The organism is Nocardia colli (assembly GCF_008704205.1).
GTDB classification, from domain to species: Bacteria; Actinomycetota; Actinomycetes; order Mycobacteriales; family Mycobacteriaceae; genus Nocardia; species Nocardia colli.
The window spans coordinates 1-43,324 of the sequence record NZ_VXLC01000055.1 but is presented as its reverse complement, the minus strand read 5'-3'; the positions used below and the strand labels follow the sequence as shown (position 1 = coordinate 43,324).

The 43,324-nt window shown below is 67.6% G+C and carries 43 protein-coding genes; 32 read left to right on the top strand and 11 right to left on the bottom strand.

Features of this window, described 5'->3' with window-relative positions; genetic code table 11:
* The first annotated feature begins 147 nt into the window (after positions 1-147).
* Entirely contained in the window at positions 148-495 is a 348-nt protein-coding gene (locus F3087_RS45500; RefSeq protein ID WP_150408437.1) for an MmcQ/YjbR family DNA-binding protein, read from the top strand.
* Here F3087_RS45500 and F3087_RS45495 read toward each other — a convergent pair whose 3' ends face one another.
* Together F3087_RS45495 and F3087_RS45490 are read right to left on the bottom strand one after the other, a co-directional pair.
* A complete protein-coding gene (locus F3087_RS45495) occupies positions 496-1,401 on the bottom strand; it encodes an RNA polymerase sigma factor SigF (protein WP_150408436.1) in 906 nt (301 codons plus the stop codon).
* A complete protein-coding gene (locus tag F3087_RS45490) occupies positions 1,401-1,823 on the bottom strand; it encodes an ATP-binding protein (protein WP_150408435.1) in 423 nt (140 codons plus the stop codon). The genes F3087_RS45495 and F3087_RS45490 overlap by 1 nt, the downstream gene beginning before the upstream one ends.
* 96 nt (positions 1,824-1,919) lie before the next feature.
* On the opposite strand from F3087_RS45490, the gene rpe reads away from it, so the two are divergent.
* Positions 1,920-2,576 carry a ribulose-phosphate 3-epimerase gene (gene rpe / locus F3087_RS45485; RefSeq protein WP_150408443.1) on the top strand — a complete coding sequence of 219 codons (657 nt, stop codon included), beginning with the start codon at positions 1,920-1,922 and terminating at the stop codon, positions 2,574-2,576.
* Between the two features lie 13 nt (positions 2,577-2,589).
* Here rpe and F3087_RS45480 read toward each other — a convergent pair whose 3' ends face one another.
* Positions 2,590-3,060 carry a hypothetical protein gene (locus tag F3087_RS45480; protein ID WP_150408434.1) on the bottom strand — a complete coding sequence of 157 codons (471 nt, stop codon included), beginning with the start codon at positions 3,058-3,060 and terminating at the stop codon, positions 2,590-2,592.
* A 586-nt stretch (positions 3,061-3,646) separates the two neighbouring features.
* On the opposite strand from F3087_RS45480, the gene F3087_RS45475 reads away from it, so the two are divergent.
* The 5 genes from F3087_RS45475 (at position 3,647) to F3087_RS45455 (ending at position 7,714) form a co-directional block, all read left to right on the top strand.
* The gene (locus tag F3087_RS45475) at positions 3,647-4,270 is read left to right on the top strand and encodes a riboflavin synthase (protein ID WP_150408433.1); all 624 of its coding nucleotides are present in this window, start codon (positions 3,647-3,649) and stop codon (positions 4,268-4,270) included.
* Positions 4,271-4,346: 76 nt separating this feature from the next.
* On the top strand, positions 4,347-5,591 hold the full coding sequence (locus tag F3087_RS45470; protein WP_150408432.1) for a bifunctional 3,4-dihydroxy-2-butanone-4-phosphate synthase/GTP cyclohydrolase II: 1,245 nt from the start codon (positions 4,347-4,349) through the stop codon (positions 5,589-5,591).
* 21 nt (positions 5,592-5,612) lie between these two features.
* Positions 5,613-6,092 carry a 6,7-dimethyl-8-ribityllumazine synthase gene (gene ribH / locus F3087_RS45465; protein WP_150408431.1) on the top strand — a complete coding sequence of 160 codons (480 nt, stop codon included), beginning with the start codon at positions 5,613-5,615 and terminating at the stop codon, positions 6,090-6,092.
* Positions 6,093-6,322: 230 nt separating this feature from the next.
* Positions 6,323-6,712: a PH domain-containing protein gene (locus F3087_RS45460; RefSeq protein WP_396897621.1), complete on the top strand. Its 390-nt coding sequence runs from the start codon at positions 6,323-6,325 to the stop codon at positions 6,710-6,712.
* Positions 6,713-6,859: 147 nt separating this feature from the next.
* Complete coding sequence (locus tag F3087_RS45455; RefSeq protein ID WP_150408429.1) at positions 6,860-7,714, top strand: GNAT family N-acetyltransferase; 855 nt, start codon at positions 6,860-6,862, stop codon at positions 7,712-7,714.
* A gap of 297 nt (positions 7,715-8,011) precedes the next feature.
* On the opposite strand, the gene F3087_RS45450 is transcribed toward F3087_RS45455, so the two are convergent.
* Positions 8,012-9,976, bottom strand: a complete 1,965-nt coding sequence (locus F3087_RS45450) for a gamma-glutamyltransferase family protein (protein WP_150408428.1) — start codon at positions 9,974-9,976, stop codon at positions 8,012-8,014.
* A gap of 196 nt (positions 9,977-10,172) precedes the next feature.
* On the opposite strand from F3087_RS45450, the gene F3087_RS45445 reads away from it, so the two are divergent.
* The 10 genes from F3087_RS45445 to tpiA all read left to right on the top strand — a co-directional run bounded on the left by F3087_RS45445 (position 10,173) and on the right by tpiA (position 20,667).
* Entirely contained in the window at positions 10,173-10,868 is a 696-nt protein-coding gene (locus tag F3087_RS45445; protein WP_150408427.1) for an HAD family hydrolase, read from the top strand.
* 126 nt (positions 10,869-10,994) lie between these two features.
* On the top strand, positions 10,995-11,423 hold the full coding sequence (locus F3087_RS45440; protein WP_150408426.1) for a hypothetical protein: 429 nt from the start codon (positions 10,995-10,997) through the stop codon (positions 11,421-11,423).
* Positions 11,424-11,580: 157 nt separating this feature from the next.
* Entirely contained in the window at positions 11,581-12,069 is a 489-nt protein-coding gene (locus tag F3087_RS45435) for a hypothetical protein (RefSeq protein ID WP_150408425.1), read from the top strand.
* A gap of 48 nt (positions 12,070-12,117) precedes the next feature.
* Positions 12,118-14,124: an excinuclease ABC subunit UvrC gene (uvrC, locus tag F3087_RS45430; protein WP_150408424.1), complete on the top strand. Its 2,007-nt coding sequence runs from the start codon at positions 12,118-12,120 to the stop codon at positions 14,122-14,124.
* Positions 14,125-14,299: 175 nt separating this feature from the next.
* A complete protein-coding gene (rapZ, locus tag F3087_RS45425) occupies positions 14,300-15,280 on the top strand; it encodes an RNase adapter RapZ (protein ID WP_150408423.1) in 981 nt (326 codons plus the stop codon).
* Entirely contained in the window at positions 15,277-16,323 is a 1,047-nt protein-coding gene (locus F3087_RS45420; RefSeq protein WP_150408422.1) for a gluconeogenesis factor YvcK family protein, read from the top strand. Before rapZ ends, F3087_RS45420 begins: the two co-directional genes overlap by 4 nt.
* Positions 16,314-17,297: a DNA-binding protein WhiA gene (gene whiA / locus F3087_RS45415; RefSeq protein WP_040736336.1), complete on the top strand. Its 984-nt coding sequence runs from the start codon at positions 16,314-16,316 to the stop codon at positions 17,295-17,297. Before F3087_RS45420 ends, whiA begins: the two co-directional genes overlap by 10 nt.
* 319 nt (positions 17,298-17,616) lie before the next feature.
* Complete coding sequence (gene gap, locus F3087_RS45410) at positions 17,617-18,636, top strand: type I glyceraldehyde-3-phosphate dehydrogenase (RefSeq protein ID WP_150408421.1); 1,020 nt, start codon at positions 17,617-17,619, stop codon at positions 18,634-18,636.
* 4 nt (positions 18,637-18,640) lie between these two features.
* Positions 18,641-19,855 (top strand): phosphoglycerate kinase, encoded by a 1,215-nt coding sequence (locus F3087_RS45405; protein ID WP_150408420.1) that lies wholly within the window; start codon positions 18,641-18,643, stop codon positions 19,853-19,855.
* Positions 19,856-19,869: 14 nt separating this feature from the next.
* Positions 19,870-20,667 (top strand): triose-phosphate isomerase, encoded by a 798-nt coding sequence (gene tpiA / locus F3087_RS45400; protein WP_150408419.1) that lies wholly within the window; start codon positions 19,870-19,872, stop codon positions 20,665-20,667.
* Positions 20,668-20,727: 60 nt separating this feature from the next.
* On the opposite strand, the gene F3087_RS45395 is transcribed toward tpiA, so the two are convergent.
* Positions 20,728-21,510 (bottom strand): META domain-containing protein, encoded by a 783-nt coding sequence (locus F3087_RS45395; RefSeq protein ID WP_150408418.1) that lies wholly within the window; start codon positions 21,508-21,510, stop codon positions 20,728-20,730.
* Positions 21,511-21,557: 47 nt separating this feature from the next.
* On the bottom strand, positions 21,558-22,979 hold the full coding sequence (locus F3087_RS45390; protein WP_150408417.1) for a lipase family protein: 1,422 nt from the start codon (positions 22,977-22,979) through the stop codon (positions 21,558-21,560).
* A 171-nt stretch (positions 22,980-23,150) separates the two neighbouring features.
* Here F3087_RS45390 and F3087_RS45385 point away from each other — a divergent pair, with 171 nt between their 5' ends.
* The 5 genes from F3087_RS45385 (at position 23,151) to secG (ending at position 27,714) form a co-directional block, all read left to right on the top strand.
* Complete coding sequence (locus tag F3087_RS45385) at positions 23,151-23,780, top strand: TetR/AcrR family transcriptional regulator (protein ID WP_150408416.1); 630 nt, start codon at positions 23,151-23,153, stop codon at positions 23,778-23,780.
* Between the two features lie 277 nt (positions 23,781-24,057).
* Positions 24,058-24,309, top strand: a complete 252-nt coding sequence (locus tag F3087_RS47585; RefSeq protein WP_396897620.1) for a hypothetical protein — start codon at positions 24,058-24,060, stop codon at positions 24,307-24,309.
* Positions 24,310-24,651: 342 nt separating this feature from the next.
* A complete protein-coding gene (locus tag F3087_RS45375) occupies positions 24,652-25,560 on the top strand; it encodes an EamA family transporter (RefSeq protein ID WP_150408415.1) in 909 nt (302 codons plus the stop codon).
* 264 nt (positions 25,561-25,824) lie between these two features.
* Positions 25,825-27,420: an MFS transporter gene (locus F3087_RS45370; protein ID WP_396897619.1), complete on the top strand. Its 1,596-nt coding sequence runs from the start codon at positions 25,825-25,827 to the stop codon at positions 27,418-27,420.
* A gap of 60 nt (positions 27,421-27,480) precedes the next feature.
* Positions 27,481-27,714, top strand: coding sequence for a preprotein translocase subunit SecG (secG, locus tag F3087_RS45365; RefSeq protein WP_150408414.1), 234 nt, complete (start codon positions 27,481-27,483; stop codon positions 27,712-27,714).
* Here the strand turns inward: secG and F3087_RS45360 are convergent.
* Positions 27,701-28,834, bottom strand: a complete 1,134-nt coding sequence (locus F3087_RS45360; RefSeq protein ID WP_191094479.1) for a YbfB/YjiJ family MFS transporter — start codon at positions 28,832-28,834, stop codon at positions 27,701-27,703. The two genes, secG and F3087_RS45360, sit on opposite strands and share 14 nt — an antisense overlap.
* A gap of 69 nt (positions 28,835-28,903) precedes the next feature.
* On the opposite strand from F3087_RS45360, the gene F3087_RS45355 reads away from it, so the two are divergent.
* On the top strand, positions 28,904-29,794 hold the full coding sequence (locus tag F3087_RS45355) for a LysR family transcriptional regulator (RefSeq protein WP_150408413.1): 891 nt from the start codon (positions 28,904-28,906) through the stop codon (positions 29,792-29,794).
* Positions 29,795-29,832: 38 nt separating this feature from the next.
* Here the strand turns inward: F3087_RS45355 and F3087_RS45350 are convergent, their stop codons facing one another.
* Positions 29,833-30,681 carry an SDR family NAD(P)-dependent oxidoreductase gene (locus F3087_RS45350; protein ID WP_150408412.1) on the bottom strand — a complete coding sequence of 283 codons (849 nt, stop codon included), beginning with the start codon at positions 30,679-30,681 and terminating at the stop codon, positions 29,833-29,835.
* Positions 30,682-30,735: 54 nt separating this feature from the next.
* Between F3087_RS45350 and F3087_RS45345 the strand changes: the two genes are divergently transcribed.
* The gene (locus F3087_RS45345; protein WP_223885842.1) at positions 30,736-31,725 is read left to right on the top strand and encodes an alpha/beta fold hydrolase; all 990 of its coding nucleotides are present in this window, start codon (positions 30,736-30,738) and stop codon (positions 31,723-31,725) included.
* A gap of 58 nt (positions 31,726-31,783) precedes the next feature.
* Positions 31,784-32,386 carry a DUF7691 family protein gene (locus F3087_RS45340; RefSeq protein ID WP_150408411.1) on the top strand — a complete coding sequence of 201 codons (603 nt, stop codon included), beginning with the start codon at positions 31,784-31,786 and terminating at the stop codon, positions 32,384-32,386.
* A 4-nt stretch (positions 32,387-32,390) separates the two neighbouring features.
* Here F3087_RS45340 and F3087_RS45335 read toward each other — a convergent pair whose 3' ends face one another.
* The gene (locus F3087_RS45335; protein ID WP_150408410.1) at positions 32,391-32,870 is read right to left on the bottom strand and encodes an SRPBCC family protein; all 480 of its coding nucleotides are present in this window, start codon (positions 32,868-32,870) and stop codon (positions 32,391-32,393) included.
* A gap of 459 nt (positions 32,871-33,329) precedes the next feature.
* Here F3087_RS45335 and F3087_RS45330 point away from each other — a divergent pair, with 459 nt between their 5' ends.
* The 7 genes from F3087_RS45330 to F3087_RS47065 all read left to right on the top strand — a co-directional run bounded on the left by F3087_RS45330 (position 33,330) and on the right by F3087_RS47065 (position 39,213).
* Positions 33,330-34,697 (top strand): sensor histidine kinase, encoded by a 1,368-nt coding sequence (locus F3087_RS45330; RefSeq protein ID WP_150408409.1) that lies wholly within the window; start codon positions 33,330-33,332, stop codon positions 34,695-34,697.
* On the top strand, positions 34,694-35,110 hold the full coding sequence (locus F3087_RS45325; RefSeq protein ID WP_150408408.1) for a roadblock/LC7 domain-containing protein: 417 nt from the start codon (positions 34,694-34,696) through the stop codon (positions 35,108-35,110). The genes F3087_RS45330 and F3087_RS45325 overlap by 4 nt, the downstream gene beginning before the upstream one ends.
* Positions 35,107-35,478, top strand: a complete 372-nt coding sequence (locus F3087_RS45320) for a DUF742 domain-containing protein (RefSeq protein WP_150408407.1) — start codon at positions 35,107-35,109, stop codon at positions 35,476-35,478. The genes F3087_RS45325 and F3087_RS45320 overlap by 4 nt, the downstream gene beginning before the upstream one ends.
* Positions 35,459-36,073, top strand: a complete 615-nt coding sequence (locus F3087_RS45315) for a GTP-binding protein (protein WP_150408406.1) — start codon at positions 35,459-35,461, stop codon at positions 36,071-36,073. Before F3087_RS45320 ends, F3087_RS45315 begins: the two co-directional genes overlap by 20 nt.
* A complete protein-coding gene (locus tag F3087_RS45310; RefSeq protein WP_150408405.1) occupies positions 36,070-37,344 on the top strand; it encodes a cytochrome P450 family protein in 1,275 nt (424 codons plus the stop codon). The genes F3087_RS45315 and F3087_RS45310 overlap by 4 nt, the downstream gene beginning before the upstream one ends.
* Complete coding sequence (locus F3087_RS45305) at positions 37,341-38,561, top strand: cytochrome P450 family protein (protein WP_223885841.1); 1,221 nt, start codon at positions 37,341-37,343, stop codon at positions 38,559-38,561. The genes F3087_RS45310 and F3087_RS45305 overlap by 4 nt, the downstream gene beginning before the upstream one ends.
* Before the next feature lie 289 nt (positions 38,562-38,850).
* Entirely contained in the window at positions 38,851-39,213 is a 363-nt protein-coding gene (locus F3087_RS47065) for a hypothetical protein (RefSeq protein ID WP_223885840.1), read from the top strand.
* 101 nt (positions 39,214-39,314) lie between these two features.
* Here the strand turns inward: F3087_RS47065 and F3087_RS45295 are convergent, their stop codons facing one another.
* Positions 39,315-39,806 (bottom strand): hypothetical protein, encoded by a 492-nt coding sequence (locus F3087_RS45295; protein WP_150408404.1) that lies wholly within the window; start codon positions 39,804-39,806, stop codon positions 39,315-39,317.
* Between the two features lie 396 nt (positions 39,807-40,202).
* The gene (locus F3087_RS45290) at positions 40,203-42,503 is read right to left on the bottom strand and encodes a thiamine pyrophosphate-dependent enzyme (RefSeq protein ID WP_150408403.1); all 2,301 of its coding nucleotides are present in this window, start codon (positions 42,501-42,503) and stop codon (positions 40,203-40,205) included.
* Between the last annotated feature and the right edge of the window lie 821 nt (positions 42,504-43,324).

Genomic DNA, 43,324 nt, shown 5'->3' with positions numbered 1-43,324 from the left:
TTGCATCCACCCCTTGAACCCAAGTCGCGATACGCCGGCACCAGTTCCCGGTGATCATTTGTCCAGCAGTTTCGGCTCGTGCGGGCGTCGCTCCGGCTGTTTCCATTTGTCCAAGACTGCGTATCTCCGGTGGTGCAGACTGGGGAAATGGCGCTGACGTGGGAAGACGTGGTGAAGCTTGGGACGGGGTTGCCGGGGGTCGAGGAATCGACGTGGTGGCGTAGTCCGGCGTTGAAGGTCGGCGGGAAAGGGTTTTGCCGGTTGCGGGTGGAGGCCGAGGGCGGGTTGGTCCTGGCGTGTGATCTTGCCGAGAAGGAGGCGCTATTGGCCTCCGGCGATCCGGCGTTCTTCACGACCCCGCATTACGACGGCCACGCCTTCATCCTCATCGATCTGGAACGCGTTGCCCGCGAACAGCTTCGCGAAATGCTGGACGATGCTTGGTGGCTCACCGCCCCGCCGAAGGTCCGCGGGCAGCGCGAGTTCCAGGCGTAGTCACTCCCGGCTGGACTGTTCCCGCAGCCGGGCAAGGGTTTTCGCGAGGATGCGGGAGACGTGCATCTGCGAGATCCCCATCTGCTGCGCGATCTGGGTCTGCGTCATCGACTCGAAGAACCGCATGGTGAGGATGCGCCGCTCCCGCTCGGGCAGCCCGGCCAGCAGCGGCCGGATCGCGACATACTCTTCGACCCGGTCGAATTGGGTCTCTTCCTCGCCGAGCGTGTCCAGCAGCGACGCGTCGGTGTCGCGCCCGAGAGTGGCGGCGTCGATGGAACTCGGCTGGTACGCGTTGCCCGCGATGACCGCCTGGGTCACCTCGTCCGGATCCACGTCGAGTTCGGCGGCGATCTCCTTCGCGGTCGGCGACCGGCCGAGCCGCTGCGACAGCGCGTCGATCGCCGCACCGATCCGCAGATGAGTCTCCTTGACCCGCCGCGGTACTCGCATCGCCCAGGTGTTGTCGCGGAAGTACCGGCGAACCTCGCCCATGATGGTCGGCACCGCGAACGACAGGAAGTTCGAGCCACGCTCGACATCGAAGCGGTCGACCGCGTGCACCAGCCCGACCCGCGCGACCTGGGTGAGATCGTCGAACGGCTCACCGCGCCCGCTGAATTTGCGCGCGATGTGATCGGCCAGCGGAATGCAGCGGCTGATCAGTTCGGCGCGAATCGCGGTGTGCCGCGCGGTTCCCGGCTTGCTCGCGCCGAGCTGTTCGAAGAGCAATCCGACGTCGTCGTAGCCGGCGACGGTCTTGACGGCCTCGATGGTCTCGGTTTCTTCTGCGGCGTCCTCGGTGGTGACGGCCTCCGCCTCGTCGGCGGGGTTGTCCGCCTCATCGGTGACGGTATCGGCGTTGTCGTCGCGATCGGAGTCGAACACGGTGTCCTCGTCCGCCACTACGCTTTCCCCCGGACCCGACGGAACTCAACCGTCGTCGGATATCCGGAAACCGTCGAATCGAACGAATCCTGGGTTGCCTGCACCTCATCGGTGAGCGTGCGCAGCACGTGCCAGCCGAAACTGCGCTGATCCGGTAAGCCCTCCTGGCCGGCGAGCCCGCTGACCCGGACCAGCAGTTCGGTCTCGCCCACGGTGAATCGGCAGTTCAGGCTGGTGTCGGGCTTGGCGACAGCGATCAAGGTCGAGCAGACCTCGTCGACGGCGAGCCGGATATCGGCCACCTCGTCGAGCGTGAAATCGCTTAGTAGCACGAGAGTTTCGGCGAGCCCACGAACGATGGGCAGCTGTGTGACCGATGCGGCCACCCGAATCTCCACCGGGGTGCTGTAGAGCCCCTGTTCCGCCGAAATGTTGATCACCCTCATCAGGCTACCCACTCGCGCGCTGGGCAACCCCCACTACCGATAGACTGCGACGCTGTGTCCACCCCGACTTACGCGCGTCCGGCCGTCCCGATGATCGCCCCCTCCATCCTTTCCGCCGACTTCGCGCACCTCGCGGACGAGGCGCGAGCGGTAGCCGGCGCCGACTGGCTACACGTCGACGTGATGGACGCGCACTTCGTGCCGAACCTGACCCTCGGACTCCCGGTGGTCGAGAGCCTGCTGAAGGCGACCGACATTCCGCTCGACTGCCACCTGATGATCGAGGACCCGGCGCGCTGGGCGCCGCCGTACGCCGAGGCGGGCGCGTACAACGTGACCTTCCACGCCGAGGCGACCGACGATCCGGTCGCGGTGGCCCGCGATATCCGCGCGGCCGGCGCCAAGGCCGGTCTTTCGGTGAAACCGAACACACCGATCGAGCCGTACCTGGAGATTCTGCGTTCGTTCGACACGCTGCTGGTGATGAGCGTCGAGCCCGGCTTCGGCGGTCAGTCGTTCATCGCCCACGTGCTGGAGAAGGCGCGCATCGTGCGCAATCTGGTCGATGCGGGCGAGCTGCGGCTGCTGGTGGAGATCGACGGTGGCATCAACACCGACACGATCGAGGCGGCCGCGGAGGCGGGCATCGACTGCTTCGTCGCCGGGTCCGCGGTCTACAACACAGCCGATCCCGGCGCTGCCGTCGAGGCGCTGCGCAGGCAGGCCGCGGCGCTGCGCACCGTCTGATCCGCGAAAGCGGTTACAGCGCGCGGACTCTGCGGGTGCCGACGGCCCTGGTCGCCTCGATCACCGCGTTGAGCGGCGGCCGGGTGGTCGCCGCCTCGGGCGGGCGGATCCAGGTGCGATAGCCGGTGTGCTCGTCGTCGGGCGAGGGCAGCACGACCTGGCTGCCGGTGCAGGCGACCGTGGCGTACATCCGGAACAGCTCGGCGGAGACCGCGGCGGTCAGGGTGTCCGGCCGGTACGGACCGGTCAGGAAGGTCCAGCGCTTGGCCCGCGGATGATCGACGACCGGGCCCGCGATGACGGCCTGTTCGAGTCGTTGCTGCACCCGCTCGCCGAGATCGGCGGGCATGGTGATGGCGCCGTAATGCGCGCCGATATGCAACAGAATGCGGCGCGAGGTGGGATCGATCGAAGCGGGCAGGTGCAATTCCCGGCGGTACTGCACGCAGCGAACTTCCAGCGTCGAATCGAGAAGAGTGGTCACTGCGCGCCCCCAACTGTGTCGAACTTGATTTGACCCACTGTGGTTATCTGACTTCCTCGAGTGGTGGACAATCCCTGGGTCGAACTTCCTGGTTCTGCAGGCGCTTCACCAGGTCGAACGGTTCCGCACCGAACCGCCCGGTTCGGAAGTTGAACGGAAGGAATCAGCTACATAACAATATTGCGTCTATTTCGGTCACGGCGCAAGCAAACGTTAAAAGTGTGTTGCCGATGGGTATGCCCAGGATTCGCGGGTTGCTAGAAGTCTGCAAAACGCAATTGTGCGGTATCCATAGTGCGAACAAACAATTCTCACCGACATCTAATGTGCGAAATATCCGCATGCTCGAACTCAATTGAGTATTAATTAGTTATTGGCCGTTTGCTCTGGCGGGTGTCGCCTGGCTGACGGTTTGGTTCCCTCGGCGGTTGCCGGGAAGCGGTCCGATGGTTCCTTGGGTGGAACCGTGCTGTCCCCTACGACGAGCCGTCGTTAAGCTGGGGTCCAGCGGCATCGACCGGCGGGAATACCCGTCGCGGCCGGGCTGTTCCGCAACCGGGGACTACGACGCGACAGGGAGTCAGGCATGTTCACAGGCATCGTCGAGGAACTGGGCGAGATCGTCGCCACCGAGCGGTTGGCCGACGCCGCCCGGCTGACGATCCGGGGCGGGCTGGTGACCTCCGATGCCGGGCACGGCGATTCGATCGCGGTGAACGGCGTCTGCCTGACCGTCGTCGACGTGATCGGCGGCGATTCGTTCACCGTCGACGTGATGCAGGAGACGCTGAACCGGTCCAGCATCGGCAAGCTGGACACCGGATCCAAGGTCAACCTGGAACGCGCCGCCGCGCTGAACAGCCGCCTCGGCGGACACCTCGTGCAGGGCCACGTCGACGGCACCGGCACCGTGCTCTCCCGCACCCCCTCGGAGAACTGGGAGGTCGTGCGCATCTCGCTGCCCGACTCGATCGCGCGTTACGTGGTGGAGAAGGGCTCGATCACCGTCGACGGCATCTCGCTCACCGTCTCCGGTCTCGGCGTCGCCGACGAGCCCGCCGAAGCCGGCAGCAAGGACTGGTTCGAGGTCTCACTCATCCCCACCACGCTCGCCCTGACCAACCTCGGCTTCGCCTCCGTCGGCACGACGGTCAATCTGGAGGTGGACGTGATCGCGAAGTACGTCGAACGTCTGCAGCAACGCGGGTGAACGGCCGGGCGGTCGACCTCCGCGGGCGACGCCGTACTGTAAGGGCGGACCTATTTCGAGATGGAGCACAACAGACGTGACCAGGTTCGACACCATCGAGCGCGCCGTCGCCGACATCGCCGCCGGTAAGGCGGTAGTCGTCGTCGACGACGAGGACCGCGAGAACGAGGGCGACCTCATCTTCGCGGCGGAGAAGGCCACCCCGGAGCTGGTGGCCTTCATGATTCGCTACACCTCCGGCTACATCTGCGTGCCGCTGACCGGTGACGACTGCGACCGCCTCGGCCTGCCGCCGATGTACGCGATGAACCAGGACAAGCACGGCACCGCCTACACCGTGTCGGTCGACGCCCGCGAGGGCATCACCACCGGCATCTCGGGCGCCGACCGCGCGACCACGATGCGCCTGCTCGCCTCCGACGAGGCCAAGGCCGACGACTTCACCCGCCCCGGGCACGTGGTGCCGCTGCGCGCGAAGGACGGCGGCGTGCTGCGCCGGCCCGGCCACACCGAGGCCGCGGTCGACCTGTCCCGGATGGCCGGGCTGCGTCCGGCCGGTGTGATCTGCGAGATCGTCAGCCAGAAGGACGAGGGCCACATGGCCCGCACCGAGGAGCTGCGCGTCTTCGCCGACGAGCACAACCTCGCGCTGATCTCCATCGCCGACATGATCGCCTGGCGGCGCCGGCACGAAAAGCATGTGGTCCGGGTCGCCGAGGCGCGGATCCCCACGGCGCACGGCGAATTCATGGCAGTCGGTTACCAGAGCATCTACGACGAGGTCGAGCACGTCGCGCTGGTGCGCGGCGATCTCGCCGACGGCGAGGACGTGCTGGTGCGAGTGCATTCGGAGTGCCTCACCGGTGACGTGTTCGGCTCGCTGCGCTGCGACTGCGGTCCGCAGCTCGACGCCGCGCTGGAGATGGTGGCCCAGGAGGGTCGCGGCGTGGTGCTCTACATGCGCGGGCACGAGGGCCGCGGCATCGGGCTCATGCACAAGTTGCAGGCCTACCAGTTGCAGGACTCCGGCCACGACACGGTCGACGCGAACCTGGAGCTCGGGCTGCCCGCCGACGCGCGCGACTACGGCACCGGCGCGCAGATCCTGGTCGACCTCGGAATCCGGTCGATGCGGCTGCTCACCAACAATCCGGCCAAGCGGGTCGGCCTGGACGGGTACGGGCTCAAGATCACCGACCGGGTGCCGATGCCGTTGCGCGCCAACGCCGAAAACCTGCGCTACCTGCGGACCAAGCGTGACCGGATGGGTCACGACCTGATCGGGCTCGACGACATCGATCTGGGCGAGACCGCCCGCTAATTCACAAAAGGGGAATCATCGATGAGCGGTACCGGCGTACCGACTTTCGCGCTCGCGGATGCCAAGGACCTGAAGCTCGGCATCGTCGCGTCGCGCTGGCACACCACGATCTGCGACACCCTGGTGGCGAACGCCGAGCAGGTGGCCAAGGACGCCGGAGTCCTGCACGTCACGGTGGTGCGTTGCGCCGGGGCGATGGAGCTGCCGGTGGTGGCGCAGGAGTTGGCGCGCACGCACGACGCGGTGGTCGCGCTGGGCGTGGTGATCCGCGGCGGGACACCGCATTTCGAGTATGTGTGTGATGCGGTGACCGCCGGGCTCACCCGGGTGTCGCTGGATGCGGGCAAGCCGGTGGCGAACGGGGTGCTCACCACCAACGACGAGGAGCAGGCGTTGGATCGCGCCGGGCTGCCCGGTTCGGCCGAGAACAAGGGTGAGCAGGCCTGCGCCGCGGCGCTGGATGCGGCGCTGACCCTCCGGTCGCTGCGGCAGTCGGCCTAGTGGGCGGGCAGGGCCTGCTCAACTCTGTGGTGCCGGCCGGAGGCAGGCGGAGCCCGGCCGGGCGGAGTCGGTCCTACTGCGCGGTGCTGCGGCTCATGCGGAGGTGTGCGTAACCGATGCCGGTCGTACGTATCTTTCGAAGGAGCACCGAACCCGCTGCGGGGCAAGGCAATTCGCCTGAGTGGGAACTCGAGGTGCGTCCTCGCCGGGCGGTGCGTACCGCGCGGATCGTGGCTGCCGTGATCGCTGTCGCCTTCCTGGCCGGCGGCATCTGGTTGCGGACCGGGTCCACCGGGGTGAACTTCCGGGTGGCCGATCAGCTCGCCATGATCGGTATCGGCCTGCTGATCGCTGCCGCCGTGCTGCTGCTCACCCGGCCGCGGGTGCGTGTCGGCGCGAACGGGGTCTCCGTCCGGAACATCCTGGGCGACAGTGACTTTCCGTGGGACACCGTGCGCGGTGTCACCTTTCCGGACAAGAAGGCGTGGGCTCGGCTCGAACTCGTCAACGACGATTATGTGCCGATGCTGGCGATTCGTTCCAACGACAAGGAACATGCCGCGCAGGCGATGGACAAGCTCCGTGAACTGGGCGTGAAGTACACCGCCGATCAGGGGTGATCGGCGGCGCTGTTGCTGCTGCTTTGCGGATCGTCGCGCGCCGGCGAGCGTCGGCCCTCGAGCGGGTTGTTCGGCTTCGCGTTCTGTCTCGATCGCGGTGAGCCCGTTGTCGCCCACCATCGACCGGAACCGCTTAACGTTGCGCTTGTGGATGCTGTCCGGCATCTGCCCATCTGCGGTCAGCCGATCGTTCGAGTGCACGCCGTCGGTGAGCTGAAGCCGAGAAGCCTTATGGCCCAATCGGGTCCACGCCCTCCGCACTGTGCGGCGTGCTACCACCTGACGATCGCCGCCGAGATGTGCCCGTCGGCCACGGCGGTGCGGGCGCGCGGTGTCGAGGATTCCCCGCTCGATGTGTTGCCGGGCGAAGGTGGGTCCGCGCTTCAGCCGGGAGACGACGCGGAGCGCGTGTCGGGCGGGCGTGGCGGGGTAGCGCGGCGTTTGCCCGTTAATCTGCATGGTATGCAGACCGGTGCGTTCGTCCTCGCGGCGGCCTTCGCCGAGGATCCGCTGATGACCTATCTCTGGCCGCGTCCGGCGATGCGGCAGCAGGCGTTGCCCACGTTCTGGGACTCGCGCATCGCCTCGCGCACCGAGACCGGCATGGTCGACTCGGCCTGTGACGAGAACGGGAACATCGTCAGCGTCGCGCTGTGGGAGCCGGCCGGCATCGTGTCATCGATTGCCAAGCCGTTCAGCCTGTTCCACACCTTGAAGGGCAGCCTCCCGCGTGCTCTCGCCGCAGCCCGTCAAATGGAAGACGCCCGGCCCGCCGCCCCGCACCTCTACCTTGCCGCCGTGGGCACCCACCCCGATGCCCAGCGCCGAGGGTTCGCGTCATCCTTACTCGAACAGCGCCTCGCCACCTCCGCCGAACCTTGCTTCGTGGTCTCCAACACCCGCGCGAGTCTGTCCTTCTACCAGCGCTTCGGCTTCGTCCAACAGGACGAACTACCCATAGACCACGGCCCCGTGGTTTACCCCATGCTCCTGTCGCGCTGACCTAACTAACGACACCGGTCTTCTCGAGGCAGGCCTGCATCGGCGCGCCGCCGGGATTGTCGTACAACCGGATTCTGTCGCCGAGCAATCCGGTGTGATTCTCGAGATCCGCACGTCGCCCCGGATCCGCACCCCACTCTGGGCATCCGTCAGCGTGCAAAGCCCACGAGAGAGTTGCGGATTCCAGCGATGTGGCCGTTGCCCGACCACACGGACGACAGCCCGCTGCACGATCAACGGGACGTGACGGCGCGCGTACTCGAACTTTGCCGCCGTCACGTCCCGTTGATCATGGGGTCAGCGGGTATCGCCGAGGACCGCTCCCTCGCGGCGGGGGTCGGCGCCGCCGATCCAGCCGTCGGGTTCGCGTTGGATCGCACTGAGGCCGCTGGATTGCGGGGCGACCGAGACCTGGTGGCCTAGTTGGCGCAGTCGGGTGACCAGGGCGTCGTTGTTGCCGTTGTCGGCGCTGTTGATGCTGGGGTGTTCGCCGCCGAGGCCGGTGGCTGGGGCGTTGCCCGCGCCGAAGGAGAGCCCGGACACGGCCTGCTGCGGGTCCAGGCCCCAGTCGAGCATGCCGATAAGGGTTTTCACGACGAACTGGATGATCACCGAGCCGCCGGGGGAGCCGGTGACGTGGGTGAGCTGGCCGCGGGTGCCGTCGGCGGCCTTGTCGAAGACCAGGGTCGGGGCCATCGAGCTGCGCGGGCGCTTGTTCGGCTGGATGCGGTTCGCGACCGGGGCGCCGTCGGTGCCGAGCGGGTCGGCGGAGAAGTCGGTGAGCTGGTTGTTCAGCACGAAGCCGTCGACCAGGTGGAACGAGCCGAAGGCGGATTCCACCGTGGTGGTCATCGACGCGGCGTTGCCGTACTTGTCCACCACGGAGATGTGGCTGGTGCCGTGCTCGGGCGGCTGCGGGCCGACGCCGAGCGGGACCGGACCGAAGTCGCCGGGCTGCGCGGTGCCCATGCTGTGGCCGCGGTCGATCAGTGCGGCGCGTTGCTTGAGGTAGTCCTTGTTCAGCAGGGTCTGGATCGAATTGCCGGGCAGCGGAATGAAATCCGTGTCGGCCACGTACTTGTTGCGGTCGGCGTAGGCGAGCCGCTCGGCCTCCGCGATGAGGTGCACCGCGTCGGCCTTCGGCTTGCCGCCGTTGCGCGCGTCGGTGCCGGAACCGAGGTTGTCCGGGGGCAGCGCGGCGAGATCGAAGTTCTCCAGGATACCGAGGGTCGCGGCGACCGTGCTGCCGCCGGAGGACGGCGCGGGCATGCCGCAGATCTCGTGGGTGCGATAGGTGGTGCAGAGGGCGGTGCGCTTCTTGGCCTGGTAGTTCGCCAGGTCGGCGGTGGTGATCAGGCTGGGGGTGCGACCGCCGGACGCCGTGGTGGCGGCGTCGACGATGTCGCGGGCGATGGCGCCGGTATAGAAGGCGTTGGCGCCCTCGGCGGCGATGGCGCTCAAGGTCTTCGACATGGCCGGATTGGTCAGCACGGTGTCGGCGGTCTTGGCGGTGCCGTCGGGATTGAGGAAGTAGGCCTTCGCGGCGTCGTCGAGGGCGAGATCCTTGGCCGACTCGGCGATCTGGCCGGCGAATCGGGGGCTGATCGGGAAGCCGCGATCGGCGAGGCCGATGGCCGGGTCGAACAGTTCGCGCCAGCCGGTCTTGCCGTGGTCGCGGTGGGCCATCTCCAGCATCCGCAGCACCCCGGGCACGCCGATGGATCGGCCGCTGGCTCGCGCGTTCGGCTTCGGCTCGGTCCGGTTGGCGTCGTCGACCCAGCGCAGGTAGTTCTCGGTCGCCGCGGCGGGCGCGACCTCTCGCCCGTCGTAGGCGTCGACGGTCTTGGCCGTGGCGTCGTAATACATGAGGAACGAGCCGCCGCCGATGCCGGAGGCCTGCGGTTCGACCAGGCCGAGCACGGCCTGCGCCGCGATCAGTGCGTCCGCGGCGGTGCCGCCGTCGCGCAGCACCGCACACGCCGCCTTGGTCGAGACGGGGTTCGCCGTCGACACCGCGAACGTCTTCGTGTGCACCGGCGTCATCGCGGACCGGTAGCCCGTGGCGATCTCCGGGTTGGTGCTGATGTCCGGCGTCTTACCGGCCGGCGCGCCGGGTGACGTCGCGGCCACCGGCGTGCCGTTCGGCACCGTGTCGCAGACTTTGCTCGCCTTGTCCTCGTCGGACGAACAAGCCGTCACCGTCCCCAGGGCGAGCAGCAACGCCGCCGCCACACCCGTCCACGTACCTCGCGTGCGCCTCATGGGGGGACTCTAACGCTCGCCACCGACAGCGGGGGAGGGTTTTTCGTACCAACGCTCCGTGCCCGAGGTGCCGAAGGGACGTGCCGGATCCGGATGAACTGGGTTGCGCGCCAGCAGTTGTCGCCCCGCCTCGCCGGGGCACCGCCCTGGCCTGCGACGACCTCGTCCGCGACGGACCCGTCGGTACGCTGGTGCGGTGACCATCGAGGCGGTGCTCTTCGACTATTCCGGGACCCTGTTCCGACTGGAAGAGAAGGATTGGTGGGGTGACCAGTTGGTCACCGCCGACGGCCGGGCTTTCGACGTGCACGAGAAGGCAGAGCTGCTGCGCCGGATGACGGCGCCGGTCGAGCAACTCGTGCAGTTCGGCGCCGAAGGGCAATACGCCTGGGACAACCGCGACTTGGACCCGAAGCTGCATCGGCACGCCTATCTGGAGGTCCTGCGCAGATCCGGCGTACCGACCGACGACCAAGCGGAGTTCCTCTACCGGCGCATGATCGATTCGCTGGCCTGGACGCCCTACCCCGACGTCGAGGAGGTGCTGACTCTGCTTGCGGGCCAAGGCATTCAGGTCGCCGTCGTCAGCAATATCGCCTTCGACATCCGCCCCGCCTTCGTCTCCCGCAACTGGGACCGCTACGTCGACGCCTTCGCCCTCTCCTTCGAGATCGGCGCGATCAAACCCGATCCGCGCATCTTCGCCGCCACCCTGGATAAACTCGGCGTTGAACCCGCGGCGGCCCTGATGGTCGGCGACAGCGCCGAGGCCGACGGTGGCGCGACCGCGCTCGGCTGTCGATTCGCCCTGGTAGATCCGCTACCCACCGAACAGCGCCCGACCGGTCTGCTGGACGCGCTGCGCGAGCACGGGCTTTCACGCGGCGAGTGAACGGCTGATCGCCGTCGAATAACGGTTACCGCGTCCGGGTTGTCCGACTCGTCCCGGTGATCTACCGTTCTGCGCGCGCCCGTTGATTCGGGCCGAGAGCGTGTGGATCGGGAAGTGGGGGGCGCCATGGGCGCTGAGTCTTCGGACGATGATTTAGCCGTAGCCGAGCGATTATGGGCGCTGACCGAGCTGCCCGGACCCGCCAGGGAAGCCCGCGAAGCCGCCTGGGGCCTGGCCGGATTCGGCCTCGCCTACACGGCGCTGATGGGCCTGATGCTCGGCGGTGAAGCCGCAGGCGGCGCGGCCATCCAATTCCTGTTCAGCTGGCTACTCGCCCTCGTCGCCGGCGGATTCACCCGCGGCGCGAGCGGCGTCCGCATCCTGGCCCTCACCTTGGCACTGGCCCAAGCCGTGGTCGGCTGGCAAACCCACCCCCTCGACGTGCCCTTCGCCCAATGGATTGTCGCAGTGCTGTATTCGCTCGGCGCATCGATCGTCATCGTCTACCAACTCACTCGCCCCGAAGCGAAGCACTGGTTCGACATCCAGCCGTAGTCGTGGTCGAAATGTCTTGGTTGTCGGGGTTTCTTGCTATGGTTCACGGTTCTGCCGGTCACTCGCACGGGTGACCGAGGGGTTGATCGAATGGGGGAGCGTCGGTGGGCGCTGAATTGTGCGGCTCTGATCATGTCCACGCCGAGGAGGTGGCGGCATGACTCCGGAAGAGTTCGGCTATCTGTTGGGGTCGCTGTCGTTCCCGGTGGCGGGACTCGTTCTGCTCACGGTAGGGCTGGTGCAGCGGTCGAAATCGAAACCGCAGAGGTATCAGTCGTATCCAGGTCAGCCTGGTGCGTATCCGTCGCCGCCGCCGTATGGATACGCACCTCCGCCCGTCGACTACACCGCACAACCAGTCGACTCGGTCAGCCGGCCGCAATACGCGCCCACAGATGCCTATGAGCCGTACCCGCAATCTCCGGCCGGCTATCCCGCACCACCGGCTCACCCACCGGTTTATCCGCCGAAGCGGAAGGGCACCGGATTGATCATCGCGGGCATCGTGCTCCTCGTGTTGACGGTGATGAGCGCGGTCGGGCGAAACGCGTCGAACGTCCGGTCCGCCGGCGAACCTCATGTCGCGCAGTGCGTTTCAGCGGCCGGCTGCGACATCGCCCATCTCGCGGCGGCGCGAACGCGCTGAACCCGGCGCTGTGGCGGACCTGTCGGACCTGCTCGATAGGCTTGTCGGGTGGCAGATCCAGCGACGTACCGGCCCAAGCCGGGCACGATTCCCGTCGAACCCGGGGTGTACAAGTTCCGGGACGCACATCGGCAGGTCATCTACGTCGGCAAGGCAAAGAGCCTGCGCAGCAGGCTGAACTCGTACTTCGCCGACGTCGCCTCCTTGCATCCGCGCACGCGGCAGATGGTCACCACCGCCGCGAGCGTGGAGTGGACTGTTGTCTCCACCGAGGTGGAGGCGCTACAGCTCGAATACAACTGGATCAAGGAATTCGACCCCCGCTTCAACGTGCGCTACCGCGACGACAAGTCGTACCCGGTGCTTGCGGTGACGCTGAACGAAGAGTTCCCGCGCCTGTTCGTCTACCGCGGCGCGCGTAAGAAGGGCGTGCGCTACTTCGGCCCGTACGCGCACGCCTGGGCGATCCGGGAAACCCTGGATCTGCTGCTGCGCGTGTTCCCCGCGCGCACCTGCTCCAACGGAGTGTTCAAGCGGCACAACCAGATCGGCCGCCCCTGCCTGCTCGGCTACATCGACAAGTGCTCGGCCCCGTGCATCGGCCGGGTCAGCGCCGACGAGCACCGCCAGATCGTCGAGGACTTCTGCGACTTCCTGGCCGGCCGCACCGATCGCATGGTGCGCCAGCTCGAACGCCGCATGCAGGACGCCGCCGAAGACCTGGACTTCGAGAACGCCGCCCGCCTGCGCGACGACGTGCAGGCGCTGCGCCGCGCGCTGGAGAAGCAGGCGGTCGTGCTCGGCACCGGCACCGACGCCGACGTGATCGCCTTCGCCACCGACGAGCTGGAGGCGGCCGTGCAGATCTTCCACGTCCGCGACGGTCGCGTCCGCGGCCAGCGCGGCTGGGTGGTGGACAAATCCGGCGACGCCATCGACGCGCCGGAGGCAGGCAGCGAGCTGTCCGTGCTGGTCGAACAGTTCCTCACCCAGTTCTACGGCGAGCAGGTCGCGGTGGCCGAACTCGGCGAATCCGAGCAGCCCGCCACCGTGGTCCCGCGCGAGGTGCTGGTCCCCGAACTCCCGGCCGACACCGACCAGCTCCAGGAATGGCTGTCCAACCTGCGCGGCTCGGCCGTGCAACTGCGTGTGCCGCAGCGCGGCGACAAGAAGGCCCTCGCCGAGACCGTGCAGCGCAACGCGATGGAGGCGCTACAGCAGCACAAGCTCAAGCGCGCGGGCGACCTCACCTCGAGATCGGCTGCGCTGCAAGCCATTCAGGACGCGCTCGAACTCGACAGCGCTCCGCTGCGGATCGAGTGCGTGGATATCAGCCACGTGCAGGGCACCGACGTGGTCGCCTCGCTGGTGGTGTTCGAGGACGGCCTGGCCCGCAAATCCGAGTACCGGCACTACACGATCAAGGAGGCGGCCGGCGACGGTCGCTCCGACGACGTCGGCAGCATCCGGGAGGTGACCAGACGGCGGTTCTACAAGTTGCAGAAGGAACGCGACCTGATCGCCGCCGAGGACCTGGAGGCCGAAAACGCCGACGACACAGCGGATCTCCTGTCCCGCCCGGGCATCGACCCGAACACCGGCCGCCCGCGCAAGTTCGCCTACCCGCCCAACCTCTACGTGGTCGATGGCGGCGCACCCCAGGTCGCGGCCGCCGCCGAGGTGCTCGACGAGCTCGGCATCACCGACGTCGCGGTGATCGGCCTGGCCAAACGCCTCGAAGAGGTCTGGGTGCCGGGGGAAAGCGACCCGGTGATCATGCCGCGCAACAGCGAGGCCCTGTTCCTGCTGCAACGGGTCCGCGACGAGGCGCACCGCTTCGCCATCACCTTCCACCGCAGCAAACGTTCCCGCCGGATGACCGCGTCCGCGCTGGACTCGGTGCCCGGACTGGGTGCGGCGCGCCGAACCGCACTGGTTACCCATTTCGGTTCGGTCGCGAAACTGAAGCAGGCCACGGTGGAGGAGATCACCGAGGTCCCCGGCATCGGGCTGGCGACCGCCAAAGCCGTACTCGCTGCCCTGCAAGGAGGCTGAGAAACATCGGAATCATCTGCTTCCCTGCCATCCACCTATATCCTCGGTACCGTTCCATCACATGTTCGTGAACCATCCTGTTGCTCCACGGAAGGTAATCACGCATGTCTGCGCCCGATACCGGGACCGGTGCGGGATGATTCGAGAGGTACCCAAGAGACGGATCCCATAGGACATGACACGCGTCGAATCGAACAACACTGCGGGTAATCCGCGACAGACCGAGGGGCAGGCCGGCCCCTCGAGCGCTGTCGCAGCGGCGAACCCGCAGGTCGAAGTCGTCATCGTGACCGGACTATCCGGCGCGGGCCGCGGCACCGCCGCCCGCGTACTCGAGGATCTCGGCTGGTACGTGGCCGACAACCTGCCGCCGGAACTGATCGGCCGGATGGTCGAACTGGGCGCCTCCGCCGAGCCGCCGATCCGCAGTCTCGCCCTGGTGATGGACGTGCGCAGCCGGTTCTTCACCGGCGATCTCTCGGTGGTCACCGATCAATTGCGCAAACTCGGCATCGAAACCAGGGTGCTGTTTCTCGAGGCCTCCGACGACGTGCTCATCCGCCGCTTCGGTTTCGCCCGGCGCCGGCATCCGTTGCAGAGCGAGAGCAAGGACGGCACGCTCTCGGCGGGCATCGCCGCCGAACGGATCCGGCTCTCGGCCGTGAAAACCGCGGCGGACCTGGTCATCGACACCACCGAACTGTCCATCCACCAGCTGCACCGCAAGCTGGAGGAGGCCTTCGGCGGCGGCGCGCCGAGCGCGTTGCAGCTGACCGTGCAATCCTTCGGCTTCAAGCATGGGGTTCCACTCGACGCCGACATGGTGTTGGATGTGCGTTTTCTACCTAATCCACATTGGATACCGGAATTGCGGGAACACACTGGTCAGGAATCAGTGGTGAGCGAGTACGTGTTGTCGCGCCCCGGCGCGGACGATTACCTGCGTACCTGCCACCACCTGGTCGAACTGACCATGAACGGGTACCGCCAAGAGGGGAAGCGATACATGACGGTGGCAGTGGGCTGCACCGGAGGCAAGCACCGCAGCGTGGCGATCGCCGAGGCGCTCGGCGAACTGATGAGCGTGGGCACCGGCGTGCCCGAGGGATCCGCCGACGTGGTGCGGGTCGTGCATCGGGATCTGGGGCGCGAATGAGTGGATGGGAATCCGACCCGGCCATCGTCGCGCTGGGCGGCGGGCACGGCCTCTACGCGACGCTGACCGCGATCCGGCGGCTGACCAGGAAGATCAGCGCGGTCGTCACGGTGGCCGACGACGGCGGCTCGTCCGGTCGCCTACGCGCCGAACTAGGCGTGCTGCCGCCCGGTGACCTGCGGATGGCGCTGGCCGCGCTGGCCGCCGACTCCGACGGCATCTGGACCCAGACCGTGCAGCACCGCTTCGGCGGCACCGGCGCGCTCGCCGGTCACTCGGTCGGCAACCTCATCCTGGCCGGGCTGACCGAGGTGCTCGGCGACCCGGTCGCCGCGCTCGACGAACTCGCGAAGATGTTGCGCATCACCGGACGGGTGCTGCCGATGTCGCCGATCGCGCTCGACATCGAAGCGGATGTGGCTGGGCTGGAAGCGGATCCGCGGGTCAGCCGCTGCATTCGCGGCCAGGTCGCCATCGCGACCACGCCGGGCAAGGTCCGGCGCGTGCGGCTGATCCCGTCCGATCCGCCGGCCAGTCAAGAAGCCACCTCGGCCATCGAACACGCCGATGTGGTCGTCCTCGGACCAGGTTCCTGGTTCACCAGCGTCATCCCCCATGTGCTCGTCCCCGAACTACGAGAGGCGCTGGTGTACACCCGAGCCAGAAAAGTTCTGGTGCTGAATCTCGCCGCCGAGCCCGGCGAAACGGCGGGTTTCTCCGCCGAACGGCACCTGCATGTATTGTCCCAGCACGCACCGGAATTCGTGGTCGACGAAGTTTTGGTCGATTCGGGGTCGGTGCCCGAGGGTCGCGAAAGAGAACATGTGGCGAGAGCCGCCGAACAGCTCCGCGCACGGGTAACCTTCTCCGATGTCGCCGAGGCGGGGACGGACCGGCATCACCCCGGAAAGCTTGCCGCCGCACTGGATCAACTGATCCGGCAACCTCGGCCGCAAATGGCAGGGCTTCGAGTCGAGGGACGGCACATGGGTCAGGATGTGCGTTCCGGGTTGGGTGGAAAGGAGCGCGTCTCGTGGCGATGACAGCCGATGTGAAAGACGAGCTGAGCAGGCTCACGGTGTCGCAAGTCAGTTCCAGGAAGGCGGAGCTGTCCGCGCTGCTGCGTTTTGCGGGCGGCCTGCACATCGTCGGCGGGCGGGTGATCGTCGAGGCCGAGGTGGACATGGGTTCCATCGCCCGCAGGCTGCGCCGGGAGATCTTCGAGCTATACGGCTACGGCTCCGATGTGCACGTGCTCGGCGCGGGCGGTCTGCGCAAGACCTCCCGCTACGTGGTGCGCGTGTCCAAGGAGGGCGAGGCGCTGGCCCGGCAGACCGGGCTGCTCGATGTGCGCGGTCGTCCGGTGCGCGGCCTGCCCGCCCAGGTGGTCGGCGGCAGCATCGCGGACGCCGAAGCCGCTTGGCGCGGAGCGTTTCTCGCGCACGGCTCGCTCACCGAGCCGGGGCGTTCGTCCGCGCTGGAGGTCAGCTGCCCGGGTCCGGAGGCGGCGCTCGCGCTCGTCGGCGCGGCCCGCAGGCTGGGCATCACCGCCAAGGCGCGCGAGGTGCGCGGCACCGACCGGGTCGTGGTGCGTGACGGCGAGGCGATCGGCGCGCTGCTCACCCGGATGGGTGCGCACGGCACCCGGATCGTCTGGGAGGAACGCAGGCTGCGCCGCGAGGTGCGGGCCACCGCGAACCGGCTGGCCAACTTCGACGACGCCAACCTGCGCCGCTCGGCCAGGGCGGCGGTCGCCGCGGCCGCCAGGGTGGAGCGCGCGCTGGAGATCCTCAGCGACGACGTGCCCGACCATCTCGCCGCCGCGGGCAAGCTGCGCGTGCAGCACCGTCAGGCGTCGCTGGAGGAGCTCGGCCAGCTGGCCGACCCGCCGATGACGAAAGACGCTGTGGCGGGCCGGATTCGGCGCCTGCTGTCGATGGCGGACCGGCGGGCCAAGGAGCTCGGCATCCCCGACACCGAGTCGGCCGTGACCGCCGAACTGCTCGACGAGGCCTGAACGGAGTTGTCACCCGGCCGGTCGCCCGCACAGGCGACCGGCCGGGTGTCTCTGTGTGGTGGGCCCGCAACGGAGCGGGCCGAAAGCCGACAAAGGGTGCGTATGTCACCCATGCTGGGTAACCGCACCGGATTGCCAGGGTGATTGACAGCGCTGCGCCGCTGGTAGGCGGTCCGGACTGTGAGGAAACAGACCGGTCGGTGATTGATTTCGCTGGTTACCGTAGTGGTGTGTCCAGGTGCATGTCAGTGCGGTAACAGGCGGGCACTACTGTTACAAGACATCGGAATGATCCGCTTGAAAGCTGAGGAGCGATAACGTGACTGTCCGGGTAGGCATCAACGGCTTCGGTCGTATCGGACGTAACTTCTTCCGGGCGGTGGAGGCGCAGAAGGCGCTGGGCACCACCGACATCGAGATCGTCGCGGTCAACGACCTCACCGACAACGCGACTCTCGCGACCCTGCTCAAGTACGACTCGATCCTCGGCCGCTTGCCGCAGGATGTCTCGCTCGACGGCGACGACACCATCGTGGTCGGTGACCAGCGGCTCAAGGCGCTGGCCATCAAGGAGGGCCCGTCGGCGCTGCCGTGGGGCGACCTGGGTGTCGACGTGGTCGTGGAGTCGACCGGCATCTTCACCGACGCGACCAAGGCCAAGGGCCACCTCGCGTCCGGCGCCAAGAAGGTCATCATCTCCGCACCCGCCAAGGGTGAGGACCTGACCGTGGTCATGGGCGTCAACGACGACAAGTACGACGGCAGCCAGAACATCATCTCCAACGCCTCGTGCACCACCAACTGCCTCGGCCCGCTGGCCAAGGTGCTGCACGATGCCTTCGGCATCGAACGTGGCCTGATGACCACCATCCACGCGTACACGCAGGACCAGAACCTGCAGGACGCGCCGCACGCCGACCTGCGTCGCGCCCGCGCCGCCGCGCTGAACATCGTGCCCACCGGCACCGGCGCCGCGAAGGCCATCGGCCTGGTGCTCCCGGAACTGCAGGGCAAGCTGGACGGCTACGCGCTGCGCGTGCCGGTCCCGACGGGCTCGGTCACCGACCTCACGGTCAAGCTGGCCAAGTCGGCCTCGATCGACGAGATCAACGCCGCCTACCAGGCCGCCGCCGCGGGTGCGCTGAAGGGCTACCTCAAGTACAACGTGGACCCGATCGTGTCCAGCGACATCGTCACCGATCCGCACTCCTGCATCTACGACGCGCCGCTGACCAAGGTCATCGACGATCAGGTGAAGGTCGTCGGCTGGTACGACAACGAGTGGGGCTACTCGAACCGTCTCGCCGACCTCATCGGCCTCGTCGGCAAGTCGCTCTGAGGCCATGACAGTCAAAACTCTCGACGATCTGCTCAGCGAGGGTGTCGAAGGTCGGGGCGTGCTCGTGCGCTCCGACCTGAACGTCCCCCTCGACGACAGCGGCCAGATCACCGATCCGGGTCGGATCATCGCGTCCGTGCCGACCATCAAGGCGCTGGCCGAGGCCGGCGCGAAGGTGATCGTCACCGCGCACCTCGGCCGGCCGAAAGGCGAGCGGGACGCCAAGCTTTCGCTTGCTCCGGTCGCCGCGAAGCTCGCCGAAGAACTGGGCCGCAACGTCCAGCTCGCCGGTGACGTGGTCGGCGGGGACGCGCTCGCGCGCTCCGAGGGGCTGACCGACGGCGATGTCCTCCTGCTGGAGAACATCCGTTTCGATCCGCGTGAGACCAGCAAGGACGACGCGGACCGGGCCAAGCTCGCAGCCGCGCTGGTCGAGCTGGTCGGCGACGACGGTGCGTTCGTGTCCGACGGCTTCGGTGTGGTGCACCGCAAGCAGGCGTCGGTGTACGACGTGGCCAAGCTGCTGCCGCACTACGCGGGCAAGCTGGTCGCGGCCGAGGTCGAGGTACTCGCCAAGCTGACCACGGACACCGAGCGGCCGTACGCGGTCGTACTCGGCGGGTCGAAGGTCTCCGACAAGCTCGCGGTCATCGAGGCGCTCGCGCCGAAGGTCGACACGCTGGTCATCGGCGGCGGCATGTGCTTCACCTTCCTTGCCGCACAGGGTCTTTCGGTGGGTACCTCGCTGTTGCAGGAGGAGATGATCGACACCTGCAAGGACCTGCTCGACCGGTACGCGGACGTCATCCACCTGCCCCGCGACATCGTGGTGGCGAACAAGTTCGCCGCCGACGCGGACTCGAAGGTCGTTCCGGCGCACGAGATTCCGGACGGCTGGATGGGCCTGGACATCGGCCCCGAGTCGACCTCCCGGTTCGCCGCGCTGCTGACCGAGGCGAAGACGGTGTTCTGGAACGGCCCGATGGGCGTGTTCGAGTTCGAGAGCTTCGCGGCAGGCACCAAGGGCGTGGCCGAGGCCATTGTCACCGCGACCGGCAAGGGCGCGTTCACCGTCGTCGGCGGTGGCGACTCCGCGGCGGCCGTGCGTGCGCTCGGGCTGCCCGACGACGGTTTCTCGCACATCTCCACCGGCGGCGGCGCGTCGCTGGAATACCTGGAGGGCAAGGAACTTCCGGGCATCGCAGTGCTGGAAGATTGAGGAGTGCTACGTCTGTGACAAAGTCTCTCGCCAGGAAGCCGCTCATCGCGGGCAACTGGAAGCTCAACCTCAACCACCTCGAGGCGATCGCGCTGGTGCAGAAGATCGCGTTCGCGTTGCCGGAGAAGTACTTCGCCAAGGTCGATGTCTCGGTGCTGCCGCCGTTCACCGACCTGCGCAGCGTGCAGACGCTGGTGGAGGGCGACAAGCTGCTGCTCACCTATGGGGCGCAGGATATTTCGGCGCACGACTCGGGTGCCTACACCGGTGAGGTCAGCGGTTCGATGCTGGCCAAGCTGGGCTGCAGCTTCGTCGCGGTCGGGCATTCCGAGCGTCGGCAGTACCACCACGAGGACGATGCTCTCGTGCTGGTCAAGACCAAGCAGGCGCTGAAGTACGGGATCACCCCGATCGTCTGCATCGGTGAGGGCCTGGACGTGCGCGAGGCGAAGACGCATGTCGAGTACAACCTCGAGCAGCTGCGTGGTTCGCTGAAAGGCCTGACGGCGGAGGAGATCTCGAAGGTCGTCATCGCCTACGAGCCGGTCTGGGCGATCGGCACCGGCAAGGTCGCCACGCCTGCGGACGCGCAGGAAGTCTGCGGCGCGATCCGTGCGGAGCTGGCCGAGCTGGCTACTCCGGAGATCGCCGCGGGTGTGCGGGTGCTCTACGGCGGCTCGGTCAACGCCAAGAACGTCGGCGAGCTGGTCGGGCAGACCGATATCGACGGTGCGCTGGTCGGCGGTGCCTCGCTGAAGGGTGACGAGTTCGCCACCCTGTCCGCGATCGCCGCGGGCGGCCCACTGCCGTAACCGTTTTCACGAAAAGAGCCGGGCATCCGAAAGGGTGCCCGGCTCTTTCTCGTTGTGGGTCTACTCCGCGCGCAGGGTGAGGCCGCTGCCGTTGGCGTTGCGCAGAGTGAGGGTGTCGGCGTCGACGATCGCGGTTGTCTTGCCGTCCAACGCTTTCAGGACCGACTGCTCGACGTCCATCACCTCCACCGGGCACAGCATCTTCGTGGTGGCGATCTGGAAGGTGAGCTCGGTGTCGGGACCCGTTGCGCGCCCGGTCATCCGGTTGCAGCCGGCCGTACCGGTGACGCTGCCGTCGTCCGCGATGGTGAGCGTCGGTTTCACCTCATCGATTGTCTGCGAACGGATTTGGGCGTCCGTGCTGATCAGGGCGGTGACGATCCAGGTGGTGCCCTTGATCGGCTTGTCCGGCACGGCGACCTTTTTGTCCAGCAGGGTGACGGTGAGGTTGTCCGACTTCAGGGTCAGTTTCGGGCCGTCGAGCTGCCAGGTGGGGTCGGAGTTCAGCAGGCCGTTGAGCCATTCGTCCGCGCCCTGCCGATCGCCCGCGCACGCCATCAGGGTGCTGGCCAGGCCGGACACGCGCAGCTTGTGGTCGTCGAGGGTGACCGCGCCGGAATAGGAGTTGCAGCCCGCGTCCGCGGCGAGCCGGTCGTCCTTGAAGGTGAGGGTCAGCGGGCCGCCGCCCGGGATCGGCGTGCCCTCGACCCCGGTCGATAGGAAGGTGTGGCCGACCAGTTCGGGCGTGTTCGAGGGGGACTTCGAGTCGCCGCTCGAGCAGGCGCTGACCGCGAGCAGGGCCAGCAGGGCGACCGGGCCGAACCGCACGAAGTTAGCCGACATGACGCGATGGTACCGACGTCGTGCGGTCCGGCCGGGTTTTCGGCCGGTCAGACCGGCATGCCGAGCGCCGCCGCGAGAACTCCGCCGAGGGTGTTGGCGACGGCGGCGAACGCGCCCGGATCGAGGACCTGCAACGGCACGTCGCGGTTGCTGCAACCCTCCGGCGCGGGGACGTCGTTGAGCCGATCGTTGAGCCACAGCGCGGCCGAACCCGCGCCCGAGACGGCGGCGATGCCGTGCTCGCTGATCAGTTCCCTGGTGTAGAACACCTTGGCGCTCGGGTCTTTGCAATAGGTGTCGTAGACCTTGTTGAGCGAGTTGACGGGCATCACCTCGTCGAGCGGCGCCTGATAGAAGTACATCGGCGACATCGGAGTGCCCCGGCGGCCGAGGCTGATTTCTTCGAGCATGGGCTGCAATTCGGGCGCGCTGAGCGGGTCGCCGCCGGGGTAGTCGAACAGCCCCTTGATGTTCACGAACGGGAACCCCGCGAATTGCAGTGCGACACACTGTCCTTCGTGCACCACGCGGATGGCCTTGCCGAGCGGGTTCATGTATCGGTCGACGAATTGGTTCAGCTCCGGGTATTCCCTTGCCACGCCGAACAATCCGCCGAGCACGGCACCGCCGAAGGTGGAGGTGCCGTTGTTGTAATCGATCGCCGCGCGGATATCGGCCATCACGCCGCCGGCCGCGGTGCCGACCAGGTTCAGCTCCGGTGCGTACTCGCGTTGCAGTTCGGCGGCGTGCGCGGTGGGGATGGCGCCGCCCGAGTAGCCCCACAGTGCGGTGCGCGTGGCCGCTCCCGGCAGCCCGGCCGGTTCGAAGTTCTGGGCCGCGCGAATCGCGTCCAAGGTGATCCGGCCGCCGAGCGGGCCGGTCGCGTAGGCCGCGTTCGGTCCCTGATGGTCGGGCACCACGACCGCGTGCCCGAGCTGCAACATGGCCTGGACCTCGATGAACTCCGCACCGATCACCGAGTTGGTCGGGTTGGGCAGCGAACCCATCTGCAGCGCATAGGACGGCGCGCAGTTCACCGACAGCGAGTCCTCGGCGAACTGGAACGAGACCAGGCTGCGGTCGGGCGTCGGCGACGGGCGGTACGGCACGATGACCGTGGCGACCGCGGGGATCGCCTCGCCGCGCGTGTTCGTGCTGCGATACGACAACTGCCAGGCCCGCACGTTGAGCGGGATCAGGAAGAAGTTCGCGAGATTGACCTGTCGCGCGCCCAGGATCTCACCGGGCTGTGCCGTCGCGACCTTGGCCGGGGCCGGGTTGTAGAAGCCAGGGTCCAGATACGGCGGAGCCGGGGGGAGCGGGAACGGCAGCGGCGGTGCGACCGGCACCGGGTCCGCGTGCGCCATCCCGATCATCATGGGACTCATCGCCATGGTCAAACCGGCGGTCAGAGCCAGGCAAGTGTGCGCGACCATCCTCTTGGTGCCCGCGGCAGTGCCCATCTTCATTCGGAACTCCTCGACCTATACGCAACGCTGCGCGCCACGGCTCTCGGGCAAAAAGAGAGCAATTGTTTCCTAACTGGCGCGTCGACTGTAGAGTGCACTCCGGCGCTGTGTCAACGATCACGCTGACCCCATGACCGCCCATGTGGGAGCGGGCGGGCAGGATGGGTAATCATGACCGGGAGCGCCGAAACATCGCGTCCACGGCGGACGCAGCAGGAACGCCGCGCGGCCACCGTCGCCAAGCTGATCGATGCGACGATCGCCGCGATCGGCGAGGTCGGCTACCAGCGCACGACCGTGCAGGAGATCTGCGGGCGCGCCGGACTGTCCGTCGGGGCCATGTTCCGGCAGTTCGACAGCAGGCTCGACCTGATCGTGCGCACCGCCGAGGCGATCGTCACCCGCCAGCTCGCCGCGTTCAGTGTGGTGATGGAACATATTGGGGATCAAGCGAATCCGCTCGACACGGCGTTGCGGTTCTTGCAGGCGGCGCAGCAGGACAACACCACGCACGCGTTGCGCGAGATCTACCTCGCGGCCCGCTCGGACGCCGAGCTGCGGACCCGGATCGCGCCGACGGTCGAGAACTACTACGACGATATCGTCGCCGCGGTGGACCGCACCGGGGTGCTCGGCCAGTTTCCGCAGCACCTGCACGAATCGATCTTCTTCATGGCGCTGCACGTGTTCTCCGGACAGGCGGTCGTGCGGGGCGTGTATCAGCGGCCGGAGCGCGACGAAGAGGTGCTGAAGCTGGTCGGGGACATGCTGCGGAACTATGCAGACTTGGTCGGCGAATAAGGTGCGGTTGTGGACGCTCCAGGCGCCCGAGGCGGTTGCCGCGGTACGGGCGTGCGGCCGCTACCGTGCCGACTGGGATCTGGTGTCCGCGAATTTCCGTCCGGCGTATCGGGCGATGGTGGACGAAATGGCAAGGCGTGGAATCGATTGCGGGGATGCGCCACCGGTGTGGTGCTGGCCGGGCCGCGGACTTCGCGGGACCGCCGTCCGACGCACCGCGAATTCGCTTCTCGGCGACCATGAATGGGCCCACGGCCGTTGGTTACTGAAACTCCGTGTGCCGGAGGAATTTACGCTAGCCACGTCCTACTCCTTATGGAACGACCACCTCGCCCACACCTTCGGCGACCCCGACGGCCTCGCCGAAATGGACTGGACCGGCCGGCTGCACACCGACCTGGACGAACACCAGGTCACCATCCCCGAACTCCGCTCCGAATGGATCGTCCGAGCTCGCCCCTATCTACCTGATGCCGAGACAGCCGCCAGGATCGCAGCGGATCCGTTGCTGCGCGCGCCTGAGCAATAGACGCGGCACGGCCCCGGCTCGGGCGTACTTACTGAAGGCCGAGGTCGCAGTCGGGATCGCGGGCAGATCGGGCGTTGCGCGCGTCGGTGCCAGATATGCATGCGACAAGTCGTGCGGCTAGACGTTAGGCTCGCGGCGTGCACCGATTCTTTCCGATTTCCCCGCCGCTCGCCTCCTGAGCGAGGTGTAGGCGTTCTTCCGCATTCGCTCCGGTCAGCGGTCTGATGACCGACTGCGTCCGGTAGCGCCCCTTCGGCGTATCTGCGCTGCGGTTCTTCGGCATTCGAGATGCACCTCGCTTCCGCGACCCCATCCCTCTCTGTCGCAGGAGCGCAACCTTTCATGTCCATATCTCTGTCCACGACCGGCCGTTCCGGGCTGGTCTACCTTGTCGGCGCCGGAATGCTCTGGGGGACCGGCGGTTTGCTCGGCACTCTGCTGGGCCGCGCGACCGGTTTGTCACCCATTGCCGTGGCCACTTGCCGCCTGGCGGTCGGTGGCCTGCTTCTCGTCGCCCTACTCGCGGCGACTCGGCGGTCTTGGCCGCGAAACCTTGTGGCCTGGCGCAGAATCGGCGCGGTCGCTGTGCTCGCCGCCACCTTCCAGGCGTGCTACTTCGGTGCGGTGGCGGCATCGTCGGTCAGCGTCGCCACTTTGATCACCATCGGTGCCTCACCAGTCGTGGTCGCGCTGCTGGAACAGTTCACCGGTCGTCGCGCCGTAGACCGCAGACGAGCGGCGACAATCGGTCTCGCGCTGTCCGGCTTGGCCTTACTGGTCGGAGTCCCCTCCGATGACGTCGGCTCCACCGGCCTGCTCGCCGGGGCGGCCCTCGCCGTCGCAGCCGCGGCAGCCTTCGCCACGGTCACCGTCATCAGCTCCCAGCCGGTCGAGGGCCTCGACCCGATGACCACGACCGGCCTCGGATTCACCGGCGGCGCAGCCCTGCTCACCCCACTGGCCGTCACCACCGGCATCACCTTCACCCCGACCCCCGGCAGCCTCGCCCTACTCGCCGCCCTCGGCCTGGTCCCCACCGCGATCGCCTACACCCTCTACTTCCGCGGCCTCCCCGACGCAGGCCCCGGCACCGCGGCAATCCTCGCCCTCCTCGAACCCCTAACCGGCGCCCTCCTCGCCGCCATCGTCCTCGGCGAACGCCTCACACCCCTCGGCCTCCTCGGCGCCGCTCTGCTGACCGTGGCCCTCGTCCTCACCAGTAACCAATCGCGCACCGGTGAGGTCGCATAGCCGCGAATACTCAGCCTCGTGATGTCGGTCGTCGACGTCGACCGCGGCCAAGTGACCGCTTGCCAGGGACTACGTCTCAGACCCACCGGTGCGGTCCCGTTTGGTTCGGTGCGCATCCGATCGGCGGGACGAGGCCGCGCCTGCCGCTGTCCGGTCTCGCATGTGCGCAAGCCGTGTGTCGGATGATCACCTCAGCGGGTGGCTTGCGACACTCCTCGACTGCCCTGGATCCTCAGGGAAGCGACCCAGCCTAAGCTTCAGTGAGTGATCACTGCTCCGAACGCCGCTGTTTCGACCTGGGCTCCGTTGCGGTCGCCGGTGTATCGCGCGTTGTGGATCGCGCAGCTGGTCTCGAACCTCGGCACCTGGATGCAGACGGTCGGCGCGCAGTGGGTGCTGGTCGATGAGCCGAACGCGGCCGTGCTGGTGTCGTTCGTGCAGACCGCGATCACGCTGCCGGTGATGTTGCTGGCCATTCCGTCGGGCGTGATCGCGGATCTGGTCGATCGGCGCAGGTTGTTGCTGGGGGCGCAGTCGACGATGGCGGTGCTGGCCGCGCTGCTGGCGGTGTCGACGGCGACCGGGCACACCACGCCGGCGGTCCTGCTCATCCTGCTGTTCCTGATCGGCTGCGGGCAGGCGCTCACCGGCCCGGCGTGGCAGGCGATTCAGCCGGAACTGGTACCGCGCGAACAGATTCCGTCGGCGGCCGCGCTCGGCAGCATGAGCATCAATATCGGGCGCGCGGTGGGACCCGCGATCGCCGGCGTGCTCGTCTCGCTGTCCGGCCCCACCTTCGTGTTCGTGCTCAACGCGGTGTCGTTCGGCGGCATCGTCGCGGTGCTCGCCCTGTGGCGCAGGCCGGCGACGGATCGGCAGTTGCCGAGCGAACGTCCGCTGGCGGCGTTGCAGGCCGGGACCAGGTTCATCAAAGCCGCCCCGGCGATCCGGCGCGTGCTGCTGCGTTCGATCCTGTTCATCGCCCCGGCCAGCGCGGTCTGGGCGCTGCTTCCGGTGATCGCGCGCGACGAACTCGGACTGTCCTCCTCCGGCTACGGCCTGATGCTGGCCGCGCTCGGCATCGGCGCGGTGCTCGGCGCCGTCGGCCTGTCGCGGCTGCGCACCCTGTTGACGCCCACTCAGCGACTGAGCCTGGCCGCCGTCTTGTTCGGGCTCGCGTCCGCGACCACGGCGCTGGTGCACGTCGTCCCCGTCGTGCTGGTGTTGCTGGTCTTCGCGGGCTTCGCCTGGCTGCTGGCCATGTCCACGATGAACTCGACCATGCAGTTGCTGCTGCCCGCCTGGGTGCGGGCGCGTGGCCTGTCGGTGTATCTGCTGGTGTTCATGGGCGGGCAGGCGATCGGCTCGCTGGTGTGGGGTGTGGTCGCGGGTGCGATGGGTCCGGTGTTCGCGCTGCTGGCCGCGGCGGCGCTGCTCGCGCTGTGCGCGGTGAGCACGGTGTGGCTGCCGATCGGGCACAACGCGGAGCACCTGGATCAGACGCCGTCGGCGTACTGGCCGGAACCGCAGCTGGTGGTCGAGCCCGAACCCGCCGACGGACCGGTCATGGTGCTGCGCACCTACGACGTCCCGCCGGAGAACGTGGACGAGTTCATGGCCGCGATGGCGTTCGTCGGCCGATCCCGGCAGCGAACTGGGGCGATGGAGTGGCGACTGTATCGCGACGTCGGCGTGCTCGACCGCTACGTCGAGGCGTTCGTGGTCCGCTCCTGGGCCGAACACATGCATCAACACCAGGTCAGGCTCACGGCGCAGGACCAGCTCCGGGAGCAGGAGGCGTCGAAATACACCATCGGCGACGACCAGATCACCCATCTGGTCGCGATTTTGCCTGCTTAGGATCGGCGTTGCCGAGTGCCTGATTCGGTGGGATCGGATCGTCCGCATACACTGTCCGGCATGCGGATGTTCCTCGATATCCTCCTGATCATCGCCAGCGTGCTGCTGGTGCTGCTGGTGCTGCTGCACCGCGCCAAGGGTGGAGGTCTGTCCAGCCTGTTCGGCGGCGGTGTGCAGTCCAGCCTCTCTGGCTCGACCGTTGTGGAGAAAAACCTCGACCGAATCACTGTCTTCACCGGCCTGGTATGGGTCATCGCCATCATCGGCATCGGCTTGGAGATCAAGTTCGCCTGATCAGGCGCGTCACCACACCGGCCGCGATCGTCGAACCCGCCAGCACGATGGCGGCGATGACGAACGCGGCCGGATAGCTGTCGCCGATCACCGGCGCCACCACCAACGGTCCGAGCATCTGCCCCGCGCCATAGACGGCGGTGAGTGGTGCCGCCGCGTTGCCGTCCGACAGCTCGCCGCCGATCCGAATCGCCAGCATCACGATGCCGAGGAAGGTCGCGCCGAACAGCGCCGCCGCCAGCACGGCAGGCCACACCGCGGTGGTGAGCGCGGGCAGCACCGCCGAAACACACTGCGCCACTAGCGCGATCGGCATGGCGACCGCGGGACTCCAGCGGCGTGCGGCGATGCCCCACAGCACGGTCGCAGGCACCGCGGCCGCGCCGACCACCACCCAGATCCACGCGCCGACCACCTGCCCGCGCTGATCGCTGATCGCCGCCACCAGGAACGTGCCGATCACGATGTACCCGAGGCCCTCCAGGAAATAGGAGACCAGCAGCGCCCGCCACGCCCCCTTCGACCGGATCGTGGCCTTACCCGCCCGCCGGCCGGGCTGGATATCGAGCCGCCACGCGGGCAGCAGCAACACCACGGTCAGCGCGGCCGAGACCAGCCACATGCTCTGCCAACCCAGGAACGGCCGCACGGCCAGCACGAGTAGCCCGGTCAATGCGATTCCGAAACCGACTCCGCTGATGGCGATTCCGGCCGCTTCCCGGCTGCTGCCGTGCCTGGCCGCCACCCCGGCGCACGCGACGAAGATGACCGCGCTGGTGATGCCGGCGATAAGGCGAAGTGCCGCAGGAACAATCGTGGGCGCGGGCACCGCCATCAGCAGTTCGCTGACGATCAGCAGCGCGGCGGAGAGCCGGAACATGGTGCGGGTGTTCAACTCCGGCCAGCGGGTGAGCAGAATGGCGCCGAGTAGGTAACCCGCGTAGTTGGCGGTCGCGATCACCGCGCCGTCGTTGGCGTCGATCCGGTGCGCGTCCACCATGATCGGCAGCAGCGGCGTGTAGACGAACCGGCCGACGCCCATCGCGGCGGCCAGCCCGGCGGCAGCAGCGAACGCCGGGGCGAGGCTGCTGCGCGGAGCTCGAGCGAGAGTAGCAGTCACTCCAGCGACCGTACGGTCCTTTTTCCCGTCTGGGAAATGCTTTCTACGCACCGTGTATACGCTGGATGCATGGATGAGGCAGCGCTGCCGGACGGAGCGCCCACGCCGGTCGCGGCCGGCGGATCGGCAAACATCGAGCTGCGGCACCTGCGCGCGTACGTCGCGCTATGTGAGGAGGCGAACTACACCCGGGCCGCCGTCCGCCTGCACCTGAGTCAACCGGCGCTGACCAGGACGATCCAGCAGTTGGAGCGGGAGATCGAGTGCCGCCTCATCGAACGGACCTCCCGGCGTTTCGCACTGACCGACGAGGGGGCCGAGTTCCTGGCACACGCCAGGCGAATCCTTGCCGATGTCGACACGGTCACCGCCGAGCTGCGGTCCCGCGCCGCCATCGAGGTCGGTTTCGCCTGGCTGCTGCCCACCACCTGGCTCGCGGCCACCCGCCGCCGCTACGAAGCCCTGGGCGGACGCATCACCCTGCACCGCGTCGACGACCCGCTGGCCGCGCTCGATACCCGCGCCATCGATATCGCCATATACCGCAGGGAAACTCAGCTGCCGAGTCACCTCGAATCCCGCCGGATCGGCACCGAGCAGCGCGTGCTCGCCGTCGCCGCGAACTCACCGCTGGCGGAAGCGACCGACCTGCGCTGGGCCGACCTCGCCGCGTATCCGCTGGTGGTGAACGTGGTCTCCGGCACCACCCACGCCGACTCGTGGGCGCAGCCCGACCCGAACCGGCAGATCATCACCTGCGGCAACTTCGACGAATGGATCGAACTGGTCGCCGCGAACCGCGGCATCGGCGGCGCCCCCGCCGTGGCTCGCGCCCGCGCACCCCACCCCGGCGTCGTCTACCTGGACATCCCCGACGCACCACCGTCCCACGTCTACCTGGCCTGGCGAGCCAAACCCGAACCCTCCCGCGCAGTCCAACGCTTCCTCGCCCTCACCTGACCCCGGCGTCGAAATCTGCAAGGAATCCGGCCCGAGCGTTAGTCGGCGCGAGGGATGCGGCCGTCCAGGTCGGTGAAGCCGTAGGCGTCGGCGAGATCGGCTACGCGCCAGGCTGATCCGGTGCGGGCGCGGCGGTCGGGGTCGGTGGCGAGGGCGACGACCGCGCGGCCGGGGAAGCGCGGCGTCTCGGCCTGGGCGAGGTCGAAGGTGCCTTCGCCGGGCAGGGTGACCAGGCGCTGACCCTGGGCGTCGGCCGGAACTAATTGCAGCAGTTCGGTATCCACGATGCCGGGCCAGAGCGAGACGACGGTGACCTTGGTGTCGGACAGATTGTGCGCCATGTCCGCGGTGAGGCGATCCAATGCGGTTTTCGCGACGCCGTACACCGCGTTGTGCATGTATCGGGTCGCGCCGGGGGAGGAGATGCTGACGATCAACCCGTCCGACGCGATCAGCAGCGGCGCGGCGAAAGCGCTTGCCACATAATGCGATCGGACGCCGATATCGAACGTCTCGTCCCACGCCTTCGGCGGCACCTCCCAGAACGGCTTGCCGAGCCAGCGGGCGGCCGCGGGGGAGTTGTAGACGTTGTTCACCAGCACGTCGAGACGCCCGTGATCGTCGCGGATCTGCTGAAACAACCGCTGCACCGCGTCGTCGTCGCGGTGATCGCAGACGAACGGAACGCCGACCCCGCCTGCCTCGTCGATCGCGGCGGCGGTCTCACCGACCGTGCCGGGCAGCCGTCCAGGCGTGTCCGAGCGCCCGGTGACGTACACCGTCGCCCCCGCCGCACCGAGCTCCAGGGCGATGCCCTTGCCGATGCCGCGACTCGCGCCGGTGACCACCGCGATCCGGCCGGTCAGTGGGTTAGGTATTCCGCTCACGACTTCAGGACACTACCGTGAAACAAGAACACGTTCTAGGTTTTGGAGGCCGCAGTGGAGTTGACGCATCGGTTCGTGACGACCAACGGCGTCCGGATGCACGTCGCCGAGCAGGGCGAGGGGTGTCCGGTGATCTTCTGCCACGGCTTCCCGCACACCTGGTTCATCTGGCACCACCAGCTGGAGTCGCTCGCCGCGGCGGGCTACCGGGCCATCGCTCCGGACCTGCGTGGGTACGGGCAGACCGACCTGCCCGCGGACGTCGAGTCGTACACCAACGAGGCGGTGATCGGCGACCTGCTCGCCCTGCTCGACGACATCGGCGCCGAGCAAGCGGTCTTCGTCGGCTTGGACTTCGGCGCGGCCCTGGTGTGGGAGTTGGCATTACGCGCACCCGAGCGAGTCCGCGGCGTCATCGTCCTGAACAACCCCTTCGCGCCCCGCCCGCCGCGCTCGCCGTCGCAACTGTGGGCCAAGGCCGCCGCGCGACACTTCCTGCACCTGCACTACTTTCAGACCCCCGGCGTCGCCGACGCCGAACTCGCCGCTCGCCCAAGGGAATTCCTCCAGCGCGTCTACTACTCGCTCAGCGCCGACTACCACTACCTCGACACCTGGCAGTTCCCGGCGGAGGGCACCGGCTACCTCGATGTGCTGCCGGAGGCTCCGCCGCTGCCCTGGCGCTGGCTGACCCAGAACGAATTCGATACCCTGGCACAGGATTTCGAACGCACCGGCTTCACCGGCGGCCTGAACTGGTACCGCGCCCTCGACCGCAACTGGGAACTCACCGCCGACTACGCCGACGCCTCCGTCGCCGTCCCCGCCTACTTCATGTACGGCGACCACGACCCCGACATGGAAGGCTTCAGCGGCCGCGACCCCCTCACCACCCTGCGCAACCACGTCCCCGACCTCCGCGCGGTCACCAAAATCACCGACGCCGGCCACCTCGTCCAACTGGAACGCGCCCCCGAGGTCAACTCTCTGCTCACCACCCACCTCCGGGAGCTCGTCCCCAACCCCTCCGACGTCCCGGCGTAGGTCAAACGCCTTCCGTCGGTGCGCCGTTCATGTCGGTGGGTGTCGCTAATGTTCGCTCATGAGTTACAGCCTGAGCGTTTACGTCGTCGAACTGGATAGGGTCAGGGCCGCGATCGGCTCGCGGGACGACAAGCTCCGGCGCATGATCGGCGGCCGGTTCAAGGCGCAGCTGGCGCACGCCGACGACTGGTTCGCCGAGGAGATCGCGAACGGCGCGCCCGCCCGGTACGACGCGGTGCGCGCGGTCATCGACGGCGGCCCGTTCGACGCGGGCTACGGCTTCCAATACGCCTATGCGTACCAAACGATCTGCCAGTTCTACGGCAGGTTCCTGGACAACCGCTACTTCTCCCCGTTCCGCGGCAGCTGGCTGGAACAGGTCGACGAGGGCTTGGCCGAGCTCGGCATCAAGGCGATCAGCCTCGCCGATTTCGTCTACCACGCGCTGCCCGCCGCCCTGCCCCAACCGGAAGAGCTACCCGGCTATGGCGAATGGACCCCGGAGCAATGCGCCGAAGCCCTGGTGCAATGGGAATCGACGACCCCGAAGCAGCGCGAGGAGGCCGACCACGAGGTGCTCGCGGCGATCGAATCGTGCATGGAGTGGATTCGCGAGGCGCAAGCCCGGCCCGGCTGGGGGATCGCAGGCTTCTTCGTTTGACCGCTCAGCGGTATTCGTCGGCCCGCTTCGGATAGTCGGCCCACTGCGGCAGCGGTTGGTAATCCAGATAGGCGGTGAGCCGATCGAGCAGGTACTGCCAGCGCGGGCCGATTTCGCGCGCGTCGGCGGGGCTGACATGCCGACGGATCAGCTCGACATTGGTGACCACGCCGACCTGAGTCATCCGCACTTCCAGCAGGCATCCGTCGATGTGCACGATCAACTCGTGCGGCGCCTGGCAGTGCCCGACCCGCACCGCGACCGGCCGCGAGATCGGCCCGTCCATCGGTTCGATGGTCAGATTGCCGCTGCCGCCCGACACCGCGCCGAGCCAGTGCGCGAGCTGCCCGCGGTCGGTCGCGGCCGACCACACCTCGAGCACCGGCTTTCGGAAGGAGCGCAGATAGTGCAGGAGCACCAGCTCGCCGTCCGCCGCGCGATCGTGCTCCGGCCGAACCTCACCGAGCATGGACATCATCGTCATCGCCGTGCCCTCCACCGCTGGTCGTCACCGCCACTGTGGTTCCAGTATTCCCCTGTCGAATCCGAATCGCGGGAATACCGGCACGGCGTGCCTGCGCGGGATTCGACGTGGCCTCGGCGAGGACTGCGGACGGCCGCGGCATGACCGCTGGGTGACGAAGCGGTGTGCGAGATCACTACCGGATGGTAGCTTCCGGATTGCCGGCCTCATTGAAAAATAAAGTAGCGCAATACAATACAACTATTGTGCAACCTGCTAACAGCGCCTGTTAGTTGTCTTCGCCGAGATGCGGAACTGCTTGCTGGTCTGTACATTTGGTGCAGCCCGAACGCGCAGGAGGGGTCGGGACACCATCAGCATGCCTTCTTGGTCAACGTGAGTGCGGAAGTACGGAACTTGTCACAGTCATTGATCGCGCCGGAAGGCGAGCGTCGGGAACCACTGTTTCGACGTCTGCGCATGCCGCTGCTAGCCCTGCTGACCTGCGCTGCCGTCACCTCGGTCGCCGTGGTGGTCGCGGTGTACTACGCGCCGACCGACTTCCGCATCCCGCTCACCGTGGGCGCGGTTACCGTCGCTATCGCGTTGTGCGCCACGGTAACTGCGGCCGTGCACTATCGCGGCGCGGCCCGGCGAGCCCGGGAATCCGCGGCGGCGATCACCGCCGAGGCGACCGCCAGGATGGCCGCCGCGAGCGATGCCGCCGGCGTGCACGCGTGGGAAGCGAAGAACAGCGACAGCCGCCGGTCCGCGGCGATGGCCGCGTTCGCCGGTGCGGCGGGCCGCATGCAGGCGATGACCACCAGCATGCTCGCCGAACTGCGCGAGATGGAGCACCGGCACGCGGATCCGAAGGTGCTCGCCGACCTGCTGCACCTGGACCATCGCACCGCGCAGGCCGGTCGCCTCGCCGACAGCATTGCCGTACTCAGTGGCGCCCGATCCGGGCGACGCTGGGCCAAACCCATTGCCATGGAGTCGATCCTGCGTGGCGCGATGGGTCGCGTCGCCGGCTATCAGCGCGTCCGGTTGCGCGCCATCGCCGAGATCGCCATCGCCGGTCACGCGGCCGAAGGCGTAATGCACACCCTCGCCGAACTGCTCGACAACGCCTGTAATTTCTCCCCGCCCACCACCGAGGTGCACGTCTACGCCGCCGAGGTGCCCGCGGGCGTGGTGCTCACCATCGAGGACAGCGGCCTGGTGATGAGCGAATCGGCGCTGCGCCGCGCCGAGCAGACCGTGTCGAGCACGAGCACCGACAGTCGCGGCCAACGTTCCTCGGACCTGTCCTCGCTCAGCGGCACGCGCCTAGGCCTCGCGGTCGTCGGCCACCTCGCGCGCAAGCACGGCCTCACCGTGTCCTACCGCCCCTCCGCCATCGGCGGCACCGCGGTGGTCGTGGTGGTGCCGCGCGATCTCACTGCGCGCGTTGACCGTTCGCAACCGGTATCGCTGGCCACCAACCCCGCGATACCGACCGCATCGCTCCCCACCGCGACCGCGTCGTTGCCCACCGCGACCGCGCCGATCGCCGCCGCATCGCAGCCCGCCGCCGTCGAACCGGCGGCCACCCCCGAGCTGGAGCCGGTCGCCGAGCACACCAGCATGGGCCTGCCGAAGCGCCGCCGCGGCAGCACCCTGGCCGCGGTCCACCCCGCCGGCCTGTCCCTACCCTCGCTCGACGTGCCCGCGGCGACCCCGCCGGCGTCGACCACGGCGAACTTCGGTGCGTTCCAGCGTGCGCTGGCCGGTCGTGACCCCGACAACTCCGCTGCCGCAACACCTTCCCCGTCCCCTACCGTTGCCGTGGAGAATGATCGATGACAACGTCCGTGCCGTCGCAACTCAGCTGGCTGCTGGAGCAACTACTCGCCCGCACCCCGCGCACCCGACACGCCCTACTACTGTCCGGCGACGGCCTCAAGATCTGCCACACGCCGGAACTCAGCATGGACAAGGCGGACCAGCTCTCCGCCATCGCCGCCGGCATCCAGAGCCTCTCGCACGGCGCGTCCGTCGAGTTCGGTGACGGCAGAGGCGGTGTGCGCCAGTCGATGACGGAGTTCTACGGCGGCATCCTGTTCATCGTCGAGGCGGGCCTGGCGGCGCACATCGCGGTCGTCGCGGCCGAGGACGCGGACGCCGGCCTGGTCGGGCACAACATGCGCGAGCTGGTCGAGCAGCTAGGCCATCACCTGGCGTCGAAGCCACGAGTCGGGGGAGCGAGCGTGTCGTGAACAGGCCAGGGCGCGACGACGATCCGGACCGGCTCTACACACTGACCGGGGGACGCAGCAAGCCGGACTCCGACAGCTTCGACCTGGTCACCCTGGTGGTCAGCGAATGCGATCCGACCCAGGGCATGCAGTCCGAGCACGTCGCGATCCTGGACATGTGCCGCGCGCCGACCGCGGTCGTCGAGATCGCCGCCGAGCTGCGCATTCCGGTCGGCATCGCCACCATCCTGCTGTCGGATCTGTTGCACGCAGGCAAGATCACCGTCCGGCATCCCAGTACCGGCCCCAGTTACCCTGACGCGCCGTGGAATTCGGTGCCCGACTCCACCACCCTCGAGAAGGTGCTCGTTGGACTCCGCAACCTTTGACCCTCGGCCCGCCCGTGCCGACGCACCACTGAACAGCGCGACCCGCCAGGGACTGAAGATCGTCATCGTCGGCGGTTTCGGGGTCGGCAAGACCACCATGGTCCGCGCGGTCAGCGAGATCCGCCCGCTCGACACCGAGGCCACGATGACCAACGCGGGCATCGGCATCGACGATCCGAGCGGCGCGCCGGGCAAGTCGACCACGACGGTCGCCTTCGACTTCGGCCGCATCACCATCGACGCCGAAAACGTGCTCTACCTGTTCGGCGCGCCCGGGCAGGAACGGTTCTTCTTCCTCTGGGACCGGTTGTTCTCCGGTGCGCTCGGCGCGATCGTGCTGGTCGACCAGCGCCGGATCGCCGACTCCTGGTACGCCATCGACCGCCTCGAAGCGCAACGCACCCGATTCGTGGTGGCCTGCAACAACTTCGGCGGACCCTCCCGGCTGCAAGAAGTACGCGACGCCCTGGATCTGGATCCGCAGGTGCCGCTGGTCGACTGCGACGCGAGGTCGCGCGAATCCTGTAAGGGCGTGCTGATCAGCCTGGTCGAGCACATCTATGCCGATGCCCCGCGAGCGGAGACCGCATCATGACCACCTCCAGCGCAGCCGCGGCTGCCACCGGCGGCTGCCCGGTCACCGGCGCGGTGCCGCTGAGCGGCCCCCGCTTCCACACCGACCCGCAGCACCTCTACCGGGAGATGCGCCGCGAGCACGGGCCCGTCGTCTCCGTCGAACTGCCCGGCAATGTGCCCGCCTGGCTGGTGATCGGCTACCGCGAGCTGCATCAGGTCACCAGCGACCCGGAGCTGTTCCCGCGCGATGTCAGCCTGTGGAATCAGTGGCCGAACATCCCCGAGGATTGGCCGCTGCTGCCGATGGTCGGGCAGCCGCGCCCGTCCATCTACTTCACCGCGGGCGCCGAGCATCGCCGGCACGTGGCGATGGTCGAGCCCGCGCTGGAATCGGTCGATCCGTTCGAATTGCGCCGCACCTGTGAGGAATTGGCCGACCGGCTGATCGACGGATTCTGCGGTCGCGGCGAGGCCGACCTGGTCGCCGAGTTCGCCGTGCCGATGCCGGTGCTCGCGCTGGCCTGGGCCCTCGGCTTCCCCGACGAGGACGGGCCGCGACTGGCCTGGAGCATGAAGGCGCTCGCCGATGGCGGGGCCGACGCGCAGGCCGCGTACGGGCGCTACTACGAGCAGATGCAGCAGGTGCTCGCCTCGAAGAAGGCGCGGCCCGGCACCGATCTGGTGTCCCGGATGCTCGCGCACCCCGGTCCGTTCAGCGACGAAGAGTACGTGCAGGACCTGATGGCGGTCACCGCCGCGGGACACCTGCCGACTGCCGACTGGATCGGCAACTCGGTGCGGCTCATGCTCACCGACGACCGGTTCGCCGCGGCGCTCGGCGGCGGGCGGCGCAGCGTCGGCGAGGCGATGAACGAGGTGCTGTGGGAGGACACGCCCACCCAGATCCTCGCCGGACGCTGGGCGGCGCGCGATACCCGGTTGGCCGACAAGGTGATCCGGGCCGGCGACATGCTGCTGCTCGGGCTGGCCGCCGCGAACGCGGATCCGCATGTGCGCCAGCACCTGGTCGACGGCGTCGAACCCGCGCACACAGGTAATAGCGCGCACTTCGCGTTCAGCTACGGCGAGTACCGGTGCCCGTTCCCGGCGCAGCAACTGGCCGAGATCATCGCGCGGACCAGCATCGAGGTGCTGCTCGATCGGCTGCCCGATATCGATCTGTCCGTTCCCGCGCAGAACCTGGTCCGGCGTCCGTCGGCGTTCCTGCGCGGCATGACTTCTTTGCCGGTTCGTTTCACCCCAGTTCGTGCAGTCGGAGGTACCCAGTGACCCAAACATGTCCATTCGCCATCGATCCGATGGTCGGTGACCTCGCTGGAGAGACCGCCTATCTGCGTACCAACGGTCCGGTTGCGCGGATCGAACTGCTCGGCGTTCCGGCCTGGACGATCACCGAGCACGCGGTGGCCAGGCAGCTGCTGGTCGACCCGCGGCTGATCAAAGACATCAGCGGCTGGTCGCTGTGGAACTCCGGTGTGGTGACCCGGCAGTGGCCGTTGATCGGCATGATCGATGCCGGGCGTTCGATGTTCACCGTGGACGGCGCCGAGCACCGGCGGCTGCGGATCAAGACGACGCAGGCATTGTCGCCGCGCCGACTAGAGGACATCCGCCCCGTCATCGAGCGACTAACGGCGGAACTCCTGGACGATCTCAGCGCCTCGAGCGGCGGCGATTCCGTCGTCGATCTCAAAGAGGTTTTCGCGTACCCGCTGCCGATGCGCGTCGTCGGTGAGCTGATGGGCGTGGATCGGGCCGATCACCCGATGCTGCTCACCTGGTACAAAGCATTCTTCTCGCTGGTCACCCCGCAGGACGAGCGGTTGCGCGTGATCGACGAAATGGACGTCTATTACACGGATTTGGTGCGCAAGAAGACCGCGAACCCGACCGACGACCTCACCAGCGCGCTCATCCTGGCCGCCGATGGTGGGGAGCCGCTGACCGAGGAAGAAGTGGTCGGCAACCTGAAGGCTCTGGTCGCCGCGGGTCACGAGACCACCGTCGGGCTGATCCTCAACGCCGTTCGCGCGCTGCTGGCTCGCCCCGAACAGCTGGACAAGGTCCGCACCGGCGACATCGAATGGAAGCAGGTCGTCGAGGAAACCCTGCGCTGGGACAGCCCCGTCAGCCACCTCCTCATGCGCTTCGCGACCGAGGACATCACCATCGGCGACACCGTCATCGAAAAGGGCGAGGGCGTCGTCATGTCCTACCGCGCCATCGGCCGCGACACCGCCGTCCACGGCGAAGACTCCGACGACTTCGACATCACCCGCTCAACCTCCAACCGCCACTTGACCTTCGGTCACGGCCCACACATCTGCCCCGGCGCCGCACTCTCCCGCCTCGAAGCCGGCATCGCCCTCCCCGCCCTCTTCGAGCGCTTCCCAAACCTGCGCCTCGCAGTCCCCGACGAGGAAATCCGCAACCTCCCCGTCCTCACCCAAAACGACTTGGCCACCTTCCCAGTGCATTTGGCCTGACACCCGCCTACGTCCGCAGCACCCCACTCTCTCTCGGGATCTTGGTCACGACACCGGCCAGGACCGTGGTCGACCTGGCACGGACACTGCCGTTCGAGTCGGCAATAGTCATGGGTGATGCGCTGGTCCGTGATTTCGGCCTATCGGCCGTAGAGCTCGCGGCCGAATTGGCGCTGGCGCGATCTCGCCGCGGCATCGCTGCCGCACATCGTGTGGTTTCGTTCCTGGACGGACACAGCGAGAGCGTGGGCGAGTCGCGTAGCCGAGTGAGATGCTCTCCCGTCTGGGCGTGCCCGCGCCGATCTGCCAGGGAAACGTCTTCACCTCGACGCATAACTTTCTGGGACGGGTCGACTTCTATTTCGAAGGCGCCGGAGTGCTGTGCGAGTTCGACGGCCGGAGCAAGTACGGACGCCTGCTTGCCCCCGGTCAGACCGCCGGCGATGCAGTGTTCGCCGAGAAGATCCGCGAAGATGCGATGCGCGCGTGCGGATTTCAGCTGGTTCGGTGGACATGGCAAGACCTGCCCACCGAACACGCGGCAACCCGAATCCGCGCGGCCCTGGCTCGTGCGCAAACCACCCCCTTCGCCGGCTACATCGTCCAAGCCCCACTCCCACCACCCCGCCCGATTGCCATCCACCACTTGTGACACAGGTGAGCGTTCGAGCCCAGGTACGGATGCGCAGGAACCGCACTCTCTTTCGGAATCCGCACTCGAAATTGGGCCCTATTCTCGGTGCAAATCCTGAGTCAGGGTGCGGATTCGTGGCTGTGAGGTGTGCGACGTAGGCGGTGGGCGGCGGTGTTGCGGACTCGCCGCGTGCGTCCTTGTTCTGCCAGCAGGGTGAGGGCGTCGGGTGTGGTTATGGTGTCGGCGGCCTTGCGTTGCAACCAGTCTGTGGCGGTGCGGAGTTCGTCGGGGGACCAGGAATGGTTCAGCGTGATCGACTTCAGCAGGGTCCATTCGTGCAGGCGGCGAGTGAGGAAGTCGTGCGCGGTGATTTGTTCGGCGATGGCATCGGCCCACTGGTCGAAGCGGTCGGCGCCGAGTTGGATCAGTTGTGCCGCACGAATATCCAAGTGGGCCGATACTGCTGATTCGGCCATTGCCGAGTCCGGATCGCGGAGGACAGTGGCGACGAGTTCGGGCTCAGTCGTGTCGGTTGCGGCGGCCAAGTTCTGCTGATGCTGCCGGTAGCGCAAGTGCTCCTCAGGGACAGTGGTCTCGTCGCGAGTCGTCATAGACACTCCATCAATAGAGTTCGTGCGGCCATTGTCACGAGCTCAGCTCCGACATCTCGGTTTCGGCAAATCATGCTGGATCCGGCCCGCGATGCTCAACGTGTTCCCGGCCGCGCGCTCCAACAGGGCATCGGCAATTTGCCGATGGTCCCTGGCCTGTGGCTTGGGCACGACGCCGCAAAACGCCGACGAGTATTCCGGCGAAACTCGCTGCGGCGCAAGCATGGCCGGCCCGGTGAGCAGTCTGGCGAGGGTGGAAGCGCGGGGCCGGTCAATCATGGTCGGCGGCGACCATGATGCGCTGCTGATCGGAGTTCGCCGCCGCCGGATGGACGAAGGGGGACAGTTGCGGTCTGGCGTTTGTCGGTGCGGCGGTCTCGTCGCTCCTCATCTTGTCTACTCTGCCAGGAGCTTGCCCGCGGCGGTTTCTATCTTCGCTTCGTCGAGGAGGACGGTGTCGGCGGCGGGGCCTAGGGGGATGAAGCTGTTTTCGCTGGTTACTCGGGAGATGCGGCCGTCGAAGCCGGCGTCGATGAGGGCGGCGCAGAGGGATTCGGAGACGCCTCCGCTGTGGCGGGTTTCGTCGGCGATGAGGACTCGGCCGGTGGCGCGGGCGTGTTGGAGGAGGTCGTCGAGGGGGAGGGGGGAGAGCCAGCGGAGGTCGAGGACTCGGGTTCGGACGCCGCGGTCGGCCAGGCGGCGGGCTACGCGCAGGCTCATGGGGACGCCGTTGGCGAACGTGACAATGGTGAGGTCGGTGCCGTCGCCGTAGACGCGGGCGCGGCCGATTTCGGCGTGGGTGGTGTCGGAAGGTGTTGCTAGCCAGGCATTGTCGCCTGGTTCGTGGAGATCGCGGGTGTGGTACAGGGCGATCGGCTCGAGGTAGATGCAGACGCGGCCGTCTACGCGGGCCGCCGAAACGCAGGTGCGCAGCAGGGCGGCGGCGTCGTCGGCGCGGGACGGTGACGCGATGACGAGTCCGGGGATATCGCGCAGTGCGGCAATCGAATTGTCGTTGTGGAAGTGGCCGCCGAAACCCTTCTGGTAGGCGTAGCCGGCGATGCGGACGACCATCGGATTGCGGTATTGCCCAGCGGAGAAGAAGGAGAGGGTCGCCGCCTCGCCGCGCAACTGGTCGGCGGCGTTGTGCACGTAGGCCAGGTACTGGATTTCGGGGATCGGGACGAAGCCGGCGAGCGCGGTGCCGAGGGCGGTGCCGAGCACGCTCTGCTCGTCGAGCAGAGTGTCGAAGACCCGCCGCTTACCGAATTGCTTTTGCAGCCCCTTGGTTACGCCGTAGACGCCGCCCTTGCGGCCGACGTCCTCGCCGAAGACGAGCACGTCGGGGTCGCGGCTCAGCAGATTGGCCAGGGTGCGGTTGATCGATTGCCCGAGGGTCATCGGATCCGGCACCACCGCACCATGATTAAGTTCGCTGTCGGCGGGTTGAACGACATTCCGTGACGTGTTGCCTGATGTGTCGAATTGCGGAGACACCGCCGCATTCAGAGGTTCGTGCTGATCCGCGCGCCCGGCGCCGACTCGGAGCACGTCCTCGCGAACCTGTGCGGGATGGTTCGGCGCGAGTGGTGCGATCACCGAGGCTGCGGACGTCAATTTCGGTTCGCGCCAGACGAGCTCGGCTGTGGCGGTGACGCGGTGGGCGATGTCGTCGTAGCGTTCCAGGACCTCGACGGGGGTGACGACACCGGTGGCTACCAGCAGGCGGGCGGTCGCGGTGACCGGGTCGCGGAGGAGGTCGGCGGCGATGTCGGTGGGTCTGCGGTAGGCGGATTCGACGTCGGAACCGGCGTGGCCCATCAGGCGGACCGTGCGCATGTGCAGGAAGGCGGGCTTGCGGTGCTCGCGGACCCAGGCGGCGGCCGCGGTCGAAGTGGTCAGTGCGTCAACGGGATCGCAGCCGTCGGCGCCGAAATACTCCAGGCCGGCGCGGGATCCGTAGGCCTGCTGGATCCAATCGGCCGGAGTTGGGACGCTGATCCCGATGCCGTTGTCCTCGCAGAGGAACAGGATCGGCAGCGGAACACCTTGGCGCGCAGTATGAATCGCGGCATTTATCGCTCCCGCCGCGGTGGAATGGTTGGCGGAGGCATCACCGAAACTGCACAGCACCACCGCATCCGACGGCCACTCGTTCGGAACACCCAGTCGCGCAGCACGATCGATCGCGAAGGCGAGCCCGACCGCGCGCGGCAGGTGGGAGGCGATGGTCGAGGTCTGCGGGATGATGGCGGCCGGCTTGCTGCCGAACACCTTGTGCCGCCCACCGGAAATCGGATCCGCCGCCGCGGCGACGATACCGAGCAGCACGTCGCGGATCGGATCGAGACCGGGCACCCGCCGAGTGCGCTGCACGAAGAACGCTCCCGACCGATAGTGCAGCAACGCCGGATCGGTCACCCGAAGCGCCACTCCCAGCGCCGCATTCCCCTCGTGCCCCGACGACCCGATGCTGTAGAAACCGCGTTTGCTCGCCCCCAACCGCCGAGCCGCCAGATCCAACTGCCTGCTCGTCGCCTGAGACTCGAACAGCTCCAGCAGCACCTCACTGGTAACCCCGGGCGCGATATCCGCCGCCACCGCCCGCCCCGGCGTCAGCGCCCCAACCGCCGCCCGAAACCCATCATCAAGAACCTGCCCCGGACTGAACCCAGGCTTCGCGTCCCGCTCGCTCATTCGCGCCAGCATATCGTCCACCCGATGATTTTGCGCGCAATAGACACTCTGACCGGACTAATTCCCGCCATACATCCAAATTGCACTCGAATGGTCGGTCACGTCAGCGTCCAGCCAGCCATCTCTCCACCTCGCCAATCCGCAGGATGCCCGCACCCCTGTCATCCAGTCCCAGACCTGTTGTCTTGTCGGCCAGCCCAATTCGAGACCGGCATTCGCCAGACCGGACGCACCCGACCGGACCACCGACAACGTCCTGGCGGACCCACCCGCCCCAACTACGCCCCGCTCGTCGCGCAGCTCTCCGAACGGTGCGCCGATTTGAGGCCCGCCCGTCCCAACTGCGTCCCGCTCGAGAACGGGCCGTGACACAGCACCGACCCGACGTCCACCCTGACCATGGCCCGTTACGGCACGTACCAAACTCCGCCAGCGCGCCGAACGGAACACGACGCACCAGAGACTCGCCGACCACCCCCAGCCGCGTCCCACTCAACGCGCACTGATGCCGGAAACGGGACCTCACCGAGCGCCCACTCGACCCTTGCCTCAACCACGTCCCGCTCGACGCGCGGCGGTGCGCCGAATGGGACTAGGCAGAGCGCCTACTCGACGTTTGGCTCTGTCACGTCCCGGTGGGCGAGGAGCGACGGGCGGAACGGAACCATCGGCGTGAACGTCGTCGGCCATGTTTCGGCCGGCCACCCCTCAACATACCGACGGCTCTCGCATTGGCACCCAGTCGAATTCGAGGCAAACCTTCCCGTCCGCCATGTCCCATTCAACGCACTTAACCCTTAGGTCAGCGCCCGAGCGGGACA

Excerpts from the sequence above, each read along its gene's own strand:
- F3087_RS45375 (WP_150408415.1), top strand. The coding sequence starts at position 24,652 with ATGTCCATATCTCTGTCCACGACCGGCCGTTCCGGGCTGGTCTACCTT.
- secG (WP_150408414.1), top strand. The coding sequence starts at position 27,481 with ATGCGGATGTTCCTCGATATCCTCCTGATCATCGCCAGCGTGCTGCTG.
- F3087_RS45435 (WP_150408425.1), top strand. The coding sequence starts at position 11,581 with ATGACTCCGGAAGAGTTCGGCTATCTGTTGGGGTCGCTGTCGTTCCCG.
- F3087_RS45335 (WP_150408410.1), bottom strand. The coding sequence starts at position 32,870 with ATGACGATGATGTCCATGCTCGGTGAGGTTCGGCCGGAGCACGATCGC.
- F3087_RS45395 (WP_150408418.1), bottom strand. The coding sequence starts at position 21,510 with ATGTCGGCTAACTTCGTGCGGTTCGGCCCGGTCGCCCTGCTGGCCCTG.
- ribH (WP_150408431.1), top strand. The coding sequence starts at position 5,613 with ATGAGCGGTACCGGCGTACCGACTTTCGCGCTCGCGGATGCCAAGGAC.
- F3087_RS45420 (WP_150408422.1), top strand. The coding sequence starts at position 15,277 with ATGAGTGGATGGGAATCCGACCCGGCCATCGTCGCGCTGGGCGGCGGG.
- F3087_RS45385 (WP_150408416.1), top strand. The coding sequence starts at position 23,151 with ATGACCGGGAGCGCCGAAACATCGCGTCCACGGCGGACGCAGCAGGAA.
- rapZ (WP_150408423.1), top strand. The coding sequence starts at position 14,300 with ATGACACGCGTCGAATCGAACAACACTGCGGGTAATCCGCGACAGACC.
- F3087_RS45290 (WP_150408403.1), bottom strand. The coding sequence starts at position 42,503 with ATGAGCGAGCGGGACGCGAAGCCTGGGTTCAGTCCGGGGCAGGTTCTT.
- F3087_RS45355 (WP_150408413.1), top strand. The coding sequence starts at position 28,904 with ATGGATGAGGCAGCGCTGCCGGACGGAGCGCCCACGCCGGTCGCGGCC.
- F3087_RS45390 (WP_150408417.1), bottom strand. The coding sequence starts at position 22,979 with ATGAAGATGGGCACTGCCGCGGGCACCAAGAGGATGGTCGCGCACACT.
- F3087_RS45340 (WP_150408411.1), top strand. The coding sequence starts at position 31,784 with ATGAGTTACAGCCTGAGCGTTTACGTCGTCGAACTGGATAGGGTCAGG.
- F3087_RS45405 (WP_150408420.1), top strand. The coding sequence starts at position 18,641 with ATGACAGTCAAAACTCTCGACGATCTGCTCAGCGAGGGTGTCGAAGGT.
- rpe (WP_150408443.1), top strand. The coding sequence starts at position 1,920 with ATGATCGCCCCCTCCATCCTTTCCGCCGACTTCGCGCACCTCGCGGAC.
- F3087_RS45310 (WP_150408405.1), top strand. The coding sequence starts at position 36,070 with ATGACCACCTCCAGCGCAGCCGCGGCTGCCACCGGCGGCTGCCCGGTC.
- F3087_RS45295 (WP_150408404.1), bottom strand. The coding sequence starts at position 39,806 with ATGACGACTCGCGACGAGACCACTGTCCCTGAGGAGCACTTGCGCTAC.
- F3087_RS45450 (WP_150408428.1), bottom strand. The coding sequence starts at position 9,976 with ATGAGGCGCACGCGAGGTACGTGGACGGGTGTGGCGGCGGCGTTGCTG.
- F3087_RS45500 (WP_150408437.1), top strand. The coding sequence starts at position 148 with ATGGCGCTGACGTGGGAAGACGTGGTGAAGCTTGGGACGGGGTTGCCG.
- F3087_RS45440 (WP_150408426.1), top strand. The coding sequence starts at position 10,995 with ATGGGCGCTGAGTCTTCGGACGATGATTTAGCCGTAGCCGAGCGATTA.
- F3087_RS45325 (WP_150408408.1), top strand. The coding sequence starts at position 34,694 with ATGACAACGTCCGTGCCGTCGCAACTCAGCTGGCTGCTGGAGCAACTA.
- F3087_RS45475 (WP_150408433.1), top strand. The coding sequence starts at position 3,647 with ATGTTCACAGGCATCGTCGAGGAACTGGGCGAGATCGTCGCCACCGAG.
- F3087_RS45330 (WP_150408409.1), top strand. The coding sequence starts at position 33,330 with ATGCCGCTGCTAGCCCTGCTGACCTGCGCTGCCGTCACCTCGGTCGCC.